50 protein-coding genes and 1 pseudogene (1 of these 51 running past the window's edge) are annotated in these 57512 nt (G+C 68.9%); 28 read left to right on the top strand and 23 right to left on the bottom strand.

What is annotated here, in order from left to right:
* Window positions 1-806, top strand: the 3' portion of a protein-coding gene (locus ACFVHY_RS16295) for an aminoglycoside phosphotransferase family protein (RefSeq protein WP_390273671.1). 124 nt of this gene lie to the left of the window's left edge; 806 of the gene's 930 nt are visible here — the last part of the coding sequence; its start codon lies off the left edge, out of view; its stop codon occupies window positions 804-806.
* A 503-nt stretch (window positions 807-1309) separates the two neighbouring features.
* Here ACFVHY_RS16295 and ACFVHY_RS16290 read toward each other — a convergent pair.
* Window positions 1310-2062 carry a maleate cis-trans isomerase gene (locus tag ACFVHY_RS16290; protein WP_390273669.1) on the bottom strand — a complete coding sequence of 251 codons (753 nt, stop codon included), beginning with the start codon at window positions 2060-2062 and terminating at the stop codon, window positions 1310-1312.
* Between the two features lie 54 nt (window positions 2063-2116).
* Between ACFVHY_RS16290 and ACFVHY_RS16285 the strand changes: the two genes are divergently transcribed.
* The 4 genes from ACFVHY_RS16285 to ACFVHY_RS16270 all read left to right on the top strand — a co-directional run bounded on the left by ACFVHY_RS16285 (window position 2117) and on the right by ACFVHY_RS16270 (window position 6316).
* Window positions 2117-3523, top strand: a complete 1407-nt coding sequence (locus tag ACFVHY_RS16285) for an amidase (RefSeq protein WP_390273667.1) — start codon at window positions 2117-2119, stop codon at window positions 3521-3523.
* Window positions 3520-4056, top strand: a complete 537-nt coding sequence (locus tag ACFVHY_RS16280) for a DUF3830 family protein (RefSeq protein WP_390273666.1) — start codon at window positions 3520-3522, stop codon at window positions 4054-4056. The genes ACFVHY_RS16285 and ACFVHY_RS16280 overlap by 4 nt, the downstream gene beginning before the upstream one ends.
* Before the next feature lie 10 nt (window positions 4057-4066).
* Complete coding sequence (locus ACFVHY_RS16275) at window positions 4067-4855, top strand: GntR family transcriptional regulator (RefSeq protein ID WP_390273664.1); 789 nt, start codon at window positions 4067-4069, stop codon at window positions 4853-4855.
* Between the two features lie 75 nt (window positions 4856-4930).
* On the top strand, window positions 4931-6316 hold the full coding sequence (locus ACFVHY_RS16270) for an MFS transporter (RefSeq protein ID WP_277243117.1): 1386 nt from the start codon (window positions 4931-4933) through the stop codon (window positions 6314-6316).
* Here ACFVHY_RS16270 and ACFVHY_RS16265 read toward each other — a convergent pair.
* From ACFVHY_RS16265 to ACFVHY_RS16215, 11 genes are all read right to left on the bottom strand, one after another.
* The gene (locus tag ACFVHY_RS16265; RefSeq protein WP_390273662.1) at window positions 6313-7521 is read right to left on the bottom strand and encodes a M20 family metallopeptidase; all 1209 of its coding nucleotides are present in this window, start codon (window positions 7519-7521) and stop codon (window positions 6313-6315) included. The two genes, ACFVHY_RS16270 and ACFVHY_RS16265, sit on opposite strands and share 4 nt — an antisense overlap.
* Window positions 7518-8756, bottom strand: coding sequence for a PLP-dependent aminotransferase family protein (locus ACFVHY_RS16260; RefSeq protein WP_390273659.1), 1239 nt, complete (start codon window positions 8754-8756; stop codon window positions 7518-7520). The genes ACFVHY_RS16265 and ACFVHY_RS16260 overlap by 4 nt, the downstream gene beginning before the upstream one ends.
* Before the next feature lie 189 nt (window positions 8757-8945).
* The gene (locus tag ACFVHY_RS16255) at window positions 8946-10139 is read right to left on the bottom strand and encodes a M24 family metallopeptidase (RefSeq protein WP_390273656.1); all 1194 of its coding nucleotides are present in this window, start codon (window positions 10137-10139) and stop codon (window positions 8946-8948) included.
* Window positions 10140-10187: 48 nt separating this feature from the next.
* A complete protein-coding gene (locus ACFVHY_RS16250) occupies window positions 10188-11696 on the bottom strand; it encodes an NAD-dependent succinate-semialdehyde dehydrogenase (RefSeq protein ID WP_390273654.1) in 1509 nt (502 codons plus the stop codon).
* On the bottom strand, window positions 11693-14683 hold the full coding sequence (locus ACFVHY_RS16245) for an FAD-binding and (Fe-S)-binding domain-containing protein (protein WP_390273652.1): 2991 nt from the start codon (window positions 14681-14683) through the stop codon (window positions 11693-11695). Before ACFVHY_RS16245 ends, ACFVHY_RS16250 begins: the two co-directional genes overlap by 4 nt.
* Window positions 14684-14704: 21 nt before the next feature.
* Window positions 14705-16027 carry an aspartate aminotransferase family protein gene (locus ACFVHY_RS16240; protein ID WP_390273650.1) on the bottom strand — a complete coding sequence of 441 codons (1323 nt, stop codon included), beginning with the start codon at window positions 16025-16027 and terminating at the stop codon, window positions 14705-14707.
* A 45-nt stretch (window positions 16028-16072) separates the two neighbouring features.
* Complete coding sequence (locus ACFVHY_RS16235) at window positions 16073-16519, bottom strand: MarR family winged helix-turn-helix transcriptional regulator (protein ID WP_065629559.1); 447 nt, start codon at window positions 16517-16519, stop codon at window positions 16073-16075.
* Entirely contained in the window at window positions 16516-17121 is a 606-nt protein-coding gene (locus ACFVHY_RS16230; RefSeq protein ID WP_390273648.1) for a DJ-1/PfpI family protein, read from the bottom strand. The genes ACFVHY_RS16235 and ACFVHY_RS16230 overlap by 4 nt, the downstream gene beginning before the upstream one ends.
* Window positions 17122-17195: 74 nt before the next feature.
* Window positions 17196-18554, bottom strand: coding sequence for an MFS transporter (locus ACFVHY_RS16225; protein WP_390273646.1), 1359 nt, complete (start codon window positions 18552-18554; stop codon window positions 17196-17198).
* 204 nt (window positions 18555-18758) lie between these two features.
* Window positions 18759-19748: a 3-hydroxybutyryl-CoA dehydrogenase gene (locus ACFVHY_RS16220; protein WP_390273643.1), complete on the bottom strand. Its 990-nt coding sequence runs from the start codon at window positions 19746-19748 to the stop codon at window positions 18759-18761.
* Window positions 19745-20863: an NAD/NADP octopine/nopaline dehydrogenase family protein gene (locus ACFVHY_RS16215; protein WP_390273640.1), complete on the bottom strand. Its 1119-nt coding sequence runs from the start codon at window positions 20861-20863 to the stop codon at window positions 19745-19747. The genes ACFVHY_RS16220 and ACFVHY_RS16215 overlap by 4 nt, the downstream gene beginning before the upstream one ends.
* 134 nt (window positions 20864-20997) lie before the next feature.
* Between ACFVHY_RS16215 and ACFVHY_RS16210 the strand changes: the two genes are divergently transcribed.
* From ACFVHY_RS16210 to ACFVHY_RS16185, 6 genes are read left to right on the top strand one after another with little or no spacing between them, the layout of a single operon-like run.
* Complete coding sequence (locus ACFVHY_RS16210; RefSeq protein ID WP_390273638.1) at window positions 20998-21984, top strand: Lrp/AsnC family transcriptional regulator; 987 nt, start codon at window positions 20998-21000, stop codon at window positions 21982-21984.
* A gap of 1 nt (window position 21985) precedes the next feature.
* Window positions 21986-22663 (top strand): YoaK family protein, encoded by a 678-nt coding sequence (locus ACFVHY_RS16205; RefSeq protein WP_068971822.1) that lies wholly within the window; start codon window positions 21986-21988, stop codon window positions 22661-22663.
* Window positions 22660-23661 carry a D-2-hydroxyacid dehydrogenase gene (locus ACFVHY_RS16200; protein WP_390273635.1) on the top strand — a complete coding sequence of 334 codons (1002 nt, stop codon included), beginning with the start codon at window positions 22660-22662 and terminating at the stop codon, window positions 23659-23661. The genes ACFVHY_RS16205 and ACFVHY_RS16200 overlap by 4 nt, the downstream gene beginning before the upstream one ends.
* A gap of 37 nt (window positions 23662-23698) precedes the next feature.
* Entirely contained in the window at window positions 23699-24610 is a 912-nt protein-coding gene (locus ACFVHY_RS16195) for a hypothetical protein (protein ID WP_390273633.1), read from the top strand.
* A 38-nt stretch (window positions 24611-24648) separates the two neighbouring features.
* Window positions 24649-25227, top strand: a complete 579-nt coding sequence (gene pyrE, locus ACFVHY_RS16190; RefSeq protein WP_390273630.1) for an orotate phosphoribosyltransferase — start codon at window positions 24649-24651, stop codon at window positions 25225-25227.
* Window positions 25220-25921: a TrmH family RNA methyltransferase gene (locus ACFVHY_RS16185; protein ID WP_390273628.1), complete on the top strand. Its 702-nt coding sequence runs from the start codon at window positions 25220-25222 to the stop codon at window positions 25919-25921. Before pyrE ends, ACFVHY_RS16185 begins: the two co-directional genes overlap by 8 nt.
* Before the next feature lie 80 nt (window positions 25922-26001).
* Here ACFVHY_RS16185 and ACFVHY_RS16180 read toward each other — a convergent pair whose 3' ends face one another.
* Complete coding sequence (locus tag ACFVHY_RS16180; RefSeq protein WP_068971817.1) at window positions 26002-26736, bottom strand: VTT domain-containing protein; 735 nt, start codon at window positions 26734-26736, stop codon at window positions 26002-26004.
* Between the two features lie 227 nt (window positions 26737-26963).
* Between ACFVHY_RS16180 and fbaA the strand changes: the two genes are divergently transcribed.
* On the top strand, window positions 26964-28001 hold the full coding sequence (fbaA, locus tag ACFVHY_RS16175; RefSeq protein WP_065629627.1) for a class II fructose-bisphosphate aldolase: 1038 nt from the start codon (window positions 26964-26966) through the stop codon (window positions 27999-28001).
* Between the two features lie 75 nt (window positions 28002-28076).
* On the opposite strand, the gene ACFVHY_RS16170 is transcribed toward fbaA, so the two are convergent.
* From ACFVHY_RS16170 to ACFVHY_RS16160, 3 genes are all read right to left on the bottom strand, one after another.
* Window positions 28077-28805 (bottom strand): hemerythrin domain-containing protein, encoded by a 729-nt coding sequence (locus ACFVHY_RS16170; RefSeq protein ID WP_390273625.1) that lies wholly within the window; start codon window positions 28803-28805, stop codon window positions 28077-28079.
* A 145-nt stretch (window positions 28806-28950) separates the two neighbouring features.
* Window positions 28951-29244: a hypothetical protein gene (locus ACFVHY_RS16165; protein WP_390273622.1), complete on the bottom strand. Its 294-nt coding sequence runs from the start codon at window positions 29242-29244 to the stop codon at window positions 28951-28953.
* Window positions 29241-31001 (bottom strand): hypothetical protein, encoded by a 1761-nt coding sequence (locus tag ACFVHY_RS16160; RefSeq protein ID WP_390273619.1) that lies wholly within the window; start codon window positions 30999-31001, stop codon window positions 29241-29243. The genes ACFVHY_RS16165 and ACFVHY_RS16160 overlap by 4 nt, the downstream gene beginning before the upstream one ends.
* A 379-nt stretch (window positions 31002-31380) precedes the next feature.
* Here ACFVHY_RS16160 and ACFVHY_RS16155 point away from each other — a divergent pair, with 379 nt between their 5' ends.
* The 5 genes and pseudogenes from ACFVHY_RS16155 to ACFVHY_RS16135 all read left to right on the top strand — a co-directional run bounded on the left by ACFVHY_RS16155 (window position 31381) and on the right by ACFVHY_RS16135 (window position 35701).
* Window positions 31381-31833, top strand: a complete 453-nt coding sequence (locus tag ACFVHY_RS16155) for a DUF3151 domain-containing protein (protein WP_065629570.1) — start codon at window positions 31381-31383, stop codon at window positions 31831-31833.
* Between the two features lie 42 nt (window positions 31834-31875).
* The gene (locus tag ACFVHY_RS16150; RefSeq protein ID WP_390273617.1) at window positions 31876-33000 is read left to right on the top strand and encodes an aromatic acid exporter family protein; all 1125 of its coding nucleotides are present in this window, start codon (window positions 31876-31878) and stop codon (window positions 32998-33000) included.
* A 48-nt stretch (window positions 33001-33048) separates the two neighbouring features.
* A complete protein-coding gene (locus tag ACFVHY_RS16145) occupies window positions 33049-33960 on the top strand; it encodes a cation diffusion facilitator family transporter (protein WP_390273614.1) in 912 nt (303 codons plus the stop codon).
* A 49-nt stretch (window positions 33961-34009) separates the two neighbouring features.
* On the top strand, window positions 34010-34828 hold the full coding sequence (locus ACFVHY_RS16140) for a polysaccharide deacetylase family protein (RefSeq protein ID WP_390273612.1): 819 nt from the start codon (window positions 34010-34012) through the stop codon (window positions 34826-34828).
* A 115-nt stretch (window positions 34829-34943) separates the two neighbouring features.
* A pseudogene (locus tag ACFVHY_RS16135) lies at window positions 34944-35701 on the top strand (MFS transporter).
* A gap of 8 nt (window positions 35702-35709) precedes the next feature.
* On the opposite strand, the gene ACFVHY_RS16130 reads toward ACFVHY_RS16135, so the two are convergent.
* A complete protein-coding gene (locus ACFVHY_RS16130) occupies window positions 35710-36366 on the bottom strand; it encodes a hypothetical protein (protein WP_390273609.1) in 657 nt (218 codons plus the stop codon).
* An 81-nt stretch (window positions 36367-36447) separates the two neighbouring features.
* On the opposite strand from ACFVHY_RS16130, the gene ACFVHY_RS16125 reads away from it, so the two are divergent.
* Both ACFVHY_RS16125 and ACFVHY_RS16120 read left to right on the top strand, forming a co-directional pair.
* Entirely contained in the window at window positions 36448-37734 is a 1287-nt protein-coding gene (locus tag ACFVHY_RS16125; protein WP_065629574.1) for an adenylosuccinate synthase, read from the top strand.
* Window positions 37735-38016: 282 nt separating this feature from the next.
* On the top strand, window positions 38017-39570 hold the full coding sequence (locus ACFVHY_RS16120; RefSeq protein ID WP_390273607.1) for an adenylate/guanylate cyclase domain-containing protein: 1554 nt from the start codon (window positions 38017-38019) through the stop codon (window positions 39568-39570).
* Window positions 39571-39579: 9 nt separating this feature from the next.
* Here the strand turns inward: ACFVHY_RS16120 and ACFVHY_RS16115 are convergent, their stop codons facing one another.
* Window positions 39580-39978 (bottom strand): hypothetical protein, encoded by a 399-nt coding sequence (locus tag ACFVHY_RS16115; RefSeq protein WP_068971291.1) that lies wholly within the window; start codon window positions 39976-39978, stop codon window positions 39580-39582.
* A 195-nt stretch (window positions 39979-40173) separates the two neighbouring features.
* Window positions 40174-41766, bottom strand: coding sequence for a Na+/H+ antiporter (locus ACFVHY_RS16110; RefSeq protein ID WP_390273603.1), 1593 nt, complete (start codon window positions 41764-41766; stop codon window positions 40174-40176).
* Window positions 41767-41809: 43 nt separating this feature from the next.
* Here ACFVHY_RS16110 and ACFVHY_RS16105 point away from each other — a divergent pair, with 43 nt between their 5' ends.
* From ACFVHY_RS16105 to ACFVHY_RS16080, 6 genes are all read left to right on the top strand, one after another.
* Window positions 41810-42166 (top strand): UBP-type zinc finger domain-containing protein, encoded by a 357-nt coding sequence (locus ACFVHY_RS16105; protein ID WP_269553404.1) that lies wholly within the window; start codon window positions 41810-41812, stop codon window positions 42164-42166.
* A 79-nt stretch (window positions 42167-42245) separates the two neighbouring features.
* On the top strand, window positions 42246-43949 hold the full coding sequence (gene purT / locus ACFVHY_RS16100) for a formate-dependent phosphoribosylglycinamide formyltransferase (protein ID WP_390273598.1): 1704 nt from the start codon (window positions 42246-42248) through the stop codon (window positions 43947-43949).
* A 15-nt stretch (window positions 43950-43964) separates the two neighbouring features.
* Entirely contained in the window at window positions 43965-44444 is a 480-nt protein-coding gene (locus tag ACFVHY_RS16095; RefSeq protein WP_068970718.1) for a DUF456 domain-containing protein, read from the top strand.
* 142 nt (window positions 44445-44586) lie between these two features.
* Window positions 44587-45699: a ferredoxin reductase gene (locus tag ACFVHY_RS16090; protein ID WP_137809966.1), complete on the top strand. Its 1113-nt coding sequence runs from the start codon at window positions 44587-44589 to the stop codon at window positions 45697-45699.
* An 8-nt stretch (window positions 45700-45707) separates the two neighbouring features.
* Complete coding sequence (locus tag ACFVHY_RS16085; RefSeq protein ID WP_390273596.1) at window positions 45708-46991, top strand: fatty acid desaturase family protein; 1284 nt, start codon at window positions 45708-45710, stop codon at window positions 46989-46991.
* Window positions 46992-47099: 108 nt separating this feature from the next.
* Window positions 47100-47981 carry an LLM class flavin-dependent oxidoreductase gene (locus ACFVHY_RS16080; RefSeq protein ID WP_390273593.1) on the top strand — a complete coding sequence of 294 codons (882 nt, stop codon included), beginning with the start codon at window positions 47100-47102 and terminating at the stop codon, window positions 47979-47981.
* A gap of 22 nt (window positions 47982-48003) precedes the next feature.
* Here ACFVHY_RS16080 and ACFVHY_RS16075 read toward each other — a convergent pair whose 3' ends face one another.
* The 3 genes from ACFVHY_RS16075 to ACFVHY_RS16065 are packed head-to-tail and all read right to left on the bottom strand — an operon-like array spanning window position 48004 to window position 52084.
* Window positions 48004-49548 (bottom strand): long-chain-fatty-acid--CoA ligase, encoded by a 1545-nt coding sequence (locus tag ACFVHY_RS16075; protein WP_390273590.1) that lies wholly within the window; start codon window positions 49546-49548, stop codon window positions 48004-48006.
* A complete protein-coding gene (locus ACFVHY_RS16070; RefSeq protein WP_390273587.1) occupies window positions 49545-50336 on the bottom strand; it encodes an SDR family NAD(P)-dependent oxidoreductase in 792 nt (263 codons plus the stop codon). Before ACFVHY_RS16070 ends, ACFVHY_RS16075 begins: the two co-directional genes overlap by 4 nt.
* A 32-nt stretch (window positions 50337-50368) precedes the next feature.
* Window positions 50369-52084 carry a thiamine pyrophosphate-binding protein gene (locus ACFVHY_RS16065; RefSeq protein WP_390273585.1) on the bottom strand — a complete coding sequence of 572 codons (1716 nt, stop codon included), beginning with the start codon at window positions 52082-52084 and terminating at the stop codon, window positions 50369-50371.
* Between the two features lie 112 nt (window positions 52085-52196).
* Here ACFVHY_RS16065 and ACFVHY_RS16060 point away from each other — a divergent pair, with 112 nt between their 5' ends.
* The gene (locus ACFVHY_RS16060; RefSeq protein ID WP_390273582.1) at window positions 52197-53111 is read left to right on the top strand and encodes an IclR family transcriptional regulator; all 915 of its coding nucleotides are present in this window, start codon (window positions 52197-52199) and stop codon (window positions 53109-53111) included.
* 16 nt (window positions 53112-53127) lie between these two features.
* Here the strand turns inward: ACFVHY_RS16060 and ACFVHY_RS16055 are convergent, their stop codons facing one another.
* On the bottom strand, window positions 53128-54693 hold the full coding sequence (locus ACFVHY_RS16055; RefSeq protein ID WP_390273580.1) for an MFS transporter: 1566 nt from the start codon (window positions 54691-54693) through the stop codon (window positions 53128-53130).
* A gap of 144 nt (window positions 54694-54837) precedes the next feature.
* Between ACFVHY_RS16055 and ACFVHY_RS16050 the strand changes: the two genes are divergently transcribed.
* Window positions 54838-55875, top strand: a complete 1038-nt coding sequence (locus ACFVHY_RS16050; RefSeq protein ID WP_390273578.1) for an Lrp/AsnC family transcriptional regulator — start codon at window positions 54838-54840, stop codon at window positions 55873-55875.
* Window positions 55876-55901: 26 nt separating this feature from the next.
* Window positions 55902-57230: a ClC family H(+)/Cl(-) exchange transporter gene (locus ACFVHY_RS16045; protein ID WP_390273576.1), complete on the top strand. Its 1329-nt coding sequence runs from the start codon at window positions 55902-55904 to the stop codon at window positions 57228-57230.
* Window positions 57231-57512 lie beyond the last annotated feature (282 nt).

Raw genomic sequence — 57512 nt, 5'->3', positions numbered from 1 at the left:
GCCGTGACGGCGACGAGCTGTGGCACGGGTTCGAGTCACTCGTCGTTCCCGTGCTCGATCGGCAGGGTGCGCGGGCGGTCCTCAAGGTGGCGTTCGACGGTGACGACGAAGGCGCGCAAGAGGCACTGGGACTGCAACATTGGCACGGTCGCGGCGCCGTTCGCATGCTGCGCGCCGATCCGCGTCGTCGCGCGATCCTCCTCGAACGACTGACGCGACGCGATCTGACCACTGTCGACGATGACGAAGCATGTCTGGTGGTCGCCGGTCTCTACGGCCGGTTGCACGTCCCCGCGCCGGGGCGTCTGGCGCTCCTCACCACCCACCTCGAGCGCTGGCTGGACAACCTGGCCGGCATCCCGCGGGACGCGCCGGTACCGCGACGGTTCGTCGAGCAGGCGCTGTCGGTCGGCCGGGACTTCCTGGCCGACAAGGCGACGGTGGGTGTCATCGTGCACGGCGACCTGCACCACGAGAACGTCCTCGCCGATGCCGACGGCCGATGGGTCGCCATCGACCCCAGCCCGATGTCGGGGGATGCGCACTACGAACTCGCCCCCATGCTGTGGAATCGCCTCGGCCCGCGCGTATCCGACGTCCGGTACGACATCCGCCGCCGCTTCTACACCATCACCGACGCGGCGGACCTCGATCCGGACCGTGCCCGCGACTGGGTCATCGTCCGGATGATCCTCAACGCGCACTGGGCGGTCGAGGACGCCGACCGCGCGTCACGCCCGCTCCGACCGGCCGACCGGGAGTGGATAACCACCTGCATCACCGTCGCGAAAGCGGTGATCGACTGATCCGTCGACCGTGCGCCGAATCCCGCTGACAGCGCGTCGAGGTCGAGCAGCCCGCCCCCCGCTGGTTGAGCCGGCACCCCCTCCGCTGGTTGAGCCGGCACCCCCCTCCGCTGGTTGAGCCGGCACCCCCCTCCGCTGGTTGAGCCGGCACCCCCTCCGCTGGTTGAGCCGGCACCCCCCTCCGCTGGTTGAGCCGGCAACGAGCCGCTAGGCGAGTCGCCGTGTCGAAACCACCTGGCGACCCGAGAAACTCAACTGCCGACAATCAGGCCGGCGGCATTCCGCTTTCAGGATCGCTCACCCCTGCCGGGGATGGGATTCTGCTAAGGATTTCGGCCTGCCGGCGTGACACGCCAGTCTGCCTGGCTAGCCTCCGCGACGACATCGACTCGACGTACACATTTGCGGCGCTTTCGGGTGGTCGAACAAGGGCCGAGATCGATATGGGTTTGTCTGGTTACCAGGTGGTTTCGACACGGCGCCTCGCTCCGCTCGGGGCCGGCTCAACCAGCGGGTGGGCCGGGCGGGGAGGTGAACAGGCTCCCGAGCCGGGGGACGTCGACCGTGAGCCCGGTGAGCCGGAGGCCCTCCCACGCGGTGACCTGGTTCGCGGTCAGCACGGGTTTGCCGAACTTGGCCTCGAGGTCGACGACCCACATCGCGGTGTGCAACGCGGTGTCGGGGACCAGGATTGCCTGTGCCGATGTGGAATCGGCGGCCGACAGCATGTCGAACAATCCGTCGCCGTCGAACATCGCTGCCTCGGCCGCCGTCCCGATGTCGTTGGCGCGCAGGGCGACCACCTCGACACCCGCGTCGGCGAGAAACCCGATGAAGCGACTCGCCAGAGGTTCCGGATAGGTGGCGGCGATCGCGACCCGTGACAGACCGAGATGCCGGCAGGCCGCGGCGAAGGCCAGTGACGTCGACGACGCCGGACGGCCGGACTGTCCGGCGACATCGGCGGCCTGGCGTCGGGCACCGTCGAAACCGTAGACGAAGCTGCCCGAGGTGCACGCCCACATCAGCGCCGATGGGTGGTGGGCCTGCGCTCGCCGCACGCCGTCGAAGAGGCGGTCCTGCTCGCCGACCGTAGCCATGGCCTCGACGGTGTGGTCGTCGGAGTCCACCTCGGTGATCACGACCGGCAATCGGACCTCGGAGTGGGGCTCGGCAGTCCCGATCGCCGCCTCGATCAGTTCGAAGTCGTCCTCGGCTGCGTGGCCGGGATAGAGCATTGCGACGGTGGTTGTCACGCCCACACCTCCAAGGTAGATTGTCAACAATCTACCAATCTTCCGAGGGGGCGCATGACGGACGCCACGCGGTGGCTCAGCGCCACGGAACTGGCCGAGGCCTACCGTACCGGCGAGCTGACGCCGGATTCGGTGGTGGCGGAACTGCTCGACGCCATCGATGACGTCGATCCGTCCATCAATGCGTTCTGCCTCATCGACCGCGAACGCACGTGCGCCGAGGCCCGGGAGTCCACTGAGCGATTCGCCGCCGGGACACCCCGCGGCCCGCTCGACGGCGTTCCGGTCTCGATCAAGGACCTGTTGCTGACCGCCGGATGGCCGACGTTGCGCGGCTCGCTGATGATCGAGCCCGATCAGATGGTGTGGGACATCGACGCTCCCGCGGTGGCACGTCTGCGTGAGGCAGGTGCGGTCCTGCTCGGAAAGGTCACCACACCGGAATTCGGATGGAAAGGCGTCACCGACAGTCCGCGCACGGGCGTCACCCGCAATCCGTGGGACACCTCGCGTACGTCGGGCGGGTCGAGCGGAGGCAGTGCCGCGGCGCTCGCGGCCGGCTTGGGGCCGCTGTCGGTCGGCACCGATGGTGGCGGTTCCATCCGGATACCGGCTGCCTACTGCGGCGTCGTCGGGTTCAAGCCGACACTCGGCCGGGTGCCCATGTATCCGCCGAGCCCGTTCGCGCCGGTGGCCCACGTCGGTCCGATGACGCGGACGGTGTCGGATTGCGCTGCGCTGCTGGATGTCCTGAGCGGGTTCGATCCCCGTGACTGGTCCGCACTGCCGTCGCCGACAACCCGTGCGGTCACCGCGGTCGCCGACGTTCGCGACCTCGCCGATCTGCGTGTCGGCTACAGCGCCGATCTCGGCTTCGGCACCAACGACCCAGGCGTACAGGCCAACACCGACCGGGTGGCGTCGGTACTGGAACAGCTCGGGGCGACCGTGGAGAAGGTCGATCTCGGATGGGAGGACCCGGCCTGGGCCTACCACGTCATCTGGTTCGCCGGTGCCGACGTCGTCGTCCGCGGGCTCGGACCGCACGCGGCCGAACACGTGGACCCGCTGCTGATCGACGCGCTGGAACGGCATTCCGGTTTCACCGCAACCGACTTCGTCAGCGCAACCGCGCTACGGATGGAGATGGGTACCCAGATGAGCCTGCTCCATGAGGAATTCGACGTCCTGCTGACGCCGTCGATGCCGACGGTGGCGTTCGAGGCCGGTCCTATCGTCCCGGACGGGGCGGGGTCGCCCGACTGGACATCCTGGACTCCCTACAGCTACCCGTTCAATCTCACCGGCCAGCCGGCGATCACCGTACCGAGTGGATTCGCCGATGGTCTGCCGACCGGCGCACAGTTCGTCGGCGCCCGGCATCACGACGCGACGGTGTTGCGCGTCGCGGCAGCGTACGAGGCGGCCGCCGGCTTCACGATGTTGGGAGACCGCGCGTGACCGACGAACAGCGAACCGGCCCCGCGGCCCGACATGACCGGTTCATCACCGTGACATTGGAGAAGCGCGGGGTCACCGCGGTCGCCCGGATGCTCGATGCCGAGGCGCCTCGCACCGCAGCTGCGGTCTGGGACGCATTGCCGCTGAGCGGCCAGGTGTTTCACGGAAAGTTCGCCCGCAACGAGATCTACACTCTACTGCCGGCCTTCTCCGCGACCGAACCGGGCATGGAGAACACCACCATCACCCCCATCCCGGGCGACCTGTGTTACTTCACCTTCGACGGGGTGCTCGAGAACCCGGCGTATGGCTACGAGCTCGGCTCGGCCCCCGCCGAGCACCGGCTCCTCATCGACCTCGCAGTGTTCTACGGCCGCAACAATCTGCTGGTCAACGGTGACGTCGGATGGGTGCCGGGCAACGTGTTCGCCACGATCATCGAGGGTCTGGACGACTTCGCCGCAGCCTGCAATGACGTCTGGATGGGCGGCGCGCGCGGGGAAACACTGACTTACGCGCGACATTCACGGTAAGAAAGAGGGAATGACGGTGACCATGAAGGTGGGGGCGAAGACGCCGGGTCCACAGGACCCGGGGACGAATCGAACCGTCGTCGACCAGGCGAAACAGGACAAATCGCCACGTCGGCGGGTGCTGTCGCCACTAGTTCAGGAATCGACACCGGCGATCATCGCGCGTAAGTTGCACGATGCGATCGCAAACGGGGACTTCGCACCCGGCTCGCAGTTGACGGAGTCGGGGCTGGCGGCCGACCTGGGCGTCAGTCGTGGTCCGCTGCGCGAGGCCATGCAGCGTCTGACCGCGGAAGGACTGCTGGTCAGCCACCGTAACCGCGGCTTGTTCGTCGTCTCGATGGAAGAGGACGACATCCGGGACATGTACGTCGCGCGCACTGCGGTGGAACGCGCTGCTGTGCAACAGGTGATCGCGCACCGCGAGCAGGAGGCGGTGGAGGCACTGGGCGGCGCGGTCGACGCGATGCGCGTCTTCGTCGACGAGCCGAACGGCGCGGGGATGGCCGAGGCCGACATGACCTTCCACCAGACCTTGGTGGAATATGCTGGAAGTCAAAGGCTTTCGCGGTTGCACGAGACGATCCTCGTGGAGACGCGAATGTGTCTGCGAGCCATGCGAGGGACGTACTCCTCGGGAAAGGACCGGATCGACGAACACCAGGCGTTGGTGGACGCCATTGCCGCGGGAGACGCCGCGGCGGCCGATGCTCTGATGATCGAGCACATGGCCGACGGGTTGCGTCGCCTGCTCGGGGACGGCGAGGACGCCGCGAACCTGCAGGTGGCGAGGGGCTGATCGCCCGCGGCCCCGGGTCCACCGATCGCAGCAACGAGATCGACCCTCAGCGGCCCCACGACTCAGGAAGCGCAGATGAGCGACACGACGACAGCAGACAGTTACGAGCAGCTCGCACCAGACCCGAACTCACCAGAGGGCAAGAGACTTCTCCGCAAGGCCATCGGCGCCTCGGCGATCGGCAACGCGACCGAGTGGTATGACTACGGCGTCTACGCCGCGGCCTCGGTCTACCTGACGCAGGCGTTTTTCCCGGGGGAGTTCGGAACCGTCGGCACCATGCTGGGTTTCGCGATCTCCTTCGTCTTGCGGCCCCTCGGCGGTATGGTCTGGGGACCGATCGGCGACCGCATCGGCCGCAAATCGGTTCTGGCGATGACGATCCTGCTCATCTCCGGCGCGACCGCACTGATCGGCCTGCTGCCCACGCATGCGTCGATCGGGTTCTGGGCACCCGTCCTGCTCATCCTGCTCCGTGTCATCCAGGGTTTCTCGACCGGCGGCGAATACGGCGGTGCCGCAACGTTCATGGCCGAGTACGCGCCCGACAACAAGCGCGGAAAGTACGGCTCGTTCCTCGAATTCGGCACCCTGGCCGGTTTCTGCGGCGGGACACTCTTCGTCCTCCTGCTGCAATTGGCGTTGTCCGACAGCCAGATGGATCAGTGGGGTTGGCGCATCCCGTTCCTGCTCGCGCTGCCGATGGGCCTGATCGGGTTGTACCTGCGGTCGCAGATGGAGGACACACCGGTCTTCCAGGAACTCGAGCAGGACAACGAGATCAAGGGGTCCGCCTGGACCCGCTTCAAGGATTTGCTGATCAACTACCGGCGCCCGATCATCACCATGTTCGGCCTGGTGATCGCGCTCAACGTGGCCAACTACACCCTGCTGGCCTACCAACCGACCTACCTGCAGAACACCATCGATCTGTCCGAGACCTCGGCCAGCGTCGTCAACCTCATCGGCCAACTCGTGATGATGCTGCTGATCCCGTTCTTCGGGTGGTGGTCGGACTCGACCGGCCGCAAACCCATGTGGTGGGGTTCGCTGATCGGCCTGTTCGTCCTCGCGCTGCCGCTCTACTGGCTGATGGGGCAGGGATTCGCCTGGGCCATCGTGGCATTCGTCATCCTGGGTGTGCTGTACATCCCTCAGCTGGCGACCATCTCGGCCACCTTCCCGGCGATGTTCCCGACCCAGGTCCGATACGCCGGGTTCGCGATCTCCTACAACGTCGCGACCGCGGCATTCGGCGGAACCGCGCCGCTCGTCAACGATGCGGTTGTCGAGAAGACCGAGTGGAGTCTCTTCCCCGCGGTCTACATGATGGGCGCCTGCGCCATCGGCATGGTCGCCCTTTGCTTCCTGAAGGAGACCGCCGGTGCCTCGCTGCGCGGTACCGAGATCCCCAGTCTCGAGAACGATTTCACGGCGCTGCAGAAGCAGAAGGTGAACTAGGGGCCCAGCAGCCGCATCGCGGCGAGGGCGTAGGCTCTCGCCGCGATGACCAGGTCGGCGATGGCCACCGACTCGTCCGGTTGGTGGGCGTCGGTGTTGATGTTGCCCGGACCGAGAACGATCGACGGGACACCGAGGTCGCGGCTGACGAAGCCACCGTCGCAGGCGGCAGTCCAGCCGCCGACCGAGGTGTCCGCCCCGGCATCGGTGACCGCACCGACCGCTGTGGTGACGAGCGGGTGCGTGGCTTCCGTCGCGAAACCGGGCATCTCCATGGTCACCCGGACGTCGACGCTGATGCCGTCGGTGTCGATTCCTCTGGCGCTGATCGCTCTTCGCAGGTCGTCGGCGATCCGATGCGGGTCCTCATCGGGCATCAGGCGCCGGTCGACGCCGAGCGAACAACCCGGTGCCACCACCGAGATGCCCTGTCCGCCCGTGATGGTGCCGACATTCCACGTGCCGTGACCGAGTAGGTCGTCGGCTGTCTCGGCCAGCCGTTCACCGTCGGCGCGGATGATGTCGACGATGGCCGCCGCGGCGTCGATGGCGCTGCGACCATCGGTGGGACGTCCGGAATGAGCCGCGCGACCGGTCACCTCGATCTCGATGTACGACGCACCGCGGCAACCCCGGACCACCTGCATGTCGGTGGGTTCGGCGACCACGCAGCCGCGGAACTCGAGGTCGGCGGGGCGGCCCACGAAGTCCCGCACCCCGATGCCGTGTTCCTCCTCGTCGACGGTGCACACCAGGCGGACCGGTCCGGAGAGTTCGACCCCGACCTCGGCGGCCCGGCGTAGCGCGGTCATCGCCGCGACGACGGCGGCGAGTCCGCCTTTCATGTCGGTGGCACCGCGGCCGTAGATGCGCCCGTCGCGGATGCGGACCGTGTACGGGTCCGCCGACCAGCCGGGACCGGCTGGGACCACGTCCGAATGTCCGAGGAACATCAGTCCCGCTCCGGTGCCGGCAGGCACGGTCGCGACGAGATTGGGCCGCCCCGATGCCACTTCGTGGATCACGACGTCGAAACCGAGCGCGCGGCAAGCCTTCTCGAGCACTTCGACCGCGGCTTCTTCGGTACCGCCCGGGTTCTCGCTGGGCGCCTCGACCAGTGCCGAGGCGAGCGAGGTGATCGCGGCCTCGTCGATGAAGCCGAGCACTGCTGTCTCGGCGGCGGTCAGCTCTGGTTCACCACTCACCCGGCCATCTTCTCAAGACTGGCCGTGAGACGTCGGACACCCTCGTCGATCCGTTCCGGGGTGCTCGACGCGAAGCAGAGACGCATCGAGTTGCGGAAGCGTCCACCGGGCGACAGCGCGGGGCCGGGAATGAACGCCACCCCGTCCGCGAGCGCGACCTCGAAGAGTTCTCGCGTGTCGATCTCGGCGAACTCGTCGCGCAACGTGACCCACAGGAAGAAGCCGCCCTCGGGGTCGGTGGTCACCACCCGATCGCCGAGATGACGTCTTATGGCGTCGAGCATGGCCTCTTTGCGCTCGCGGTACAGCAGGCGAATCCCGGCGAGGTGGTCCTCGAGCCCGCCGCGGGCGATGTACTCGGCGACGATGTGCTGGTTGGGCACGTTGGTGCAGGTGTCCATCGCCTGCTTGCCGTTGATCAGCAGCTGGCGTAAGGAGGGATCGGCGTCGACCCAGCCGACACGCCAGCCCGGCGCGAGGATCTTGGAGAACGTGCGCACCGAGAAGATCAGCGGGTCGCCGGGGCTGAGCGTCTGGAAGGTCGGGATGTCGGAGCCGGCGAACCGCAACAGCCCGTACGGGTCGTCGTCGATGATGACCGACCCCCAGGTGTGCGCCAGCCGCAAAAGTTCGCGGCGGCGCTCCTCGGACATGGTGACGCCGGACGGATTCTGGAACGTCGGGATCGTGTAGATCGCCTTCGGCGTCAGACGGGTGCGTGCGACGAGCGCCTCGAGCTGATCGACCTGCATGCCGTCGTCGTCGACGGGAACCTCGAGCAACTGCGCGCCATAGGACAGCGCGGTCGCACTGCCATTGGTGTACGTGGGGGATTCGACGATGACCAGATCCCCGGGATCGACGAACAGCTTGCAGGCGAGGTCGAGTCCCTGCATCCCGCCGGTGGTGATGACCAACCGGTCGAGGGACGACGGGTCGGGGGTCGTGGCGAGATAGTCGACGAGCAGTTGCAGCAGCCGGGGTTCGCCTTCCGTGGCCCCGTAGGTGAACGAGGTGTGATCGAGGATCTCACCGGCGATCTGACGGAACTCGTCGGCCGGCACGGCCTCGTCCGCGGGGGAGCCCATCGCGAACCGCACGATGTCGTGGGACTGCGCGGCGAGCAGCGAGGTCGACGAGTCGATCATCGAACCGACGAGGTCCTTGGCGCGGCCCGCCAACGGCAGTGTCGGTGCCGAATGTCGGTTCTGGTAGGCGGTTTCGGTTGTGGTCACTTTCTTCACCTCGTCTCGGCAGCCCTTCGTGGCTCGTCGCTTGCGCTCCTCGCACCTCAGGGATCAGATTGTGTGGTCGTCGTGTTGGTTTCGCACCTCAGGGATCAGGTGGTGTGGTCGTCGTGTTGGTTTCGGACCTCAGGGATCAGATTGTGTGGTCGTCGTGCTGGTGTCGATCAGGTTGTGTGGCTACTTCTGGATCAGTTCCCGCGGAAACGACGTGAAGCACTCGACGCCGGTCGGGCTGACCCGGACCGACTCGGACAGCTCGAAACCGTAGTTGTCCATCCACATTCCGCAGACGATGTGGAAGGTCATGTTGGTCTCCAGTACCGACTCGTCCTCGCTGCGGATGCTGATCGTGCGCTCGCCCCAGTCGGGCGGGTAGCCGATGCCGATCGAATAGCCCAGGCGCGAGGGCTTCTCGAGGCCGTACTTCGCGAGCGTCCAGTTCCACGTCGAGGCGAGTTCGCGCGTGGCCACGCCCGGCTTGATGGCCTCCAGTACGTTGTTCAGGCCCTCGGCGGTTGCCTTGGCGACGTAGTCGAGGTCCTTGCTCGGGGTGCCGAGGGACACCGTCCGGGCAAGCGGACAGTGATATCGGTTGTGCGCGCCGGTCAATTCGATGACGACCGCCTCGTCCTCGCCGAAAGTGCCCTGGTGCCAGGTGAGGTGCGGGGTGTCGGCCGCCGCGCCGGTGGGCATCATCGGGACGATCGCCGGGTAGTCGCCGCCGTACTCCGGGGTGCCGGTGATCTGTGCCTGCGAGATGGCCGCGGCCGCATCGCATTGCCGCACCCCGATGTCGATGGTGTCGATCGCGGCGCGCATCGCCTTCGAGCACACCATGCCGGCCTGGCGCATCAGTTGCACCTCGGCGTCGGACTTGACCGAGCGCACCCAGTTGACGAGCTCGAAGCTGTCGACGAGCTTCCACTCCGGAATCGCGTTGAACAATGCGCGATACGCCTTCGGCGAGAAGAAGTGCGAGTCCATCTCCAGGCCCACGGACCCGGTGTTCGACGCGGGGGCGATGAGGTGGCGCTGACGCAGCGACCACGCGACCCAGTCGAACGGGTGTAGGTGCGGGCGGTGCACGTAACTCTCCGGGTAACCGACGATCTGATCGGCGGGCAACCACGTCGTGCGATGTGCGCCATGCGCATCCATCTCGCGAGCGTAGAAGACCATCTCTCCGTCGATCGGCACGAACAGCATCTGCGGGGTGTAGAACGACCAGGCGTTGTAACCGATCAGATAGAAGATGTTGGCCGGATCGGTGACGATGATCGCCGACAGACCCTGACGGTCCATGAGCTCACGAACACGTCTCAGGCGCTGCTCGTACTCGCTGTCACTGAACAGCTGAGCACCCAGGTACATGGTCTCCTCGCTCCTGTCTGAACGCTGATGTGTTCCGGAAATTCGCTGTCAGCGCCGATGAATCGGCGTCGCCGTGTACTTCATGTCGAGGAACTCCTCGATGCCCACGCGTCCACCCTCGCGGCCGAGACCGGATTCCTTGACACCCCCGAAGGGAGCCGCCGGATTGGACACGGCGCCGGTGTTGACCCCGACCATACCGGTTTCCAGCGCGGCCGACAGCCTGGCGCAGCGGTCGACATCCTGACTGAAGAGGTAACCGACCAGGCCCCAGGGAGTGTCGTTGGCCAGCGCGAGCACTTCGTCGTCGGCGGCAGGATCGTCTGGCCTGTCAGCATTCCCGAACGGGATGATCGCGGCGACGGGCCCGAATATCTCGGTGCGCATGAGGTCTGCGTCGAGCCCGACGCCGGACAACACCGTCGGCGGGTAGAAGAATCCTGGGCCGCTGGTCTTCTCGCCGCCGCAGATCACCGTCGCGCCTTTGGCCACGGCGTCGGAGACGAGCGCCGCGACCTTCTCGACGGCCTTGCGTTCGACGAGGGGCCCGACCTGGACGCCCTCGGCCGCACCGTCACCGACGCGCAAACTGGACATCTTCGCGGCGAAGGCGTCGGAGAACTCGTCGATCACGCTGCGGTGCACGAAGACTCGATTGGCGGCCGTGCACGCCTGACCGATGTTGCGCATCTTGGCGAACATCAGGCCGTCGACGGCCCGCGGGATGTCCGCGTCGGCGCACACGATGAACGGCGCGTTGCCGCCCAGCTCCATCGACGTCCGCATGACCGTGCCCGCCGCCTGACGCAGGAGTAGTTTCCCGACCTCGGTCGACCCGGTGAAGCTGACCTTGCGGGCGAGTCCGCTCTCCATCCACTCGGTGACGACGGTCGACGGGTCGCTGGTCGTGACGATGTTCAGCACCCCAGCGGGTAGACCGGCCTCGACGAGGATGTCGGCCAGCAGCAGGGAGGTGAGCGGGGTGAGCTCGGCGGGTTTGAAGACCATGGTGCAACCGGCCGCGACGGCCGGCCCGATCTTGCGGGTCGCCATGGCCAGCGGAAAGTTCCACGGCGTGATGAGGATGCACGGGCCGACGGGTTGCCTGGTGACCTCTATCCGGTGCGATCCGTCGCCGGTGGTGGTGGAGTCGCCGCCGATGCGCACGGCTTCTTCGGCGAACCAGCGGAAGAACTCGGCGCCATAGGCGACCTCGCCCTTGGCCTCGGCGAGGGGCTTGCCCATCTCGGCGGTCATCACCGCGGCGATCTCGTCCGCGCGCGTCATGATGAGTTGATGTGCGCGATAGAGGATCTCACTGCGGAACCGCGGTGCTGTCGTGGCCCACTCGGCCTGGTGTGCGGCCGCCGTCTCGAGCGCACGCCGGGCATCGACGGCGTCGGCGTCGGCCACTCGGGCGAGTACCTCTTCCGTGGCCGGATTCACGACGTCGAAGCGCTTGCCCGACGCGGCCGGGGCCCACTCGCCGTTGACGAAGAGGTCGGTGTGGACGCGGGACACCGCTTCGGGGGCGGTGTGGGGCGCGATGGTCGTCATGGTTGTACTCCTGGAGTATCGGTATCGGGTGATGCCCTGAGCAGTTCGGCGAGATGGACTCCGCGTACGTGTACGCGCGCGGGGGCGAGGGCGTCGTCGACGGCGGCGAGGTGTTCGACGGCCATTGCGCAGCTGAACCCGTCGGTGACGACTGGCCGCTGCGGCGCGTTCCGCAGCGCCGGGGCGAGTCCGTTCTCGGCGACGGCCATGCTCACCTCGTAGTGACCCTTCTCGAATCCGAAGTTGCCTGCCACGCCGCAACAACCGTCTGCGGTGTGCACGGTGACCCCGAGCGCCTCCAGGGCGGTGATGCCGACCCGGGCACCGAACACCGCGTACTCGTGGCAATGGGTCTGCAACGTCACCTCGTCGGGCAGGGGTGGTGGTCGCCAGCCGGCATCGAGCAGAGTGGGCACATGGGCGGCGAAACTCCGCACGCGTGCGGCCACGCGGCGGGCGGCCTCGGTCGGGACCAGTTCGGGCAGGTCCTTCGCAAGCGCCGCGGCGCAGCTGGGTTCGACGACGACGATCGGCCGGTCCGTCCCGTCATCGAGGTCGTCGACAGTGCGACGCAGCACCTTTCGGGCGCGGTCGAGCTGTCCCGTCGAGATCCACGTGAGTCCGCAACAGTTGTCGGCTGCACAACCGACGGAATCTGATGCACGGTCTACGGGATCTGGCGCACGGTCGACGGAGTGGGCGGCCCGGAGGATCTCGGCGACCGCGGTGGCCACCTGCGGCCGGAAGGCGTGGGTGAAGGAGTCGACGAAGAGGATCACCGAGGAGTCCGCGTCGACCGGGGAGAGCGGCCCGAGGTGGGTACGCCGCGCACGCCGTGTCGCAAAGGCGGGTATCGTGCGCCGGGGGTCGAGTCCGCCGGCGCGCGCGGCGAGACCGCTGAGCCGAGATCGCAGTGCGCGGTTGAGGACCGGTGCCGCGAGCCCCGTCGCCGACAGCCACGCGGGCATCCAGCCGAGGGAGTAGTGCGACAGCGGGCGGAGTCGACGTCGATAGTGGTGGTCGAGGAACTCCGATTTGTAGGTGGCCATGTCGACGCCGGTCGGGCAGTCGGTGGAACACGCCTTGCATGACAGGCACAGTTCGAGCGCCTCCGCGACATCGGTGGACCGCCATCCCTCGTCGACGCTCGGCGCGGTGCGGACCATGTCCTGCAGCACACGGGCACGCCCGCGGGTGGAGTCCTTCTCGTCGCGGGTGGCCTTGTAGCTCGGGCACATCACCCCGCCCGAGTCCGCCCGGCACCGTCCGACGCCGATGCATCCCTGTACCGCGTGGACGAACGGGTCGACGAGCGGGAGTTCGTGCCCCAGGTCGAAAGCGGTGGGCCAGTCGCGACGCGGCACGTCGGCAAGGGCGAGGTCGGCCATGACCGGGGGCGGATCGATGATGCTGCCCGGGTTGAGGATTCCGTGCGGGTCCCAGATCGCCTTGAAGCGGGCGAAGGCCGACATCATCGCCGGGCTGTACATGAGCGGCAGCAGCGCCGACCGGGCCCGTCCGTCGCCGTGCTCACCGGACAGTGAACCACCGTGCCGCACCACGAGTTCGGCGGCCTCGGTGCAGAAGCGTGCCATCACCGCGCGCCCTTCGGGGGAGCGCAGGTCGAACGTGATGCGGACGTGCATGCACCCGGCGCCGAAGTGGCCATACATGACGCCGGTGAGACCGTGGCGGTCGAGGAGGCCCGCGAAGTCGTCGAGGTAGTCGGCGAGGCGCTCGGGTGCGACGGCCGCGTCCTCCCATCCGGGCCACGACTCGTAGCCCGCGCCGATGCTCGCGTCGTCGGGGTCGGCGAGGCGGGACGACAGACCCGCGCCGTCCTCGCGGACCCGCCACAGCGCCCGGCGGCGGGCGGGGTCGTCGACCACCGTGGCGTCGGTCATCCGTCCCTGTGCGCGCAGATGGTCGAGCAACCGCTTGGCGGTCGCCGGCACATCCGACTCGGATTGCGCGGCAGCGCTGTCCTCGTCGACGTCGATGAACAACCACGCGGATCCGTCGGGCAGGCCGGCGACGGCGTCGTGGCCACGCCGCGCCGCCATCGTGGCGACGATCTTGCGGTCGATGCCCTCGATGGCCGACGGTGCGAACGGAAGGATCGCCGGTACGTCCCGGGCGGCGTCGGCGGGGGAGTGGTAGCCGACGCACAGCAGGAGCTGAGACGTCGGGACCGGTACCAGCGTGACGCGTGCCGACACGACGATCGCGCAGGTCCCCTCGCTGCCGACGAGTGCGCGCGCCACGTCGAAACCGTTCTCCGGCAGCAGCTTCGCGAGATGGTATCCGGAGACCTGCCGCGGGATGGTCTCGAGCTGGGTGCGCAGGATCGCGAGGTTCGCGGTGGTCAGCTCCCGCAGCGACGCGGTGATCTCGGCCGCGCGCTCCGCTGCCGCGGCATCGGCGGCCTCGGTGGCGCGGAGCCCGTCTCGCGTTGCGGTGAGCATCAGGCCGTCGGCGGTGACGAGGTGCAGTTCGACGATGTGGTCGCTGGTACGGCCGTACCGAACCGAGTGATTGCCGCAGGCGTCGTTGCCGATCGCGCCGCCGAGGGTCGCGCGCGAGGCCGAGGACGGGTCCGGCGCAAAGGTGAGCCGGCCGCCGGTGGCCGCTCGTGCGTCGGCGGCCAGTGTGGTCAGGACGATCCCGGCGCCCGCGACCGCGGTCGCGGATTCGGCGTCGACGGACAGGACGTGGTCGAGATGCCGGGACAGGTCGAGCACGATGCCTGGTCCGATCGCGTTGCCGCCCATGGAGGTCCCACCGCCGCGGGGAATCACCGGGACGCGGTGGTCATGGCACCACCCGACCACCGTCGCGACGTCGCGGGCGGTGCGCGGGAAGGTGACCGCCAGGGGTCGGACCCGGTAATTCGAGGCGTCGTAGGAGTATTCGGCCAGGCGACGTGTCGAGGCGTCCGCATCGACACCGAGAGCGGTGAGTTCGGCTGCGATGTCCACCCGTGGCATGTGAGACCGGGCTGTCGGGGTCTAGCCCAGGGCCGCGGCGAGCGCGGCACCGAAGCGGGCGACGCCGAGGTCGATCTCCTCGGCGGTGACGACCAGGGCGGGGATGAGGCGCACGACATTGGCCGACGGCCCGCACGTGAGCGAGAGCAACCCCTGGGTGGTGGTGGCCTGCTGAACGGCGAGCGCGGCCGCCGCGTCGGGCGTCGTGTTCCCGGCGGCATCGGTCGTGATGAACTCGATGCCGGCCATCAGCCCCAGCCCGCGGACGTCGCCGACGCCCGAGAACGGTGAACACACCTGCTGCAGACCGGCGAGCAGTTGCTCACCGCGGACGCGCGCGTTCTCGACGAGGCCCTCTGACTCGATCACATCGAGGGTCGCGATCGCGGCGGCGGCCGCGACGGCGTTGCCGCCGTACGTGCCGCCCTGCGACCCCGGCCACGCCTTGCTCATCAGTTCCGTCGGCGCCGCGATCGCCGAGATCGGGAATCCCGACGCCAGGCCCTTGGCGGTGATCAGGATGTCGGGGGTCAGGCCCGCCGCGTGCTGGTGACCCCAGAACCTGCCGGTGCGACCGAATCCCGCCTGTACCTCGTCGAGGACGAGGAGGATGCCGTGTCGGTCGGCGCGCTCCCGCAGGCCCTGCAGGAAGCGCGGCGGGGTGGGCAGGTAGCCGCCGTCACCGAGAACCGGCTCGATGAGGAAGGCCGCGGTGTCGTTGGGCGCGACGCGCGACTGCAGCAGGTAGTCCAGTTCACGGAGTGCGAAGTCGACCGCGGTGTCGGTGTCTAAGCCGTAGCGGTAGGCGTAGGGGAACGGTGCCATGTGCACGCCGCTCATCAGCGGGGAGAAGCCCGCGGAGAAGCGCGTCCCGGCGGTGGTCAGGCTGGCCGCCGCGACAGTGCGGCCGTGGAAGCCGCCCTGGAACACGATGATGTTGGGCTTCGCGGTGGCCATCCGGGCGAGACGGACGGCGGCCTCCACGGCTTCGGAACCGGAGTTCGCGTAGAAGACGGAGTCGAGGCCAACGGGCAGTACCGCCCCGAGTCGGGCGGTGAGCTCGAGGAGCGGGGTGTGCATCACGGTGGTGTACTGCGCGTGGATGATCTTGGCGCACTGAGCCTGCGCGGCCGCGACGACATGCGGGTGGCAGTGGCCGGTACTGGTTACGCCGATACCGGTGGTGAAGTCGAGGTAGTCGCGCCCGTCGGTGCCCCGGATCCACGAACCGGCCGCGGTGTCGACGACGACGGGAGTCGCCTGTTTCAGGGCGGGGCTCAGCGACGCGGTCTGGTCGGTGCGGAACTGGGAACTGTGGATCTGGGACTCGACGCCGGCAGTCATGGCTACACGGTGACGCCCGATCGTACGATTGTCAACAATTAGACATCAGCGCTGGTCGTCGAGTTCGTCAAGGGCGGCGCTGAGATCGCGGAGCGCGGTCAAGGCGTGCTCCCACCGGGCCGGGTCGAGCGCGGCCGCCAACCGGATGGCCGCCGTGCGATGGCCCGGGTTGATCGCCCGGACGGCCGCGAGGCCGGCCGCGGTGGGGGCGACGAGCTTGGCGCGACGGTGGGCCGGATTGTCGCGGTACTCGGCCAGTCCGTCGGCGACGAGGAGGTCGGCGGTGCGCTGCACGCTCTGGCGCGTGATCCCCATCGCCCGTGCGATGCCCGCGACCGGCAGCGGTTCGTCGAGTACCGCGCCGAGCACCTGCCACCGCGTGGCGGTCAGCCCGGCGGGTTCGGCGAGACGCTCGGCGAGGGCGAGGAACTGCCCGTTCAAGCGGAACGCTGTCAGCGCGGATGCCGACAGCAGGTCCTGCGGGTCTCTCACTGCTCGCCGGCCAGCGCGTAGAAGCCGCTGGGGTCCTGGTGGCCGTAGAGCTGATACCAGGCGTCGAGCACCGGCGGCGTGTAGACGCCGAGCAGCGCGAAGACCTCCCGAGCGAAGTCGACCGGGGCGATCGCCGCCGCGGTGATGACGCCGCGGTCGGTGACGGCGGGGGCGTCGACGTAGTGGGCGGCCCCGGCATAACCGGTGGGCGACAACTGCTCCGGCGCGTTGCTGGTGTGGCGTCGGTCGTCTAGTAGTCCGGCCCGCGCGAGACCCATTGTCGCGCCGCAGATCCCGGCTACCGGGGTGCAGGCTTCGGACCAGCGTCGCGCGGCGTCGACGAAGGCGTCGTTGGTCTCCCAGGTCTGGGCGCCGGGCAGGACGAGCATCGCGCTGTCCTCGGGGGTGATTTCGTCGAGGGTCGTGTCGGGCACCATCGTGACCCCGCCGATGGTGCGGACCGGCTCGGTCGTCGCGCCGACGGTCACGATTCGGAACGTTCCCGGCTCGGCCTGGTACTCGGGGTTGTTGATGCCGGACGCGACGTACCCGAACTCCCAATCGGCGAGCGTCGGGTACAGGGCGAGATGGACGGTCTTCATGGTGCCTCCTTCGGACGACTATGACAGCATCCTGTCATTAATGACAGGATGCTGTCAATAGATGGTCCGCGAGGTCAGTTGCGCAGACGTTGCCGCGTGGGTCGCCCGGCGAGCGCGGGGGCCGTCTCGCGGATGACCATCAGGCAGCAGAAGCTGATCGCCATCAGAGCCGCCGCATAGAAGCCGACGGGGATCACACTGCCGGTGGCGCTGACGATCCGGTTCGCGATCATCGGGGCCAGGCCGCCGCCCAGCACCGCGCCGACCTGGAAACCGATCCCGATGCCGCTGTAGCGCTGCGTGATCGGGAACAGCTCGGCGAAGGTGGTGAGCATCGGACCATAGACGAACCCGGTCAGTGCGAAGCCGATGGAGATGACCGTGATGCAGGCGGTCAACGACCCGGATGCGGTGACGGAGAACAGGATCGGAGCGAACAGCAGCGACGTGATCATCCCGAAGCCGATCACCGTCTTGCGGCCCAGCCGGTCGGACAGGTAGCTGCCCAGCACGACCGTCGCGGCGTGGCAGGCGAGCGCCAGCGTGCTGCCGAAGACCACCGGGGACCGGTCGAAGCCGCGTCCCGGATCGGTCTCGGTCAGGAAGGAGAGCATGAACGTGAACAGCAGGAAGGCGTAACAGTTCTGTCCGACGTTGATACCGGCGGCCAGCGCGACGCGACGCCAGTTCTGGCGGAGCACGGCGAAGGCCGGCGGCGACTTCTCCTCGGCCTGCTTGGACTCGACGAAGTCCGGTGTCTCACTGACGCGGGACCGGGTCCACACCCCGATCGCCAGCACGACACCGCCGATGAGGAACGGGATCCGCCAGCCCCAGGCCAGGACCTGTTCCATCGGCATCAGCAGGACGAGGGCGAACGACAGGTTGGCCAGGATGCCGCCGACCGGCGAACCGAGGGTGACGAAGCAGCCGTACAGACCGCGCCGGTGCGTCGGCGCGTGTTCGGCGGCGAGCAGGGCGGCGCCGCCGATCTCACCGCCGCGCGAGATGCCGTGCACCATGCGCAGGAAGACCAGGATGATCGGTGCCACGATCCCGATGGCCTGGTAGTCGGGGAGGACGCCCATCGCCAGGGTCGATCCGCCCATGAGCAGGAAGGCTGCGGTCAGCGCCTTGCGTCGGCCGAATTTGTCCCCGAAGTGTCCGAAGATCAGGGCGCCGATCGGCGCCATCACGAAGCCGACCGCGAAGGTCGCGAAGCCCAGGAAGGTGCCGAACCAGGGATCGTCGACGTTGAAGAAGATCTTGTTGAAGACCAGTGCCGTCGCGGTGCCGTAGATCGCGAAGTCGTAGAACTCCATGATCGTGCCGACACCGGACGCGACGGCGACACGGGTGGTCCGTTCCCGGCGCGGCCGGCCGGTGCCGGTGGCCGAGGGGTCGGGTGGTGCAGAATTGTCGAGAGTTACCACGGATCACTCCTCATCGGTGGGCGAACGGACCCTCGAGGCCGTCGTTCGTTGGCTGTACTCGTGGATGGATCGATTGTGTCGAACCCGCGAGGCGGGGGGAATCGGGAAAAGCTTTACCGCGCCGAGCTATTGGCCGCGTTCGGGCACGCTTCACCGCGCCACCGGAACCGGGTCCGGTGGCGGGTGAGGTCGTCGCCCGATCCGTCAGTCGGCCGTGCTGAACTCCTCGTGGCGGGCGAGACGCCCGACCGCGTCGAGTACGCGGGCGAAGTCGGCGATCCGCTGGGCGCGGTAGTCGGCCACGGTGGCCGGGTCGAACTCGTAAAAGCCTGCGCCGTCGGAAATCCCACGACGCCCGGAGGTCATGTTGGACTCGACCAGCGGGGCGGGCGCGAACCGCTCGCCGAGTTCACCACGCAGGTAGTTCGACGCGTGGAACAAGGTGTCGCCACCACCCCAGTCGATGAACTCGAGCAGGCCGAGAACCGCGAAGCGCGAGCCGAATCCGATGCGCACCGCGGTGTCGATGTCCTCGGCGCTGGCCACCCCCTCGTCGACCATCCGGGCCGCCTCGTTCATCACGAGCGCCTGCAGCCGGGGCACGATGTACCCGGGGGACGGGGCGCACACGACGGGTACCTTGCCGACCGCGACGAGCAGGTCGCGGGTGGCGTCGACGACCCCGCGGCCGGTGGCGGTGCCCGGCGCGACCTCGACGAGCGGCATGAGGTCAGCCGGATTCAGCCAGTGCGCGTTGAGGAATCGCTCCGGGGCCGACAACGCCCCGGCGAGCTCGTCGACGAGGAAGCTCGAGGTGGTCGACGCGATGGGGACGGTGTCGCCGACCATCGCCTCGATCCACGTGAGCGCGTCGCGCTTGATCTCGGCGACCTCGGGTACCGCCTCGAACACCAGATCGGCGCCGGCCATCGGACCCAGGGCGTCGACCTCGCCGACGACGGTGACCAGCGCCGCGACGTCGTCGAGGTCCTCGACCGCCAGCAGGCCGAGCGTGACCTTGTGCGCCAGTGCCTGACGGACCGCGGTGCGAACCCCGTCGAGGTAGGCCGCGGCGTCGGCACCGCGGTCGCGGAGGTCGACGACCGTGACCGACACGTTCCCGAAGGCCAGCGCGGCGGCGATGCCCTGACCCATCCGGCCGGCGCCGACGACGGCGACGTGGCAACCCGTCACTGCGCCGGTCCGTCGTGGAGCAGTGCCTGCATGCCGGACCGGTCGAGGTCGGCCAGTCCCAGGTTCTCCAGGGTCCGGCCGCCGGTTCCGGCCGGACGTCCGGTGACCGCGCCGGCGAGGGCGAGCAGGCCGTCGGCCACCGGCGTCGGTACCGACGCCCACCGCCCCACCGAGCTCAGCAGCGCCAGCCCGATCTCGACGTCCTCGGTCATGTAGCGGTGGGTGTGCAGGTCGATGTTCTCGCGCCAGTCGCCGCTGTCGGTGAGCTTCTCGTGGGCGGCGTTGCCGTACATCCACTCGTCGCCGTCGGCGGTGTAGTGGTCGGCGAGCGGGAAGTGCGGTGCGCCGTAGCCGAGCGCCTCCCGGACCGCGATGCGCTCGGCGTCGAGCGTGGAGGTGACCCGCCGGATGGCGTCCTGGGTGCCCTCGTTGTGGATGTCCCACGACGGGAAGTGTTCCAGCGGACCGGCATTCATCAGGATCAGCGGCGGGTGGATGATCGGGCCGGCGTTCATGAGCGCGCCGCTGAGGGCGTCCTCGCTGCGTTCGACGGCGGGATAGACCTCACCGAGGACCGCCAGCGCCCGATCGGTGTGCCGGGCCGGGAACACTCCGGTGGGCAGACGGGTGGCGTACCCGCTGACGACGACCCGGGTGTCGCCGTGCTTGCGTGCGAGGTAGGGCAGGGTCCCGGTCTCGGCGAACGCGACGTCCGCGGGATTGCCGGCCGCGCGCACCGCCCGCGCGAAGACGAACGACCCGAAGCTGCCCGGCGGCAGGTAGACGACCTGGCCATCCCGCAGATGCGGCGCGAGTTGTCGCGCGAGCGACTCGTGGGCGAAGGCCGGGACCGGCGCGACGATGACCTCGGCGTTGGACACCGCCTCGGCGAGGTCGGCGACGATCGAGATCCCGCCGCCCGCTCCGCCGTCGGCGCCGTCGACGCCGATCTGCCGCCGGCCGCGGTGGTCGTCGATCTCGAGCGTGCCGCGCTCGACCAGGGACGAGAACGCGGCGCCGTCCCGTCGCCACCAGGTGACATGGTGGTCCTTCTCGCTGAGCTCGGCCGCAGCCGCATAAGAGCCGTGACCTCCGCCGATGACGCAGACCTTCACGAATCGTCCTCCTCGATCTCGGGCCGCTCGAGCGGCCACTGGGGTGTTGGGAGGAAACGTAGGAGCGCTGCCGCGGACTGTCCCGGCGTCTGCCGAAACCGAAAAAAGTTCACCTCGTGATGCAGGATTGTTGCGTGCCGGACGACCTCGATTATCAGATCGTTCACGCTCTGCAGGTCGCGCCGAGGGCGCCGTGGGGCGTCGTCGGCGACGTCGTGGGTGTGAGCGCGGCGACCGCGGCCCGTCGCTGGGAGCGGCTCGTCGACAACGGTCTCGCCTGGATCGTGACCTATCCCGGGGCCGCGTACCTGAACACCCGCTGCAGCGCGTTCGTCGAGGTCCAGACGTCGGCACGGCGTGCGGCGCTCGTCGAGCGACTGTCGGCGGACCGGCACGTGGCCACCATCCAGCGCACCGCGGGCGACGGCGACCTGCTGCTGACCGTGATGGTCCCGGATCTCGGCTTCCTCGGCGACTGGGTGCAGCGCCTCGCCGACCTCGAGGGGGTCGCCCGGACCCGGACGAGGGTGGTGATGCGGGTCTTCGGCGAGAGTGAACGCTGGCGGGTGCACACGCTGTCCGACGCCGATGAGTCGGTGCTCGCCGAGCATCGACCCGAGCACCGCCCGCTGGCGCACGAACCCGATGAGATGGACCTGAAGCTCATCGCCGCGCTGGCGCAGGACGGCCGGCGCTCGGCGGTCGACCTGGCCGCCGCGAGCGGATTGAGCGCGCCGACCGTCCGGCGTCGGCTGACCGCACTCGTCGCCGAACGCGTCCTGTCGATCAGATGCGAGGTGTCGCACGTGATCAGCGGATGGCCCGTCACGGCGAACGTGTGGGCGCGGGCGTCGTCGAGGTCGATCTCGGCGCTCGTCGACGCGCTCGACGAACTACCCCAGGTACGGGTCTGCTGTGAGGTCACCGGTACCGCGAACATCCTGATGGGCGTCTGGTTACACACCGTCGGCGAACTGTCCGAGTTCGAGCAGCAGCTCGAGAGCCGGGTGCCGGGACTCGTCGTCGCCGACCGCTCGGTCACGCTGGAGACCCCGAAGCGACTGGGTTCGCTGCTCGACCGGTCGGGGTGCCGGACCGGTTCGATCCCGGTGGTCCTGTGACATGACCACGTCGACCTCGCTGCGCTTCGCCCTGCTGATCACCGCGGCGTGCGGTTTCCTCGACAGCTACACGTATCTGTCTCGGGGCGGGGTGTTCGCCAACGCCCAGACCGGGAACGTCATCCTGCTCGCGCTGAATCTGTCGGAGCAGCACTGGTATCAGGCCTCCGGTCATCTCTGGCCGATCCTCGCGTTCCTCGTCGGCGTCGTGCTGGCGGTGCACGTGAAGGCCGGCCGCTTCGACCATCTCCTCGTCTACCCGATCCGCGTGACGATGGCGCTGCAGGTGAGCATCCTCGTCGTGATCGGCTTCGTCCCCACCTCCGTCCCGCACTCGTTCGTCACCATCCCCATCTCGTTCATCACCGCCATGCAGATCGAGTTGTTCCGCAACATCGGCGATCTCAACTACATCGCAGTGGCCACGACCGGGAATCTGATGCGCCTCGTGGAAGCCGGGTACGGCGTCACCGTCGACCGGGCCCCGGACGCGCGCAAGGCCCTGACGGTCTACGGCCGCGTGGTCGGTGCGTTCGCCGGCGGCGCACTCGTGGGGGCGGTCTGCACCCAGGTGATGGGTGGCCGCGCCGCCTGGGTGCCGGCCGGTTTCCTCGCGGTGACGCTGCTGCTCTTCGTCATCGACGAACGCACCGACCCGTCCCCTACGGTGGGGTCATGACCCCACACACGCCCGTGGTCGCCCTGCTGATCTCGCCCGACGACCCCCCGCCGGGCAACCTCGCCGAGCTCGAGGAGCTCGCGACGGTACGACTCTGTACGGCCGACGATCTTGGCGCGGCCCTGCCGGGTGCGGACGTTCTGGTGTTGTGGGACTTCTTCTCCCGCGGCCTCGCCGACCACTGGGGCGAGGCCACGGCGTCGTTGCGCTGGGTTCATGTGTGTGCGGCGGGCGTCGACTCGTTGCTGTTCGACGGGCTACGGGCCTCCGACGTCGTGGTGACCAACGCCCACGGCGTCTTCGACCGGCCGATCGCGGAGTTCGTCCTCGCCGCAGTCCTCGCGCGGCACAAGGGTTTACACGAATCGATGGCGCTGCAGCGCGATCATGAATGGCGTCACCGCGAGACCGTGGCGACCCACCGCACCTCCGCTCTGGTCATCGGGACCGGCGCGATCGGCCGCGCGATCGCGAAACTCCTACGCGCCGTGGGGGTCCGGGTGGTCGGAGCGGGCCGGACCGCTCGTGACTCGGATCCGGACTTCGGGCACGTCGTGGCCACCGACGACCTCGCCGCACAGGTCGGCGGATTCGACACGGTCGTCGCGATCGCGCCGCTGACCGAGCAGACCGCCGGGATGATCGACGCGACGGTGCTGGCGGCGATGAAACCCGGCGCCCACCTCGTCAACGTCGGCCGCGGCGAACTCGTCGACGAGGCGGCCCTCGTCGAGTCGCTCCGTTCGGGCCACCTCGGTGCGGCCACGCTCGACGTCTTCGTGACCGAGCCGCTGCCCGCCGACAGCGCGCTGTGGGATCTGCCCGGGGTCGCGATCTCGGCGCACATGAGCGGAGATGCCGTCGGATGGCGCGAGGCGCTGGCCGAACAGGTCCTCGACAACCTGCGGCGCTACGTCGCGGCGGGTACCGCGGAGCCGGCCGAGGTGCTGGTCAACGTCGTCGACAAGGAACGCGGGTACATCCGGGGAGGTGGATGACCTCACCGCGGGCCCGCCGATAGTAGGCTGTAGCGCGATGACCACCGTCTATTTCCTGATCGCCGCCGTGGCCCTACTGGGTGCGGGTGTCCTGTTGTGGCTCGACCGCCAGCGGTCGAGCGTCGCACGGCACCAGCGTGCGGTCTGGGGCGATGAGCACGAGTTCAAGTTCCGCGAGTCGGACACCAAGCTGCGCAAGGTCTTTCGGCGCGCCACCATGAACGTCGGCGACCACATACCGGTCCAGGACGTCGCCTACGGCCACTACGCCGGGGTGGAGGCCGTGGTCTTCGACCTGGCCGAGACCGCGACCGTGATCGCCGTCCGACGCTCCTCGCCCTCGCACGTCGTCGTCGACCTCCGGCACGAAGACGTCCTCGCGCCCGCCGAGGAAGACGTGGAACTGCTGGGTGCGATGGGCCCGCGGGTCATGTTCTCCAACAACCTCGACGTCGCCCGCCGGGTCTGCGACCGCCGCATGGTCGCCCTCGCCAACAAGGCGCCCGCGTTCGTCGAGGTCCTGTGGAACGAGGGCAACTGGGCGCTCGGCTCGATGCCGGTGACCAACGACCCGGCGAAGCTGAACACCGGGCTGGAGGTCGTCCGCCGGTTCGCCGATCTGCTCCGGGTGCTGCCGCCGATGCGAGAGCCGGAGGATTCGCCCGATCCGCGCGACCCGCACGGACCCACGCGGGCCGAGCTCGCCGACGAGAAGACCGAGTCCCTCCGCGACAAGCGCCGTCGGCAGGCCGCCGGCACCTCCACGGCAGCGGCGTCCCAGACCGGCGCGTCCGCAGATCCCGAGAGCCCGGCGACGGCGCGCAAGCCCCCGGCCCCGTCCACCGGTGGACGCCGGATGTCGCCGATGCCCGTCCGCGGGTCCGCCGGGACCTCCGACGACGCACCCCGCCGCGACACCGGCGAGCGGCCCAACCGGCACCGCAACTGATCGCCTGACGCTCCATGTTCGACCGAGAGGGAAGCCGCATGTCCTCGTCCGCCCCGGTTCCCGCCGAGACCCCGCAGGTCGACCCGACCGCGAAGGCGCGGCTCGCCGAACTCGTCCGCGACCTCGCAGTGGTCCACGGCAAGGTGACGCTGTCGTCGGGCAAGGAGGCCGACTACTACGTCGACCTGCGCCGCGCGACGCTGCACCACGAGGCGTCCCGCCTCATCGGCCGGCTGATGCGGGAACTGACCGCGGACTGGGACTACGTCGCCGTGGGCGGCCTCACCCTCGGCGCGGACCCGGTGGCGACGTCGATCATGCACGCCGACGGGCGGCCGATGGACGCCTTCGTCGTCCGCAAGGCCGCCAAGGCACACGGCATGCAACGCCAGATCGAGGGACCCGACGTCGTCGGTCGCGACGTGCTCGTCGTCGAGGACACCAGCACGACCGGCGCCTCACCGTCCACGGCTGTCGAAGCCGTCCGCGGTATCGGCGGCAACGTCGTCGGGGTGGCCACCGTCGTCGACCGCGCAACCGGCGCGGACGCGGTCATCACCGGTCTCGGCGTGCCGTACCGCTCGCTCCTCGATCTCGGCGACCTCGGGCTTGCCTGAGGCCGGCCCGGCGGGTTCCGCCGACGACCCCGGCGCGGTACCCGGTCCCACCGAATGGCAGACCGGGCCGGCCGTGGGAGTCGGGCCCTGGGCCGTCGAACATCCCGGTGAACCCGCGCCCGCCGACCCGCGCCTCGATGCCGAGTTGCTCGCCCACGGCGACACCCGCAACGTCGTCGACGCCTACCGGTACTGGTCGCGCGAGGCGATCGTCGCCGACATCGATGCCCGCCGGCATCCGCTGCACGTCGCCATCGAGAACTTCGCCCACGACGCCAACATCGGCACCGTGGTGCGCACCGCCAACGCCTTCGCGGTGGCCGCCGTCCACATCGTCGGACGACGTCGGTGGAATCGTCGCGGCGCGATGGTGACCGACCGCTATCAACACCTGATGCACCACGAGACGGTGGCAGAACTCATCGACTGGGCACGTGACGCGGGACTGACCGTGGTGGCGGTCGACAACACGCCGGGAGCCCTGCCGCTCGAGACGGCGGATCTACCGCGCGACTGCGTGCTGGTCTTCGGGCAGGAGGGTCCGGGGGTCAGTGACGACGCGCAGCGCGAGGCCGACCTCACCGTGTCGATTGCGCAATTCGGTTCGACGCGCAGTATCAACGCGGGCGTCGCGGCCGGGATCGCCATGCACGCGTGGGTCCGTCAGCACGCGGCGCTCGACGACGCGTGGTGACGGGCGCGAGTGGCGTCGACTCGGCGCCTCGCTTCGCTCGGGGCCGGCTCAACCAGCGGGGGTAGGCGTGGTGACGGGGCTCAACCAGCGGGAGGGGCGGAGTTGTTGGCCTCGTCGGAAGCCGGCAGGGGCTCCTCCTCGACGACCTTCTTCCGCGAGCGCAGAATGCGCTTGACGATCTCGGAGATGATCGGCAGCACCGAGATGAAGACGATGAACAGGAAGATGTAGTCGATGTTGTCGCGGATGAACTCGATCTGGCCCAGGAAGTAGCCGAGTAGGGTGACACCCGCACCCCAGGCGATCGCGCCGACGATGTTGTACGTGAGGAAGATCGGGTACCGCATCTTCGCGGCGCCGGCGACGAGCGGTGCATAGGTGCGCACGATCGGGACGAAACGCGCGAGGATGATCGTCACCGGGCCGTGCTTCTCGAAGAACTCGTGCGCTTCCTCGATGTAGACCTGTTTGAGGATCTTCGCGTCCGGCCGGAACAGCGAATAGCCCGCCTTCTTACCGATCCAGTAGCCGACCTGGTCGCCCAGGAACGCCGCGATGGGGATCAGGACGAGCAGCACCCACAGCGGGGCGAAGGGCTCGATCTCCGCCGACTTCGCCGCGACGATGAGGCCCGCGGTGAAGAGCAGCGAGTCGCCGGGGAGCAGCGGGAAGAGCAGACCCGACTCGATGAACACGACCAGCAGCAGACCGGCCAGCATCCACGTGCCGAACGAATTCAGCAGGTTCACCGGATCCAGGAATCCCGGTAGCAGCGCCAGGTTGGTGGTCGTGGTGGCAAGCGCGGAGTCGATCACGGGGAGCCAGAGTACCTGCGCGTCCGTCGAGGACAGAATCTCACGGGTCCGCCACCGGGGTTTTCCAGCAGGTCCGGGCACGAATGGTGCCCGCGCCGGGCGATGTGGCACCTGCCATACTGGGAGAAGTCCGGCCGCGGGAAGTCCGGCTGCTCGCCACCGAAACATCAGTCGACGGCGAGAGAACCCGAACACCAGAGCACATCAACACCCTGGAGGATTCGTCGATGCCCATTGCAACCCCGGAGCAGTACGCCGAGATGTTCGACAAGGCGAAGAAGGGCGGTTACGCATTCCCCGCGATCAACTGCACCTCGTCGTCGACGATCAACGCCGCGATCAAGGGTTTCGCCGATGCCGGCAGTGACGGGATCATCCAGTTCTCGACCGGTGGCGCCGAGTTCGGGTCCGGTCAGGGTGTCAAGGACATGGTGACCGGAGCGGTCGCGCTCGCCGAGTTCGCGCACGTCGTTGCGGCCAAGTACGACGTCCTGATCGGTCTGCACACCGATCACTGCCCCAAGGACAAGCTCGACACCTACGTCCGGCCGCTGCTGCAGATCTCGCAGGAGCGCGTCGACGCCGGTCGCAACCCGCTGTTCCAGTCGCACATGTGGGACGGCAGCGCCGTACCGCTCGACGAGAACCTGGAGATCGCCAAGGAACTGCTGGCCAAGGCGGGCGCGGCCAACATCATCCTGGAGATCGAGATCGGCGTGGTCGGCGGCGAGGAAGACGGCGTCGAGAACGAGATCAACGACAAGCTGTTCACCACCCCCGAGGACTTCGAGAAGACCATCGAGGCGCTCGGTGCCAGCGACTCCGGCAACCGCTACCTGCTCGCGGCGACCTTCGGCAACGTGCACGGCGTCTACAAGCCGGGCAACGTCAAGCTCCGTCCCGACGTCCTCAACACCGGCCAGGAAGTCGCCGCCAAGAAGCTCGGCCTCGGCGACGCCGCCAAGCCCTTCGACTTCGTGTTCCACGGCGGTTCGGGCTCGCTGAAGAGCGAGATCGACGAGGCCCTGAGCTACGGCGTCGTGAAGATGAACGTGGACACCGACACCCAGTACGCCTACAGCCGCCCGGTCGCCGGCCACATGTTCAGCAACTACGACGGTGTGCTGAAGGTCGACGGCGACGTCGGCAACAAGAAGGTCTACGACCCGCGTAGCTGGTCCAAGAAGGCCGAGACCAGCATGAGCGAGCGCGTCGTCGAGGCGTGCAACGACCTCAAGTCCAACGGCAAGTCCCTGACCGCCTGACGGACGCACAGCATTCTGCCCGCACCCTGAAAAGGGTGCGGGCAGAACTGTTCTCGGCACTCGACGGTCCGGTGATCAGCGGCGGCCACTGCCGGTCCGCGGTGTCCGGGTGGCCCGACGCTCGCCCCTCGTCAGCGGCGGAAGGTGTTCGACGGCCCCGGCGACCGCTGCGACCGCGGCGCTCGCCGATCGAGCCGGCCGTGCTCCCCTTCGGCTGCCGCGCGCCAGCGCGTCGAGCCGGTCGCGAATGCGGTCCAGCACGGTGAGCGGCGCTGCGGCGAGCACGTTGCCCGGTGGCCGACGCGCCACCACGGGATGCGGACGGGTCGGCGCGGTCGACCGCACCGCCTGCCAGTAGGTGCCCCACCGGATCAGTTCGGCCATGGTGCTGACCTCCTGCAGCCGGGGGAGGAGCACGTCCTCCTCGTCCCGGACGTCCTCGCGGAGCAACCGGACGATCTCGGTGAACAGCTCGCGATGCTCGGCGCTGTCGACGTCAACCTTCTCCAGGGACGTGAACAGCTCGTTGATCGCCTGATGTTCCTCCTCGACCTCGAGCGTCAGCTGCTCGCCGTCCGGTAGTCGGCGTCGGATGACGGGCCACAACACGGCCTCCTCGGCGAAAGCGTGTGGGAAGACCAGGCGGGTCAGATCGTTCAGCACGGCCTCGCGCGTCGGACCGCTCGACTTCTCGGCTTCGCCGATGAGCCGGTCGAGTTCGACGTGGTCCCGCTTCTGGCGGCAGAGCACGCTCTTGATACCGCCCAATTCCTGCTCGGTCTGATCGGCCAGTGATGAAGGCATGTCGTCACTCCGGACGTCGGGACTGCAACCACGAAGATCCGGCGGAAACGGCCGCCATGCCGTGGTTCTCGACACTCGTGGTCGCCGCCCGGTTACCCGGCCGCCGACGGGCGAAACCGTGTATCGGACGGCTTCGGTGGACGGCTCAGGTGAGGGCGAGTCCGACGACGACCGCAGCCGCGAGAGCGATCATCACGAGCGCCGCGATCACGACGGCCGGGTCGACACGCGACCGCGATCGCCGCGGCGGTTCGACCGCATAGGGCCGGATCCGGGTGCTCGGTACCCGGTTCTCCCCGAGACGGTTGTCCGCAGCGGGACGCGGCCGTGGCGTCGATGCGGCGAATGGCTCCGGACGGGAGGGCGGGGTGTAGTAGCCCGGCGCGGAGCGACCACCCGGCCCGGCCGGCGGTGGGCCCGGCCGGTGTCCGCTCGTCACGTGGGGTTGCACACCTTCCAGTTGTCGCCGTCTCGCTGCAGGTTCAGCGTGACGGTTTCGGGCTGGTCCGGGGCGTTGGTGTGCACCGCGACGACTTCGACGACGGCCTGATCGCCGCCCTCGACGACCCGGACCGCGTTGATCGACTGCGTCTGTACGAGCTCGTTGCGGGCCCGCTGCGCTTCGTAGGTCCGCTGATAGGCGGCGTCGTCGAAGTCGGTGTAGAACGCATTGAGTTCACCGCAGGTGACCGATCGCAGGGTCCCGAGGTCGCCCTCGTAGAGCGCGGTGGTGTAGTCCATGGCCACGGTCGCGGCTTCGTCGGCGGGCGCCGGTGCCTGCAGGCTGCTGTAGGCGAAGATACCGCCGACGACGGCCACGATGGCCACCACGGTCGCTGCCGCGGCGATCAGCAGACCCTTGCCGCGCTTCTTCCGCGGTGCCTTGGGGCCGCTGCCCGGGATGACCTGGGGTTCGCGGTCGGTGGTCGTCCATCCGGCGGTCGACGCGGCCACGGCCGGCTCCGGGGTCGTCCGCGCGTCGTCGTCGGCCGGCGCGTCGGGCTCGTTCCGGGCCGTGGCGGCGGCCGATGCGGCTGCTGCCGCCGGGATGACGGCCGTCGCCGCGTCCGAACCGGAGTCGTCCTCGTCGTCCGCGGTGTCGGTGTCGGCGTTGTCCGGCTCGGTGGTGTCGGTGTTCTCGCCGGTCGGGACGGCGATCGCCTCGGTGGGGGAGTCGGCGTCGGAGTCTACATCGATGGGAGCGTCGGTCTCGGTCGGCGAGTCGACCTCCGTCACTGGCGCGTCGTCTGCTGTCGAGCCGTCTGCTGTCGCCGCGTCCGCGGGCGTCTCGTCCTGGGCAGGCTGTTCCGCGACCGGCTCGGCCGAATCCGGGCCGACCTCGGCGTCCTCTGTCTCGCCCGCCTCGGCCTCGGCTTCGACCGGTTCGTCGTCGGCATCCGAGTCGACGCCGGGGTCCTGGGCTGCCTCTGCCTGCACCTCGTCTGGTGTTACGTCCGCCTCTGCGTCGGTATCCACGGACTCGGGTTCGGCCTGGGCCTCGTCGTCGGAGTCACGAGTCGTGCCGGCTGCCACGGCCGCAGCGCCCGCCGCGGCCACGCCGGCGCTGACCGCGGTGCCCGTGGACGGGTTCGTGTCGTCGTCCGCGGCGAGCGCTGGTTCGGCGGCCGCACCGGTGTCCTGGTCCGACTCGGATTCGGGCGCGGACCCGGACTCGGTGGACGGGGCCTCGGCATCGGAGTCCTCGGTCGTGGAGTCGGCGCTCTCGTCTCCGGCGGATGCTGCCTCGGGTTGAGGGGCCGTCGGGTCGATGTCGTCGAGGTCCTCGAGCTCGGCGGCGTCCGGGAGGTCCGAGCGACGGATGACGGTGGTCGCGGAGTCGCTCGGGCCGAGCCGGGCCGGTGCCGGCGTGGCAGCCTCGGCGGGCTCGGTCTCGTCGGTCTCCGCGGCGTCGGGCACGTCGCTGAGCGGGTCGATGTCGTCCAGGTCCTCGAGGTCCTCGGCGGACGGGAGGTTGTCGCGGTTGATGATCTGGGTGGCGCCGTCGATCCCACGCCCACCTCTCGGGGTGGGTGCCGCGGGCTGCTTCGCGTCCTTGTCCGTCGCGTCCCTGTCGGTCGCTGCCTTGCGCGTCGTGGTCTCCTCGGACGTGGACGCGTCTGTCGTGGACTCCGCTGGGGTCGCCTCGGTCGGGGCGGCCGTGTCGTCGGCGGTCTCGTTCTCGGTGGGATCGTCCACGGGTGGCTCGTGACCCTCTCTGCTGGTGCTGGGTGGAGCGGCGTCGGTGCCGGTCGGAACAGTATCGGGGGTCGGCCGCGTGTCCGTCTGACGAGCCCGGCGCTCGTCCCGCACCTGCTTGAGCGTCGACAGTGCCTTGGTGACAGCGGCTCTCGGCCTGTCGGATCGCGCCATCGACTGAATCACCCCGCATCTCGCCCGTGCACGACTACGGCCCGGCCGCCCGGCGTCGCCGTTCAGCGGCGGGCAGCAGGACCGATTGCGCCATTCACCCTAGCGAACGGCCCGGCGGTCCAGCACTAGGGCATTTGATCGAATGGCCGCCGGCCGCCGCGAGCGAACGGCGTCGGAGTCCGCAGGCGGTGCTTGAATAGAGGACATGACGTCTTTCGGAGATCTACTCGGCCCGCAACCCGTTCTGCTCACCGGGGACGACGACGCCGAATCGGACCTGCTCAACGGCGCCGCGCCGGCCGCGGTCGCAGCCGCACACCCGACCGCCTCGATCGCCTGGGCCTACCTGGCCGAGGCGGCTCTCGAGTCGTCGAAGACGGCCTCCGCCGGCGACGACATCGACACCGCCGCGGTCATCGCGGCCTATGCCTACGCCCGGACCGGTTACCACCGCGGCCTCGACCAGCTCCGACGCCACGGTTGGAAGGGGTTCGGGCCGGTGCCGTGGAGTCACGAACCCAACCGCGGCTTCCTGCGCTGCGTCGGGGCATTGGCCCGGGCCGCCGAATTGATCGGCGAGGAGGACGAGCACCTGCGCTGCCTCGACCTGCTCAACGACAGCGACCCGCGCGCGGCCGCCGAACTCGGCCTCGTGTGATCGCACCGAGTCGATCGGTCACCTGCGGATGACGTCCGCCTGATGGCTCCGAGTGCCGCGAACCCGTCGTACCCGCGCCGGGTGTTCAACGCGATGCCCGCGCCGCTGAAGAGCCGCCTACGCCGGCTGCGCGTGTCGCTGGTCCCGATCGTCCAGTGCGCGCTCGCGGCGGGGGCATCGTGGTGGATCGCGGTGAAGATCTTCGATCATCCCGATCCGTTCTTCGCGCCGATCGCCGCGGTGATCTCGCTCGGCCTCTCCCTGGGACAGCGCTGGCGCCGGGCCGCCGAACTCGTGGGCGGCGTCGCGATCGGCATCCTCGTCGGCGACCTCTTCATCAGTCTCGTCGGCGAAGGCGCCTGGCAGATCATGGTCGTCGTCGCGCTGGCGATGACGGTGGCGGTCTTCCTCGACGACGGTCCGCTCGTCCCCATGCAGGCCGCCTCGTCGGCCGCGCTGGTCGCGACGCTCCTCCCGCCCGGTGGGGTGGCGGGTTTCCATCGCGCGATCGACGCCCTCATCGGCGGGCTGGTGGGCATCCTCGTGGGTGCGTTGCTGCCGGTGAACCCGGCCAGCCGGGCGCGACGCGACGCGGCGGGTGTCCTGGCGACGGTTCGCGATGCCGCTCGCCGGCTGGCCACCGGACTCCGCGAACGCGACGAGGAGCTGATCGCCGCCGCCCTCGAAGCAGGTCGCGGGACGCAGGCCGAGATCAACAAGATGCGATCGGACATGACCGGCGGCCGCGAGGTCACCCGCATCTCGCCCCTGTACTGGGGATCGAGGATGCGGCTGGACCGGATCTCGGCAACGGCCGACCCCATCGACAACGCGGTCCGCAACTTCCGGATCATCGCCCGGCGTTCCCTCGGCCTCACCCAGCGGGGTGTCGCGGTGCAGCCGGAGCTGATCGAGATCATCGACGATCTCGCCGGGGCGTTCGAGGTGTTACGCGCGATGATGATGGCCGACCCCGGTGAAGAACCCGATCAGGCCGATGCCGCGCGGGTGATCCGCAGCATCGTGCGCAAGGCGCGTGCCGATCTGGTGACCAACAGCGAACTGTCGGAGGCCGCCCTGCTGGCCGAGATCCGGTCGTTGCTCGTCGACCTGCTGATGACCGCGGGGCTCCGCCGATCCTCCGCGCTGGCGACCCTGCGGAGCTGACCCGGCTGTTGCCACATATGCGAAGTTCTGCATATATTGACCGGCATCATGGGGCACTCACATTCGCACTTGCACGCTCCCGCCGCGGCTGCGGGACAGCGTCGGCTCTGGCCGATGGTGCTGGCGGTCGGGCTGATCGGCGGCTACTTCGTCGTCGAGCTCGTGACCGGCATCCTGGTGAACTCGCTCGCGCTGATCGCCGACGCCGGGCACATGCTGACCGATGTCGTCGCACTCGTCATGGGTCTGATCGCGCTGTTGCTCGGCCGGCACGGGCGGATCACCGACACCCGTAGTTTCGGATGGCATCGCGCCGAGGTGTTCACCGCCGTGGCCAACGCCGTCCTGCTGATGGGCGTCGCGGTCTTCGTGCTCTACGAGGCGGTCGAGCGTATCGGTAGCGACCCGCAGGTCCCGGGCCTCACCCTGATCGTGGTGGCCCTGATCGGTCTGCTGGTGAATCTCGGGGTCATGCTGCTGTTGCGGGCGGACGCCAAGGAGTCGATCGCGGTTCGCGGCGCCTACCTGGAGGTGCTGGCCGACGCCGTCGGCAGCGTCGGCGTGCTGATCGCCGGTGTCGTCGCGATGACGACCGGGTGGGGTTACGCCGACATCGTCGTCGCGGTGCTGATCGCGCTGTGGGTGGTCCCGCGGGCGGTGCGCCTCGCGCTCGACGCGCTGCGCATCCTCAATCAGCAGGCGCCGGCCCACATCGACGTCGAGGCCCTGCGGGCCGATCTGGCCGACATCCCCGTCGTCGACGACGTGCACGACCTTCATGTCTGGACCCTCACGACCGGGATGGACGTCGCCACCGTGCATCTCGGCAGCAGCCGGCCCAACGGCGAGGTGTTGCCGGCGGCACAGGCCGTCCTGGCCCGCCACGGCCTCGAACATGCGACGGTGCAGATCGACCCCGACGACCACCGGCGACGTTGTCGTGACGAGATGACCTGGTGACCGTGCGTCGCGGCGCCGTGAATGTCGGTTATGCCCTACATTGCGGCGAATGGAACGACGCGATTTTCTCGCGGTGCTCGCCGCCGGCACCGTGGGGGCTCTGACCTCGAGCGCCCTCGTGGGCTGCGCGACGCCGGTCCCGGCGGCCGAAATCGACCCGGCCGAGCCGTCCAGCCCGCGGCCGACCGGTACGACGCCCGTCCCGTCGTCGGGACTGTTGCCGCCGGCGGTCGGAACCCGCCGACCGCTGCCCGACGGGGCCATCACCGCACTGCCCGGTCCCGGCCGGTGTCTCGCGCTCACGATCGACGACGGCGCGAGCTCGGAAGTGATCGGCGCCTATGTGAAGTTCGCCCAGGACACCGGCGCCCGGTTCACCTTCTTCGTCACCGGCTCGTTCGACGGCTGGACCGACCACCGCAGCACCCTGCGGCCGCTCGTCGAGTCCGGCCAGATCCAGCTGGGCAACCACACGTGGAGTCATCCCGCGCTCACCGAGCTGTCCTCGCGCGGGGTGGCCGACGAACTGCGGCGGACCAAACGGTTCCTCAGCAACCAGTTCGGTGTCGACGGGACGCCGTACTATCGCCCGCCGTTCGGGTACCACGACGCAGGCGTCGACGCGGTGGCCGCCGACCTCGGTTACACGGTGCCGACCCTCTGGTACGGCTCGTTGTCCGACTCCGGCCTGATCACCGAGAAGTACCTCATCCGTTGCGCGCGCAAGTACTTCCGTCCGCAGAGCATCGTGATCGGCCACGCCAATCACGAACCGGTGACCAAGGTGTATCCGGAACTGGTCGAGATCATCCGAAATCGCAAGCTGCGCATGGTGACACTCGACGATTACTTCGCCGCGGGCCGCTGAGGTCCGACCGTCCCTCCCCGTGGCGACGGCGAGGTGCGGACGGGGCCGCAACTTTTCGTTCACGCCGATTCGTAGTCGTCGGATCGGGTGGCCGCGTCGTTACCGTGTGTCGGTCATGGCTACCCCCACAGTTCCACCCGTGCCCGCCGGCGAGACCGACGTCCAACGTCGCAAACGGCTCCGGACCGTCGTCGCCGCAAGCCTTCTCGGCACCACCGTCGAGTGGTACGACTTCTTCCTCTACGCGACCGCGGCGAGCCTCGTGTTCAACCAGTTGTTCTTCCCCGACCAGAGTTCGTTCGTCGGCACCCTGCTGTCCTTCGCGACGTTCGCGGTGGGCTTCGTCGTGCGCCCGATCGGCGGAGTCGTCTTCGGGCACATCGGCGATCGCATCGGCCGCAAGCGCACGCCGCGATCACCATGGTGATGATGGGCGTCGCGACCGCCCTGATGGGTGTGCTGCCCACCGCCGAGACGGTCGGTGTGCTCGCCCCGATCCTCCCGCTTCTCCTGCGCATCGTGCAGGGTTTCGCGCTGGGCGGGGAGTGGGCAGGTGCGGTGCTGCTGTCGGTCGAGCACAGCCCGGACGGCAAGCGCGGTCTGTTCGGGAGCATCCCGCAGATCGGCCTGGCCCTCGGACCGACCCCGGTGCGGTACACCGGACTGTTGGTCGTCTACCAGTTCTCCGGCATCTATGCCTCGGGTCTGCCGCCGCTGATCCTCACCGCGCTGATCGGGGCGGCCGACGGGTCACCGTGGCTCGCCGCCGGCTACCTCGTGCTGACCGCGATCATCAGCGTCGTGGCCACGACGCTCATCCGGCGCGACGATCTCCACCTCACGACGGGCCCCCAGGCGCGGCCGGTCGGCTGAGCCCCGGATCAGGGGCGCACCAGCAGGAGATCGGTGACGTGGCGGTAGAACGTCGACCGCTTGAGCACGCGCGGGTTCACGACGCCCTCGCGCTCGACGACGACGTTGGTTCCGCCCGTCTGACACGCGCGCCCGGTGAACCACTTGCCCGGCAACAACATCCGCTCCACCTGCGCGCGGAGGCCGGGTGCGGTCAGGGTCGGTTCGATGAGGATCGAACGCACCTCGCCGTCGAAGAGGCGCTCGTTGTCGACGTAGGTCTCACCGTGCAGCTTCGCGCCCTCGGCGCCCAGGTGACGCGCGCTGCCGACCATGACGGTCGCGGCGTCGTCGCGGATGAGCGGCACCGCGACCGCGGCGCCGTGTTCGGCGAGCTCGCGCGCGGCCGGCCCGTGCGGCAACCGGTAGCGACGCGTCGCGGGCGTGGCCTCGGCCGAGACGTATGCGATCTCGACGTCGAGTCGTTCGGTGACCATCAGTGCGGCCAGCACCTGGGACAGGAAGATGTCGTTCTCGTGCGCCACGGTCGGTGCGAAGCGCTCCGCGACACGCGGCTCGACGACGAGTCGGGTGACGTCGGGATCGGCGAGGGCGTCGGCGACCGCGGCGCGGACGGCCTTCTTGTCGTCGGCGCGGCTGGTCTGGCTCAGAAGGGCAAACGGCACGCGGATAGCGTATCGAGCGCGCCGACCCAGTAGTGTTGGTCAGGTTTGGTCCCAAGCGCGCCACACAAAGGAGTACCGGACATGGCCGCGATCGTGCTTATCGGAGCCCAGTGGGGTGACGAGGGCAAAGGCAAAGCGACCGACCTCCTCGGAGGCCGGATCAACTGGGTTGTCCGCTACCAGGGTGGCAACAACGCCGGGCACACCGTCGTACTCCCCACCGGGGAATCCTTCGCGCTGCACCTCATCCCGTCCGGCATCCTGACGCCCGGCGTGCAGAACGTCATCGGCAACGGCGTGGTCGTCGACCCCGGCGTGCTGCTCACCGAGCTCGGCGGCCTCGAGGACCGCGACGTCGACACCTCCGGCCTGCTGATCTCCGCCGACGCGCATCTGCTCATGCCGTACCACGTCGCGATCGACAAGGTCACCGAGCGCTTCCTGGGCAACAAGAAGATCGGGACCACGGGTCGCGGAATCGGCCCCTGCTACCAGGACAAGATCGCCCGCGTCGGCGTGCGCGTCGCCGACGTCCTCGACGAGAAGATCCTCACCCAGAAGGTCGAGGCGGCGCTCGAGCTGAAGAACCAGATCCTGGTCAAGATCTACAACCGAAAGGCCCTCGACCCGGCGCAGGTCGTCGACGAGGTCCTCGGGCAGGCCGAAGGATTCAAGCACCGCATCGCCGACACCCGGCTGCTGCTCAACCAGGCCCTGGAGAACGGCGAGACGGTGCTGCTCGAGGGCTCCCAGGGCACCCTGCTCGATGTCGACCACGGCACCTATCCGTATGTGACGTCGTCGAATCCGACCGCCGGCGGCGCCGCGGTCGGCGCCGGCATCGGACCCAACAAGATCACCACCGTCCTGGGCATCTTGAAGGCCTACACCACGCGCGTGGGCTCTGGGCCGTTCCCCACCGAACTCTTCGACGAGTGGGGCGCCTACCTCGCCAAGACCGGCGGCGAGGTGGGTGTCACCACCGGTCGCGCCCGTCGCTGCGGCTGGTTCGACGCCGTGATCGCCCGCTACGCGACCCGCGTCAACGGCATCACCGACTACTTCCTCACCAAGCTCGACGTCCTCTCCAGCCTCGACACCGTGCCGATCTGCGTGGCCTATGAGGTCGACGGTGAGCGCGTCGAGGAGATGCCGATGACCCAGACCGGCTTCCACCACGCGAAGCCGATCTACGAGGAGATGCCCGGCTGGTGGGAGGACATCTCCCAGTGCAAGACCTTCGACGAACTGCCCCAGAACGCGCAGAACTACATCCTGCGGCTCGAGGAGCTCTCGGGTGCGCACATCTCGTGCGTGGGCGTGGGTCCGGGACGGGACCAGACGATCGTGCGGCGCGAGATCGTCTGACCCTTCGCTCCTGGGGTTTCGGCGGCTTGGCGGCCGTCGAGGTCTACGAAAGAACACCCGTGAGCGTCTGATTTCATGCTCCCTGAGGTGCGAGCGAAGCGAGCCACGAAGGGCTCGCAACGTGTCTCACCAGGCCCTTCGTGGCTCGTCGCTATCGCTCCTCACACCTCAGGGAGCAATGGGGTCGCTTTTTCGGATTAGGGAGCAGGGTTGGGGCGGGGTGATGCTCCGCTCGGCAAGCTCGTCGCGGATTCGCGGTCGGCTCGTGATTAGCTAGTGCCCATGCGTGCCAAGCGGGGGAGTCGCGACTACGGATCCATCCTGCTCGGGTCCGTCGGCGAGAGCACGGTCAAACAACGGATTCGTATCCAGACCCTGCTGACCGCATCCATCGTGGTGGCGAACCTGTTCGGGGCGATCATCGCGGTCGCGCTCACCGCGGTCGGCATCCCGCAGCCGACGGTGTTCACCGCCGAGTTGTGGTGGGTCAACTTCATCGTCGTGCCGGTCTACATCACCGCGGCGTTCGTGGTCGGGATCGGGTGGGGCACCTATGTCGGCGTCCGTGATCTGCGGTGGGCGATCCGCGATGTCACCCCGACGAAACGCGACGCCCGGCGGACCATGCGGCTGCCGTGGCGACTGTCGCTGGTGCAGGGATTCCTGTGGGGCATCGCCGCCATCATGCTCACGATCATGTACGGGATCGTCGACCCACAGCTGATCCCCAAGACCATCTTCGTGGTTAGCCTCAGTGGCGTTGTGGTGGTGGCGATCTCATATCTGTTCATCGACTTCACCCTGCGTCCCGTTGCGGCGGAACTGATCTCGGCCGGCCACCGCCGGCGCAAACGTACCGGTGTGCGGGCGCGCTCGGTCGTCTCGTGGATGGTGGGTTCGGCGACCCCGATCATCGGCATCCTGCTGGTGCTGGCCTTCGGGCTGGCCCGCGACGAGACGTCCAAGCTGGACTTGTTCGTCGGGGCCACGGTCCTCGGGGTCACCGCACTCTTCACCGGCCTGCTGCTGACGCTGCTGTCGAGCATGAGCGTCACCGGCCCCATCCGCAGCGTGCGCGCCGGGATGAATCGAGTCAGCGACGGTGACCTCGACAACGCCGACCTCGTCGTCTACGACGGCACCGAACTCGGCGACCTGCAGGTCGGTTTCAACTCGATGGTCGCCGGTCTCCGTGAGCGAGAACGCATCAGAGATCTCTTCGGACGCCACGTGGGCCACGAAGTCGCCGAGGCGGCCATGTCGTCGAACCCGGAACTCGGTGGGACCGAACGCCTCGCCGCCACGCTCTTCGTCGACGTCATCGGTTCGACGACGCTTGCCGCGCAACGACGCCCGACCGAGGTGGTCGAGATCCTCAACAAGTTCTTCGCGGTCATCGTGCGGGCGGTCGAGGAACACGACGGCCTGGTGAACAAATTCGAGGGCGACGCGGTGCTCGCCATCTTCGGCGCACCCATCGATCTCGACGACGCCGCGGGCAGCGCGCTCGCCGCCGCGCGCGACATCGCCCGCGGCCTGGCCGAGGAGGTGCCCGACCTGTCGGCCGGCATCGGGGTCAGCCACGGGGCCGTGGTCGCCGGGAACGTCGGTGCCATCGAGAGATTCGAGTACACCGTCATCGGCGACCCGGTCAACGAGAGTGCCCGCCTGTCGGAACTGGCCAAACGGGATCCGCGGCGGCCGTTGGCCTCCGGACGCGCGGTCAAGTCCGCGCAGCGGGGCGAGGCCAAGCGGTGGGAGGAGCAGGAGACCACCTCGCTGCGCGGCCGGACCGAGGAGACGACCGTGTTCGCCGCGTTCGTCGACGACGAGTGAGGGCCTCGCTCAGCCGATCGCGTCTTCGGAGCTGATCAACCGCCCGTCCGGGCCGACGATGCTCAGGCCCAGTCCGTCGAAGACCGAGTACTTGTACCCGTTGTTGTAGGCGACGTAGTAGTGACGGCCGCTGCCGTTCTCCTGCACGTGCACCTCGGACACCGGGATGCACAGGGTGTTCCCACTCGAACGCGCGACACCCCGGTACTCGAGGGTGCCGTCGGCGCGCCACTGACAGATCGACGCCGCCGACCGGTCGGTGACGACGGAGGTGACGGTCCGTTGCCCGGCATCGCAGGACGGTGCCGAGGGCGCGGCAACCGCGGTCGAGGTGCCGACGGCGAGCGCGCCGGCGGTGAGGACGAGGGAAGCGCCGGCAGTGGCCAGGCGGGTGATGGTCGTGTTCATGAGAGCGAAGGTAGGACAGGGCTTGTCGAGTGGGAATGGGCAGAACTCCCCGGGTTCGTTCGGATGGGGGACCCTTCGAGACGCCCTCCGCAAGCTCCGGGCTCCTCAGGGAGCGAGGGGGGTGTCGCCCGCAAGCTCCGGGCTCCTCAGGGAGCGAGGGGGGTGTCGCCCGCAAGCTCCGGGCTCCTCAGGGAGCTAGGGATCCCGGTCGCCCTGCCCCTCAGCGAAGTCGAGACGGCGCAACGCGATTCGCAGCACCTCGTCGTCGATGCGTCCGGCGTCGCGTTCGGCGATGAAGACCGCGCGCTGGATCTGCAGGATCTCCGTCCGGAGTCGTGCCCCGGCGGACGTCGGACTCTCGCCGAGGTCCTCGGGACCGCGGCCGAGTTCCTCCCACGCCACGTTGCGCTGCGTGGTGATCCACTTGCGCAGCATCGCCACCTGGAGCCGGCGCGGATCGTCGTCGGACAGTTCCGCGGCGTAATCGTCGAGGCGCCGTTCGGATTCCCGGGACGCACGGTCCTGCGCGGCCGCATACGCCAGCCGGTCCTGGGCGCGCTCGTCGCCGCTCACCCCGAGGAAGCGGATGACCCAGGGCAGGGTGGTGCCCTGGATCAGCAACGTCCCCACCACGACCACGAAGGTCAGGAACAGGATCTCGGCGCGGGCGGGGAACGGTTCGTTCGTCTCGGTGTAGACGGGGATGGCGAACGCGGCGGCCAGTGACACCACGCCACGCATACCGGCCCAGGAGACGACGAACACCGACGCCGGACTCGGCGGCGGCTCGCGGTCGCGGATCCGTCGCGAGAGCAGTCGGGGCAGATAGGTCGCCGGGTAGACCCAGACGATGCGCACGAGGATCGTCGCTGCCAGGACCGCCGCGGCGTCGATGGCGATCTGCGTCCACGACTCGTTCTCGACACCCTCGATGAGCATGGGCAGCTGGAGCCCGATGAGCAAGAAGACGAACGACTCGAGGATGGTGTCGATCGACTTGCGCACCGCCTCGTCCTGCAGGCGCGTCGCATAGCCCAGCCGCACCGATCGGTGGCCGAGGTAGAGACCGGCGGTGACCACCGCGATGACACCCGAACCGTGCAGTTCCTCGGCCGCGTAGTACGTGGCGAACGGGACGATGATGCCGATGGCGGTCTCCATCGGCGGGTCGGTGAGCCAGACACGCACCCAGGACACGACCACCCCGACGAGGAGGCCCACGATCAGGCCGCCGAGGGCGGCCACCGCGAACGTCAGGACCCCTTCGCCGACCGTCGCGGTGGCCCCCACCGCCGCGGCGAGCGCGATCCGGAACGCGGTGAGGGCCGTCGCGTCGTTGAGCAGGCTCTCGCCGCCGAGCAGCGTCATCATCCGGCGCGGCAGACCGAGCCGGCGGCCGATCGCCTGCGCCGACACCGCGTCCGGCGGCGCGACGACCGCACCGAGGACCAGTGCCGCGGCGAGCGGGAGATTGGGGACGACGAGGTATGCGACGTATCCGACCACCAGGGTCGTCACCAGCGGCAGGCCGACCGCCAGGAATCCGATTGCACGCCAGTTGGCGCGGAACGCCTGATATGAACTCTCCTGCGCGGCCGAGTACAGCAGCGGCGGCAGGATGAGGAAGAGCACGAGCTCGGGTTCCAGGGCCACCGAGGGCAACTCGGGAATCCATGCGATCCCGAGACCGACGGTGACCAGCACCAGCGGCGAGGACCAGCCATAGCGACGACACAACGCGGCGACCGCCACGGCGATGACCGCGACCAGCAGTAGCGATGCGCCCATTCGAGCGACTCTAATCGCGCCGGCCCGATGGATAATGTCGGGCATGAAGATCTTTCGGCGGAAGTCATCGTCCGCGGCCGCGCCCGGGCCGGCGGGGTCCGGTTCCGACGCCTCGAGCACGGCGCGCTGCGTCGAACTGGAGTCGTTCGACGCCGCGCCGGCCGCCGACCCGGCGCCGGCATCGGGCGACGACCGCAGTTGCCAGGACTGTGTCGCGATCGGCGAGACCCACTGGGCACATCTGCGGAAGTGCCTGACGTGCGGGCACATCGGTTGTTGCGATTCGAGCCCGCGACGACACGCGACCGGTCACTTCCACGAGACCGGGCACCCGGTCATGCGTTCGGCCGAGCCGGGCGAGGTGTGGCGGTGGTGCTTCGTGCACGAGGTGACGGGATGACCACCCGACGGTCCCCGGTGTGTCCGACGAGGTGGAGGAGTGCGCCGGGATCTGTGCTGGCGGCAAGTAGGATTTGAGGATGACGTCGAACAGCGAGAGTGCGACCAGCGCAGGCCAGCCGGCGCCGACGACCGGGCCGCCGGACGTCATCGGCACGCCGCTGAGTCCGACCGCGACCAAGGTGATGGTCCTCGGAGCAGGTGAACTCGGCAAAGAGGTCGTGATCGCGTTCCAGCGCCTGGGCGTCGAGGTCGTCGCCGTCGATCGCTACGCCGACGCGCCCGGCCACCAGGTCGCACACCATGCCGAGGTCATCGACATGACCGATCCCGCCGCCCTGCACGCGGTCATCGACAAGCATCGTCCCGCGTACGTGGTGCCCGAGATCGAGGCGATCGCCACCGAGGCCCTCGTCGACGTCGCCGAACGCGGTATCGCCGAGGTCATCCCGACCGCGAGCGCTGTCGTCGCCACCATGAACCGCGAAGGAATCCGACGTCTCGCCGATGAGGAACTCGGGCTGCCGACGTCGCCGTATCTCTTCGCCGACACCCTCGAGGAGGTCACCGTCGCGGCCCGCCAGGTCGGGTTCCCGTGTGTGATCAAGCCCGTCATGTCGTCGTCGGGCAAGGGACAGTCGGTCGTGCGGGGCCCCGAGGAGCTGGCCTCGGCCTGGGAGACCGCGAACACCGGCGGTCGGGTGCAGGGCAGTCGCGTCATCGTCGAGGGCTTCGTCGAATTCGATTACGAGATCACCCTTCTCACGGTTCGTGCGATCGATCCGGCCACCGGCCGGCTCACGTCCCACTTCTGTGCGCCCATCGGTCACCGGCAGATCAACGGCGACTACGTGGAGAGCTGGCAGCCCCATGAGATGAGCACCGACGCCCACGCCTCGGCGACCTCGATCGCGGCGCGCATCGCCACCGCGCTCGGTGACGGAAAGCTGGCCGGGCGCGGCGTTTTCGGCGTCGAACTCTTCGTCAAGGGCGACGACGTCTACTTCTCCGAGGTCAGCCCGCGACCCCATGACACCGGCCTCGTCACGATGGCGACCCAGCGCCTGTCCGAGTTCGAGATGCATGCACGCGCGATCCTCGGTCTCCCGGTCGACGTCACGCTCGCGTCCCCGGGTGCCTCGGCCGTCATCTACGGGCAACTCGACGAGCCGGCGATCGGTTTCGAGAACGTCGCCGCCGCACTTGCCGTACCCGAGACCGACATCCGGCTGTTCGGCAAGCCCGAGAGCTTCCACCGCCGGCGCATGGGCGTGGTCACCGCGACAGCCGATGACGTGCCGGTCGCGCGTGAACGTGCCGTCCGCGCCGCGTCGCTCGTCACACCCGTGCCGGGCCGCCCGGCCGTTCGCAAGGCCACCACCCTTCCGCCGACCCCGTCCCCGGCGCCTCCGCGACGCCCCGGGCCACCGCCCGGCCCGGTCGGCCCGCCGCGCGGACCCGTGGGCCCGCCTCCCGGTGTACCGAAACCGCCGGGTGCGCCGCTGGGACCGCCGCCCGGTCGTCCGGGACCGCCGCCCGGTCGTCCGGGACCGCCGCCCGGGCCCCGGCCACCCGCACCGCGGCCGGCCGGGGGGCCACGCCCGGTACCGCCCGCACCGATCCCCCCGTCGGGGACCCCGCCGCGTCCGGCGGGCCCGCCGCCACGGCCGGCCCCGCAGGAAAAGGCCCCGCACGATCAGGCCCCGGCGATGACCTCGATGGTCAAGACCGACGACCGGCCCGCCGACGCGCGCCCCGGTGCGTCGTCGAAGCCCGGCGAGTGATCGGACGAGGTCCGGGTGCCGTTCTGGGGTGAGCTGCTGGTCGCAGCGGTGATCTTGGTGGGCCTGGTGGGCATCGTCGTGCCGATCCTGCCCGGCACCTTGCTCATCGTCGGCGCACTGTTCGTCTGGGCCCTCGTCGTGGGTGGTTGGGCCTGGTCGGTGTTCGCTCTGGCCCTCGTCGTCATCGGCGTCGGCGAGGTGCTCAAGTACCTGATCGCGGGCCGGTCGCTGCGCGCGGACGCGATCCCGAACCGCACGATCGTGGTCGGGGGCCTGGTCGGCATCGTCGGCTTCTTCGTCGTCCCCGTCATCGGCCTGCTGCTCGGCTTCATCGTGGGCGCGCTGGCATCGGAACTCGTCCGCACGCGCAGCTTCGACGGCGCGTGGCGGGGCGCGTTCTCGGCGCTGAAGGCGGCGGTGAAGACGATCGGCATCGAACTCCTCTTCGCGCTGATCGCGACGGGCATCTGGACCGGCGGCGCCTTCACCTGGTGACCGAACGGGTCGCGGCGCCGGCCGTGACCTGCCAGTATCAAATCTTGTGATCGCGGTCACCGATTGATGTGTACAGTCGTGCACCGAAGGGTAATACCGGTCAGTAACTCCAGCCGTGGGGATTTCTAGGGGAGGAGTCTGAGTGAACCTGTTGAAGTGGAGCAAGCGGCCGGCGGCCGGGGTCGAGGCCCGGAAGCCGGAGGTCAACATCATCCGGGGTCTGGTGGCCCGAGCGACCACCCCGTTGCTGCCCGACGACTATCTGCACCTGATCAATCCGCTGTGGAGCGCGCGCGAGCTCCGCGGCAAGGTGCTCGACGTGACCAAGGAGACCGACGACACCGCCACAGTCACCATCCGGACGGGCTGGGGGTTCCCCGAGTCGTACAAACCCGGCCAGTACGTCGGGATCGGTCTGCAGATCGAGGGCAAGTGGCACTGGCGGTCGTACTCGCTGACGTCGTTCGGCGCCAACGAGGACAAGACCATCGCGATCACGGTCAAGGCGAACCCCGACGGATTCCTGTCGTCGCATCTCGTCGACGGCGTCAGCCCCGGGACGATCATCCGGCTGCAGTCGCCGAAGGGCGACTTCCATCTGCCCGAGCCGGTTCCGGGCAAGATCCTGTTCGTGACCGCGGGCAGCGGGATCACTCCCGTCATGGCGATGCTGCGTCAGCTGAGTTCGCACGGTCAGACACCCGACATCGTGCACATCCACTCCGCGCCCACCCGCGACGACGTGATCTTCCTCGACGAGATGGAGAAGCTCGCCGACGAGGCCGACGACTACGATCTCAATCTCCAGCTGACCAAGGAGATGGGCAAGTTCGACGTCTCACGGATGGACGAGTGGGCACCGGACTGGCGCGAACGCGAATGCTGGGCCTGCGGACCGGTGGCGCTGCTCGACGCGATGGAGGCCCACTACGAGGACGGCGGCCTGCGCGAACGGCTGCACGTGGAACGCTTCGCCATCGCCCGCACCGACCACGGTGGCGAAGGCGGGACCGTGAAGTTCGCGATCTCGGATAAAGAAGCCGAGATCGACGGCGCCACAACGCTGCTCGAGGCGGGCGAGAACCTGGGAATCCAGATGGCGTTCGGCTGCCGGATGGGTATCTGTCAGACCTGCGTCGTACCGCTCGCCGGGGGATACGTGCGTGACCTGCGCACCGGCGAGGAACGTCGCGAAGGAGAACGAATCCAGACATGCATCAGCGCTGTGTCTGGTGAATGCACCCTCGATCTGTAGGAGGCTTCATGGCCATCACCGACATCGATCAATACGCACATCTCACCGAGAGCGACATCGAGACCCTCGGCGCCGAGTTGGACGCCATCCGTCGGGACATCGAGGAGTCGCGGGGCGAGGCCGACGCCAAGTACATCCGCCGGGCCATCACCCTGCAGCGCAGCCTCGCTGCCGGTGGCCGGCTCGCCCTGATGTTCAGCGACAAGAAGGTCGCCTGGGCTGCCGGGACCGCGATGCTCTCGCTCGCCAAGATCATCGAGAACATGGAACTGGGCCACAACGTGATGCACGGCCAGTGGGACTGGATGAACGATCCGGAGGTCCACTCGTCGTCGTGGGAGTGGGACACCACCTGCCCGAGCGTGCAGTGGAAGCACTCGCACAACTTCGTCCATCACAAGTACACGAACGTCGTCGGGATGGACGACGACGTGGGCTACGGAATCCTGCGCGTCACCCGGGACCAGCCCTGGGAGTGGTGGAACGTCGGTAACCCGATCTACAACCTGACGCTCGGCACGTTCTTCGAATACGGTGTCGCGCTGCATCATCTGGAGACGGAGAAGCTGCGCAACAAGGAGAAGACCTACCGTCAGGCGGCCAAGGATCTCCGGGTGATCGGCACCAAGGTCGGCAAACAGGCGGCCAAGGACTATCTGATCTTCCCGGCTCTGGCGGGTCCGAACTGGAAGACGACGCTCACCGCGAACTTCACGTCGAACATCATCCGGAACTACTGGGCGTACATGGTGATCTTCTGCGGTCACTTCCCCGACGGAGCCGAGAAGTTCACGGTCGACGAGTTCGAGAACGAGGACCAGCCGCGCTGGTATCTGCGTCAGATGCTGGGATCGGCCAACTTCAAGGCCGGACCGCTGATGCGGTTCATGAGCGGGAACCTCAGTCATCAGATCGAACACCACCTGTTCCCCGACCTGCCGAGCAGCAGGTACGAGGAAATCGGTGTGCGTGTCCGCGAGTTGTGTGACAAATACGACCTGCCGTACACGACGGGGACCCTCCTGGGTCAATATGCCCAGTCGTTCCGGACCATCGCGAAGCTGGCACTGCCGAACTCGTTGTTGAAGGCGACGTCGGATGATGCGCCCGAGACGGCGTCGGAGCTGCGCTTCGCGATCCGGGAGGGGATGAGCGACCACTTCGGCGTCGACCCGGAGACCGGGAAGCGGCGGGGTCTGCGGACGGCGTTGCGTGAACTGAAGAACTCGCCGGTGCGGTCGGCCCATGTGGGGCGGGCCGCGTCCGGGAGTCCGGGACGGAACCAGCACTGACACAACAGATGTCGCGCATCGTTGCGTATCCCGCGACGATGCGCGACATCTGCGAATCGCGCCCGGGCGTGGTGTGTCCGTGTCAGAATGACGCACGTGCGCATCGGGATGACCATGCCTGTGATGGAGCCGGATCTCGACGCCGAGATGCTCCACTCGTGGGCCACCACCATCGACGACGGTCCGTTCAGCTCACTGTGCTGGGGTGAACGCATCGCGTTCGACAATCCGGAATGCCTGACCCTTCTCGGCGCGCTGGCGGCGTGGACGCGACGGGTGCCGCTCCTGATGACGGTCGTCGTGCCGCAGCTGCACGACCCGGTGATGCTCGCCAAGTCGCTGGCGACCGGCGACATGCTGTCGGGAGGACGCCTCACCGTGGCACTCGGGGTCGGTGGGCGGCACGAGGACTACCGGGCGGTCGGCGCGGACCCGTCGACGCAGACCATGCGCCAACTGGCCGAACGCGCCGCGACGATGAAACGGGTGTGGGCCGGAGAGAAACTCACCGAGTCGGTCCTGCCGGTCGGTCCGCCGCCGCATCGTAAGGGTGGTCCGGTACTGCACGTCGGGACCACCGGGCCGAAGACGATTCGTAGCGCGGTCGAGTGGGCCGACGGAATCGCCGGGGTCACTCTAGATCTCGATGCCGGCAAGCAGAACGAACTCTTCGACGTCGCCCGGTCGGCGTGGGCGGATGCCGGTCGGGCGGCACCGCATCTCGCGACCTCCTTCTGGTTCGCAATCGGTGGGGGCGACGGTCCCCGAGCGCAGGTGACCCGGCACCTGCATCACTACATGAACTGGATCCCGTCGGAGTTCGTCGACGCGATCGCGCCCACCACCGGGTGGGCGGGCACCGAGGCCGAGCTCGCCGAGGTGCTGCGGCGGTTCGCCGACATCGGTACCGACGAGGTGCAACTCATCCCGACGAGTACCGACCCCGATCAGCTCCGGCGCGCCGCGGACGTGGCGGCCGCGTTCTCCTGACGGATCGGGGAGCCGGGCGGACCTAGGATGCGAACTGCTCCCGCAGAGCCCGTTTGAGGATCTTCCCGGTCGCCCCGAGTGGGAGGGCCGTCACGACGTGCACGGTCTTCGGGACCTTGTAGCCCGCCAACCGGGTCCGGGCGAACGCACGGAGATCGGCCTCGGTGGGTTCGTGCCCCGGAGCGGCCACGACGAACGCCGTCACCTCTTCGCCCCACGTGTCGTGCGGCAGCCCGACCACCGCGACCTGCGCGACGTCCGGGTGGTCGCCGAGAACCGCCTCGACCTCGGTGGGATAGACGTTCTCGCCGCCGGTGATGACCATGTCCTTGAGCCGGTCGGTGACGTACACATAGCCCTCGGCGTCGACTCGGCCGATGTCGCCGGTGTGCAGCCAACCGTCGCCGTCGATGGTCGCCGCGGTCTCGGCGTCGCGCCGGTGGTAGCCGCGGGTCGCCTGGGGTGTCCGGACGCAGATCTCGCCCTGTTCGCCGGGCGGTGCCTCGGTGCCCGATGCGGCTCTGATGCACAGTTCCACCCAGGGGTATGGGCGGCCGACGGAGCGGAGCAGGTGCGCGCGCTCGGGGTCGGTGCCGTGGTCCGCGGCGTCGAGTTGGGTGACCGCGCCGTGGGTTTCGGTGAGTCCGTACACCTGGAACAGCGGCGTACCGAAGGTGCGCAGCGTCCGTCGCAGGAGTGCGGGGGTGATCGGCGCGGACCCGTAGGCGATCGACCGCAAGGCCCCGACATCGGCCTGGTCGGCGCCCGGTACGTCCACGAGCATGCCGATGACGGTCGGTACCAGGAAGACATTCGTGATGCGTTCGCGGACAAGGGTGTCCAAGAGGGACTCCGGGGTGAAGTCGGCGATGACCACGTTGTGCGCACCGTTGGCGAGCCCCACCAGCGCCCAGCCCAGCCCGCCGATGTGGAAGAGGGGCATGGCGCAGAGGCTGACCGACGAGTCGTCGAAACCCCACGGCCCGCCGGCCTGCGTGCAGGCGCCCAGATTGGTGTTGGAAGTGAGCACCCCCTTGGGCCGGCCGGTGGTGCCCGAGGTGTAGAGCTGGAGGACCACGTCGTCGGCGTCGCCGACGTGGCCCGGATCATTCGGGGACGACGCGGCCAGCAACTGTTCGTACGAGAGCGGTTGTCGTGGATCGTCGAACGCGATTGGGTCGTCGAGAGTGTCTGTACCGGAACGGATTTCCGTCACGGCGTCGAGATAGTCGCGGTGGCAGACGATCAGACGTGCCTGGGCGTCGTCGACGACCTCGCCGAGCTCGCGGACCGAGAGCCGCCAGTTCAGCGGCACGGTGACCGCGCCGATCTTCGCGGCGGCGAGTACCGTCTCGATGATCTCCGGAGAGCTCTTTCCCAACACCGCGATCCGATCGCCGGCTCGGATACCGCGGTCGTGCAACACGTTCGCGAGGCGGCTGGTGCGGTCGTCGAGCTGCCGGTAGGTGAGCTGCGCCCCGGCCCCCGACAGCGCCGGGGCGTCGCCGTCGAGGCGTGCGCGGAGCCGGGTCTGCTCGGCCAGACGGTAGTCGGTCGGCGTCGTCATTCGGCAGCCGCCAGGTCGGCGAGGTGGCGCATCACATCGGGATACCGGCGCAGGTGCGCACCGCCGTTGATGTTGATCGTCTCCCCGGTGACCCACCGCGAGTCGTCGGAGGCGAGATAGAGGACCGCGTCGGCGATCTCGTCCGGCCGGCCGTTCCGCCCGAGCGGGGTGTTCTCGGTGAAGTCGTCCTGGATGACCGGGATCGAGGTGAGGGTGTGCACCAGCGGGGTGTCCACGAGTCCCGGGGAGATCGAGTTGACCCGGATGCCGCGCGGGGCCAGCTCGAGCGCGGCGACCTCGGCGAGCATCACCATGCCCGCCTTGGCCGCGCAGTAGCCCGCGAAGCCGGCCGCAGGCTGGCGGGCGTTGAGAGAGGCGATGCCGATGAGCGATCCGCCGTCGTTCAACGTTCGTCCCGCGTGCTTGGTCACCAGGAACGAACCGGTGAGACACAACTCGATGGTCGTCTGCCACTGCTGCGCGTCGAGGTCGACGATGAACCCCGGGATGTTCAACCCGGCGCAGTTCACCGCGATGTCCACACCGCCGAGGTCGTCCGTCACCCCGGTGAAGAGCGCGGCCACCGACTCCTCGTCGGTCACGTCGACCCACCGCGCCTGTGCGCTACTGCCGAGGTCTGCGGCAACAGCCTCGGCCGCTTCGAGATTCACGTCGGCCACGGTCACCGCTGCACCGTGGACGGCCAGGGTCCGGGCCGCGGCTTCGCCTATGCCCGAGCCGCCGCCGATGACGACGGCGATCTTGCCGTCGACACGCTTGTCCGTCATGGTCTCTCCCTCTCGCCGGGTGTGATCGGTGGTCACCGGGGCAGGTTCTCGTAGTAGGGAACGACGATCTCGTCGGTGCTCGTGACGTCGCCGAGCATCATGGTCGTGATCGGGTGGACGACGCCCGGCTCGATCTCGGCGTTGATGCACGCGGGGACACCGGCGCCCAGTGCCTTGTCGACGGCGGGCGCGAGATCGTCGAGGTGCTTGACGCGCATGCCGATTCCGCCGAAGGCCTCCGCGATCTTCTCGTAGTCGCTGTCGGCCAGCTCGGACACGACCACGCCCTCGGGTCCGAAGACGGCCTCCTGTCCGTGGATCGACATACCCCAGACGGCGTTGTTGAAGACGACTGTGGTCACCGGCAGGTGGTGACGGGCCATGGTGTCGAACTCCTGCGGGTGGAAACCGGCCGCGCCGTCCCCGGTGATCAGCACCACGGGTGCGCCGGGCCGGGCCCGTGCCGCTCCGATCGCGAATCCCGGTCCGACACCGAGGCATCCGAGGTAACCCAGCCGCAGGACGCTCCCCGGACGGCCGACGGCGACGAAGAACTCCGCCCAGGACGGGGCCTCGGCGCCGTCGAGCACGAAGATGGTGTCCGGCGGGCAGGCCTCGACGATCGCCTTGGCCGCGAAGTAGGGGTGCATCTTCCCGGAGTCGGTGGTCGCGTCGGGGAATCCGGCGGCGTGCGCGCCCTTGGCGGCCTTGACGGTGCCCGCCCACTCGGTCCAGTCCGGCCAGGTCCGTCCGGCGGCGGCAGTCGTGAGTTGTTCCAGCGCGGCGCGGCAGTCGGCGACGATCGGCACCTCGACGTCGTAGATCCGGCCGATCTCGGCGGGGTCGATGTCGATCTGGATGATCTTGGCGCCCGGGAACATGCTGGCGCGGCCGCCGGTGAACATCCCGGCTCGCGTGCCCGCCATGACGACGACGTCGGGTGTGGGTGCACCGAGGGCCGGGATGGTGCCCATCGACAGCAGTCCGCCACCGGCGAGCGGGTGGTCGGCCGGGATCGCACCGTCGGCCTTGCCCGGGTAGAAGACGGGTACGCCGACGGTCTCGGCGAAGGCCACGAGCGCTTCCTCGGCGCGGGAGAAGGTGATCCCGCCGCCGATCACGATCGCGGGGTTCGATGCGGTCTGCAGCAGATCGAGAGCAAGGGTCACGGCGTCGGGGTCCGCCCCGGACCGCGTCGAGACCCGGTAGTTGGTGGGGAAGCGCACCTGCTCGTCGTCGGCCTCGCCGAACATGACGTCGATGGGCAGTTCGAGCAGGACCGGACCCGGCACGCCGCTGGTGGCCTTGCGGATCGCGAGCGCGACGATCTCGGGGACGCGGGCGGCGTCGGTGATCCGGTAGGCCCACTTGGTGACCGGGTCGGCGGCGGCGATCTGATCGAAACCACCCTGCAGCGGGTTGGTCTCGGTCTCGCGCAGCGGAGGCGCCCCGACGACGAACAGAGTCGGCGAGCGGTCCAGGTAGGCATTGGCCAGCGCGGTGTAGACGTTGGTGAACCCGGGTCCCGAGGTGACCACGCAGACGCCGAAGCCGCCCGTGACGCGTGCGTAGGCGTCGGCGGCGTGGCCGGCGCTCGCCTCGTGCCGGGTGTCGGTGAGCCGGATTCCCTCTCCGGCACAAGCGATCAGGAAGGCGTCGAGGTGTCCGCCGTGGAGGGTGAAGACCTCCGTCGTGCCGGCCTGGGCGAGTGCGCGGGCAAGGAGTTGACCGCCGTTGACAGTTGCCATTGTGGGGACCTTTCGAGAGCCGTCCAACGTGTGCGGCTGAGAGTAACTGCGATCACAGTGCGACGCCAGAGTCGCATTATGCAAACACTATCGTCGATGGCACGATGGGCGCATGGCGCGCTCCTCCCCGCAGACCGAACGCATCGTCATGCTGATGCAACTGCTGACCGACCAGCCGACGACGGCCCGGAGCCTGGCCGACATTGCGCGGCACCTCGGGGTCTCGAAGCCCACGTGCTATCCGATGGTCATCGCGCTGACCGAGGCGGGCTGGCTCCTCCGGGACCCGGTCAGCAAGGGCTATCGGCTGGGACCCGCGGTGGTCCCGATCGGTGACGCGGCGTCGCGGGCGATGGCCCCGGTGGAGGTCGCCCGCCCGCTGATGCGTGATCTGGCCGACGAAAGCGGCATGGCCGCAATCGCTTTCGTACCCTCGGGGGCCGACCTGGCCATCGGTGAGATCGTGCAACCCGTGACCGGTCGCCGCGGCACGCTCGGCCTGCGCCTGGGTGACACCCTGGAGATCGCGCCCCCGCTGGGTGCGGGGCTGGCCGCGTGGTACCCGCCCGATCGGCTCGACGAGTGGCTGCTCCTCGGGGCGGACAACGTCGGGATCGACCACGCCGAACTGCGCGAGCTCTACCGGCCGATGCTCGAGGTGATCCGCGGCCGCGGGTACGCGGTGGAGTGTGCTGACCAGCGAGAGCAGTCGCTGTCGGCGACCATCGCGGGGTTGCGCGGTACGGGTGTCGCCGGTCAGCGCGCGGTCTCCGCGCTGCGCGAGGCGCAGCGTCGTCTGTCCACCGACGTCGTGGTCGGCGAGATCGACCCGGCCGCCGATTACCGGCCCATCTCCGTCAACGCGGTCGCCTTCGCGCCCGGCGGGGTGCCCGCGGTCATCGTCGCGGTCGTCGATGCACGGACGACGATGCTCGGGCGCGATGTCATCGAGCTCGGTGGCAGGGTGCGGGCCGCCGCGGCGGCCATCACCGAAACGCTTGGCGGGGCCACGCCCGTCCGGACCTAGGTCATCGGGCGGGTGCTCAACCCGTCGGCTGCTCCTCGACGGCCCGCCCGGGGCGCAGCATCACGAGTGCGAGGATCGCGGCGGCCGCGGTGAGCACGCCGGAGAACGTGAGGCACAGACGCATTCCGTCGAGGAAGGCGTCGCCGACGGCGTTCATCACGGCGGGGGCGTCGGCGCCGAGGTTCAGGCCGCTTGCGGCAGCCAGGCCCTCGGTGTCGACCGCACCGACCACCCGGTCACGTACCGGCTCGGCGACACCGGCATCGATCAGCTTCTGCGGCAACGAGTTCACCGCACCGGCGGTCAGGAGGGCGCCGAGCACGGCCGGGCCGAGCGCGCCGCCGACCTGACGGAAGGCGTTGTTCCCGGCTGCGGCCATCCCCGACAGGTGATAGGGCACGGCCGACACCGCGGTCGCGGTCATCGGCGCCATCACCAGTCCCATTCCGAGCCCGAGCACGACCAGACGCCACGAGATGGCGGCGAAGGAGGTGTGGGCGTCGAGGGTCAGCAGCGCGAACTGGGCGCCGGCGACCATCAGGAGTCCGCCGCCGATCAGGAACCGGGCGTGAATCCGATGCATCATCTTGCCGGCGAGCCCGCCGACCAGCATCGAGGCGCCGTTCATGAGGGCCAGCCGCCAACCGGCCTCGACGGTGCCGAGTTGCTGCACCAGCCCGAAATACATGCTCAGCACGAAGATGAACCCGATCAGAGCCAGGAAGGCGATCATCGCGACCAGGGTGGTGGCGGTGAAGGCACGGCTCCGGAAGAGGTCGAGGTCGAGCATCGGACTCGCCGAACGCTTTTCGATGATGACGAACCCGACTGCGGCGACCGCGGCGGCCAGCAGCGCGACGACGACGCGGGGGTCGCCGAAGCCGTAGACGCCGGCCTCGATGACGCCGAACACGAGTGCGGTGACGGCGATCGCGGCCGAGATCTGGCCGGGCCAGTCGAGGCGACGGGCACGGGGTGCGCGGGATTCCGGGAGCATCGTCGCGGCCACCGCCAGCGCGATGAGGGCGATCGGAATCGGCAGCAGGTAGATCCAGCGCCAGCCGGCGGACTCGGCGACCGGACCCGCGACCAGCGGCCCGACGGTCAGCGAGAGCATGAGCGCCGACGCCCAGATGCCGATGAACTTGCCCCGTTCCCGGAAGTCGGGGACCGCGTGGCTGATCAGTGCCAGGGTCGTGGGCAGGAGGGCGGCCGCGCCCGTTCCGGCGAGCGCCTGTCCGATCCACACCATGCTGATCGATTGCGCACACAGCGCCACCAACGCGCCCGACGCCGTGAGGCAGAGCCCCACCAGATAGACCTTGCGACGGCCGTGCACGTCGCCGAACACTCCGGCGGTGAGGATGAATGCGGCCATCGGCAGGACGAACGCGTCTTGTACCCAGGACAACTGGGCGGTCGAGGCGCCGAAGGCGGTGCCGATCGCCGGCAGGGTGACGGCGACGCTCGTGATGGGCAGGTAGGCGACGAAGACGCCGAGGCAGGCCATCACGACGGTGGCCGTCCGACGGGCCGGGGGAGTCGGTACGCCGGTGGGAACGGGGGAGATGGTCGCGGTCAACGCGCTCGCTTTCGCAGGTCGATGAGGGTCGCCGAACGGCGCAGGAGTTCATTGTCTGGTCCGCGTCTGCGAAACCACGCACAGATGCTGAGTGCCGGTATCGATACGGCACTGTGGGTCGCGCGGCGATACACTTCCTCCACCATGGACGACATCGACGGCACGATCCTCCGTGCGCTCCAGGTGTCGCCGCGTGCGACGTTCCGCCAGCTGGGTGAGGTGGCCGGGATCTCGGAGCAGACCGCGGCGCGCCGCTACCAGGCGATGCGGCGGGCCGGCGTGATGAAGGTGGTCGGGATCATCAAGCCGTCCGTCCGCGGCCAGTCGGAGTGGGTGGCGCGGGTGCGGTGCCGTCCGGACCGGATGGAACCGCTCGCGTCCTCGCTCGCCCGCCGGCGTGATGTCGCCTTCGCGTATGTCGCGTCCGGTGGTGCGGAGATCATCTGTCTCATCCGGGCGCCGCTCGGCGTGGCCGGTGAGGAGGCCATCGCCAAGACGTTCCCCGCCCGAGCCTCGGTGACCGACGTCCGCATCGATCTCGTCCTGCACGCCTTCGATCCCGGTCACCCCGCGTCGAGGTGGACCGGATTCGGTGGCCACCTCTCCGATCGGGACCGCGACCTCCTCGTGTCCGCTGCGGCTGCTGTGGTCGACGACCTGCCGGAGGACCCCGAGCAGGACGATCCGTCGTCGGATGCCCCGGCGGGTGGCGCGCGGTTGAGGGCCGACGATGCCGTGCTGATCGATGCGCTGACCCAGGACGGTCGGCGAGCGCACCGCGAACTGGCCCGGATCTGCGGATGGACGGTCGGACGAGTGCGACGCCGGCTCCGCACGCTCGAACGCGGGGGTGCGCTGTTCTACGACGTCGAGATCCTTCCCGACCGGCTCGGCTTCGGCCTGAGCGCCACGCTGTGGTTGACGGTGACCCCTTCGGCTCTCGATCAGGTGGGCACCGAACTCGCGGCTCACGACGAGGTGGCGTTCGCGGCGGCGATCAGCGGCGAGTGGAACCTCATGGTGTCGGTGATCTGCCGGGACACCGCGCATTTCCACGACTATCTGCGCACCCGGGTCGCCGCGATCGGCAGTGTCACCGGGTACTCGGTCAGCATCCGGATGCGCCGGCTGAAGCAGAACGCCTCGCTTGTGGTGCAGGGGCGGTTGATTCAGCCGGTGTGATACCCGTGGCAGGGTAGCGTCCACGTGTGATCTCGCCACAGCGTGCCGACCGCGGCCTGGTGCGGTTGTGTCTGCTGGCGGTCATCGCCGGTCTGCTGACCGGCGTACTCGGTGGAGCCTTCCGCTGGTGCCTGAACCACCTCGACCGCGGGCGGGTCGAGATGCTCGACTGGTCGGCGGGACTCGGTGTCCCCGGGTGGCTGTTCCCGATCGCGGTCACCGCGACCGGTGCGGCGCTCGGCGCGCTCGCCGTCCGGCTGGTGCCGACCGCGGCGGGAAGCGGTATCCAACACGTGGAGGCCGTCGAGCGCGGGGAGGCGTCTCCGGCGCCCCTGCGCCTCATCCCGGCCAAGTTCTTCGGCGCGCTCGCCGCGATCGGTTCCGGACTCGTGCTGGGCCGCGAAGGCCCGACGGTGCACATGGGTTCGGTAGTCGGTGCGGAGACCGGCCGGCGCGGCGGTCTCGACGACGCCGACGTCCGGGTGATGCAGACGTCCCTCAGCGGCGCCGGACTCGCGGTGGCGTTCACGGCTCCGATCGGCGGCGCGCTCTTCGCACTCGAGGAGGTCGGCCGCTCGGTCCGGTTGCGTCTCGTGGTACCCACGGTGTTCGCGGTGGTGGCGGCCGTCGCCGCCGGTCGGGTCATCCTCGGCGACCGCCCGGATTTCGAGGTCCCCGCCCTCGACGTGCCGTCGGTGACGGTGTTACCCGTCTTCGTGGTCTTCGGGCTCGTGTCCGGCGTCATCGGGATCGCCTACAGCCGAATGGTTCTCGGCACCCTCGGCTGCGTCGGCCGGTTCTCGCGGATACCGCCGATCGGACGCGCCGCCCTCATCGGCGCGGTGATCGGTGCCTTGCTCGCCGTCGACGCGCACACCGCGGGCGGCGGCGACGGCCTCACCCAGTCCGTCCTCGACGGTGGTGTCGTGCTCCCGGCGCTCGTCGCACTGTTCCTCGTCCGGTTCGTCGCGGGTCCGCTCTCCTATGCCGCGGGCACGCCGGGTGGCCTGTTCGCGCCACTGCTCGCGCTCGGCGCCCTGTGGGGCGCCGCCTTCGCCGAGGTCGCCGACATCGTTGTCCAGCAACCGGATTCGAGTGCCTCGGGATTCCGTGGTGCGATGATCCTCGCCGGCATGGCGGCGCTGTTCGGCGCGGTCGTGCGGGCCCCGCTCACCGGGATGGTCGTCGTGATGGAGATGACCGCGACGACCACGGTCGCCCTCCCCATGCTGGCCGCGACCGCCGCCGCGGTGCTCGTCGCCCATCTGTCCGGGTCGCCGCCGGTCTACGACTCGCTCCGCGAGCGGATGCTCGCGAAACCGGCTGGGCGAGAGGAGCCTCCCTCCGCTCCCTGAGGAGCGGGCTTGCGAGCGTCACCCCGCTCCCTGAGGAGCGAGCTTGCGAGCGTCACCCCGCTCCCTGAGCGAGCTTGCGAGCGTCACCCCGCTCCCTGAGCGAGCTTGCGAGCGTCACCACCCGCTCCCTGAGGAGCGAGCTTGCGAGCGTCACCCCCGCTCCCTGAGGAGCGAGCTTGCGAGCGTCACCTCCTGCTCCCTGAGGAGCGAGCTTGCGAGCGTCACGAAGGGTCTTGGTGAGTCGGGTTGCGAAGACCCTTCGTGACGCGCCCTCCGCAAGCT

This window comes from Gordonia sp. NPDC127522, assembly GCF_042672305.1.
GTDB lineage: Bacteria > Actinomycetota > Actinomycetes > Mycobacteriales > Mycobacteriaceae > Gordonia > Gordonia hongkongensis.
The sequence above is the reverse complement of the archived record's forward strand: the minus strand, read 5'-3'. Positions and strand labels throughout refer to the sequence as shown.

Coding starts and splice junctions, on each gene's coding strand:
- ACFVHY_RS16240 (WP_390273650.1), bottom strand. CDS start 16,027: ATGACTGCCGGCGTCGAGTCCCAGATCCACAGTTCCCAGTTCCGCACC.
- pyrE (WP_390273630.1), top strand. CDS start 24,649: ATGTCCTCGTCCGCCCCGGTTCCCGCCGAGACCCCGCAGGTCGACCCG.
- ACFVHY_RS16230 (WP_390273648.1), bottom strand. CDS start 17,121: ATGAAGACCGTCCATCTCGCCCTGTACCCGACGCTCGCCGATTGGGAG.
- ACFVHY_RS16060 (WP_390273582.1), top strand. CDS start 52,197: ATGGCGCGCTCCTCCCCGCAGACCGAACGCATCGTCATGCTGATGCAA.
- ACFVHY_RS16145 (WP_390273614.1), top strand. CDS start 33,049: ATGGGGCACTCACATTCGCACTTGCACGCTCCCGCCGCGGCTGCGGGA.
- ACFVHY_RS16125 (WP_065629574.1), top strand. CDS start 36,448: ATGGCCGCGATCGTGCTTATCGGAGCCCAGTGGGGTGACGAGGGCAAA.
- fbaA (WP_065629627.1), top strand. CDS start 26,964: ATGCCCATTGCAACCCCGGAGCAGTACGCCGAGATGTTCGACAAGGCG.
- ACFVHY_RS16050 (WP_390273578.1), top strand. CDS start 54,838: ATGGACGACATCGACGGCACGATCCTCCGTGCGCTCCAGGTGTCGCCG.
- ACFVHY_RS16065 (WP_390273585.1), bottom strand. CDS start 52,084: ATGGCAACTGTCAACGGCGGTCAACTCCTTGCCCGCGCACTCGCCCAG.
- ACFVHY_RS16155 (WP_065629570.1), top strand. CDS start 31,381: ATGACGTCTTTCGGAGATCTACTCGGCCCGCAACCCGTTCTGCTCACC.
- ACFVHY_RS16080 (WP_390273593.1), top strand. CDS start 47,100: ATGACCATGCCTGTGATGGAGCCGGATCTCGACGCCGAGATGCTCCAC.
- ACFVHY_RS16110 (WP_390273603.1), bottom strand. CDS start 41,766: ATGGGCGCATCGCTACTGCTGGTCGCGGTCATCGCCGTGGCGGTCGCC.
- ACFVHY_RS16200 (WP_390273635.1), top strand. CDS start 22,660: ATGACCCCACACACGCCCGTGGTCGCCCTGCTGATCTCGCCCGACGAC.
- ACFVHY_RS16075 (WP_390273590.1), bottom strand. CDS start 49,548: ATGACGACGCCGACCGACTACCGTCTGGCCGAGCAGACCCGGCTCCGC.
- ACFVHY_RS16205 (WP_068971822.1), top strand. CDS start 21,986: ATGACCACGTCGACCTCGCTGCGCTTCGCCCTGCTGATCACCGCGGCG.
- ACFVHY_RS16170 (WP_390273625.1), bottom strand. CDS start 28,805: ATGCCTTCATCACTGGCCGATCAGACCGAGCAGGAATTGGGCGGTATC.
- ACFVHY_RS16275 (WP_390273664.1), top strand. CDS start 4,067: ATGACGGTGACCATGAAGGTGGGGGCGAAGACGCCGGGTCCACAGGAC.
- ACFVHY_RS16150 (WP_390273617.1), top strand. CDS start 31,876: ATGGCTCCGAGTGCCGCGAACCCGTCGTACCCGCGCCGGGTGTTCAAC.
- ACFVHY_RS16120 (WP_390273607.1), top strand. CDS start 38,017: ATGCGTGCCAAGCGGGGGAGTCGCGACTACGGATCCATCCTGCTCGGG.
- ACFVHY_RS16245 (WP_390273652.1), bottom strand. CDS start 14,683: ATGCCACGGGTGGACATCGCAGCCGAACTCACCGCTCTCGGTGTCGAT.
- purT (WP_390273598.1), top strand. CDS start 42,246: ATGACGTCGAACAGCGAGAGTGCGACCAGCGCAGGCCAGCCGGCGCCG.
- ACFVHY_RS16255 (WP_390273656.1), bottom strand. CDS start 10,139: ATGTACCTGGGTGCTCAGCTGTTCAGTGACAGCGAGTACGAGCAGCGC.
- ACFVHY_RS16140 (WP_390273612.1), top strand. CDS start 34,010: ATGGAACGACGCGATTTTCTCGCGGTGCTCGCCGCCGGCACCGTGGGG.
- ACFVHY_RS16105 (WP_269553404.1), top strand. CDS start 41,810: ATGAAGATCTTTCGGCGGAAGTCATCGTCCGCGGCCGCGCCCGGGCCG.
- ACFVHY_RS16250 (WP_390273654.1), bottom strand. CDS start 11,696: ATGACGACCATCGCGCCCCACACCGCCCCCGAAGCGGTGTCCCGCGTC.
- ACFVHY_RS16270 (WP_277243117.1), top strand. CDS start 4,931: ATGAGCGACACGACGACAGCAGACAGTTACGAGCAGCTCGCACCAGAC.
- ACFVHY_RS16285 (WP_390273667.1), top strand. CDS start 2,117: ATGACGGACGCCACGCGGTGGCTCAGCGCCACGGAACTGGCCGAGGCC.
- ACFVHY_RS16085 (WP_390273596.1), top strand. CDS start 45,708: ATGGCCATCACCGACATCGATCAATACGCACATCTCACCGAGAGCGAC.
- ACFVHY_RS16115 (WP_068971291.1), bottom strand. CDS start 39,978: ATGAACACGACCATCACCCGCCTGGCCACTGCCGGCGCTTCCCTCGTC.
- ACFVHY_RS16195 (WP_390273633.1), top strand. CDS start 23,699: ATGACCACCGTCTATTTCCTGATCGCCGCCGTGGCCCTACTGGGTGCG.
- ACFVHY_RS16070 (WP_390273587.1), bottom strand. CDS start 50,336: ATGACGGACAAGCGTGTCGACGGCAAGATCGCCGTCGTCATCGGCGGC.